Here is a 57671-nt window from a genome sequence, read left to right on the forward strand (position 1 = left end):
AGGAGAGTCGATGAGAAGAAAAAGAAAAAAATCGTAATTTTAACACTGAAATAAACACGCTTTTGGGAACTGTTTTGCTATGCTCTATTTAAACAGGAATACCCGGGTCAATTTCATAGGAATCTCCACATTGACCGCAGAAACATAAAGTAATATATCAATAGAACCAGAGCGAATTTCACGATGCAGCTGTAACTTACCTGTAAATTCATAAGGTTCCCTATTTTTTAAGTGCTTTTTAAATTTTTTATGTAAAAAAAGTGTGATGTGTTTTCGGGAATCTTTGTCAATAACTCGATCATAATAGTACAGGTTATTATGATAGGCTTGAGTACTCACCGATTCATAAACACCATTAAATTTAAAGGTATGTCCATTTAAATTTGAAGTTATAGAATCTCTAAATAACACCAATAGTTCAGGAATATTGGTGGGAATTACTGTAGGTAAATTAACTTCTGTTGGTTTAATTTCTTCATTCATAGCCCAAATTTATAGTTTAAATCCACAATATTCAAAGCTAAACTACTAGGAATCATGAAGAATCAAAACGAATTCAATCCATAACTGTTTGGTATCATTATCCAAATAAACTATGAATAATGTTAGATAAATCAACTAAAAGGAGAACAAAACAAAATGCTTTGAAGCTGATTACTCATAAAGCCAAGCAAATCCGACGTAAAAATGAACCTTGGAAACAGGCGATTAGTAGAGCATCAAAGCTGCTGAAATCAAAAAAATCTACTCTCAAAGGAGTTGCTAAAAAAAAGAAATTCAAATACCCCGTTTCTCTGGAAGGAACTAAAGGGCAGTTTAAACCAGGGATTATTCCCGAAATAAAAATCAGTTATGTCCGGGGACGTAGAATTTTAGGCAAAGTAACTTCTCCTGATCAAGTGGTCAGTACTATTCGCAAACTATTTAAAAAAGGAGCGATTGAAGGATGGGAGCATTTCTTTGTGTTGTACCTCAATAATCAAAATCAAATTATAGGTTATAATTTACATTCAAAAGGTGGACTTACAGGCACACTTGTAGATGCCCGTATTATCTTTAGTATAGCCCTTAAAAGTTTGGCAACGGGTATTATTTTATCACACAACCATCCTTCAGGAAGTACCAAGCCTAGTAATGGAGATATCCAGCAAACTCAAAAAATAAAGAGAATTGGAGAGTTCCACGAAATTAAAATACTGGATCATATTATTATCACTAAGGATAATTATTATTCATTTTCTGAGGAGGGAATCCTATGAAAGATATCATACTACTAGACCTCTTCAGTGGAATCGGTGGATTTCCTTTAGGACTTCAACAAGCAGGATTTCGAATTAAAAAACATTTTTTTAGTGAAATAGAACCTGCAGCTATAGCCAACTATTCGTATAATTTTAAAAAAGCCATTCATGTCGGACCAATTGAAACGATTAAAAAAAACAGCCTCCCAGCTCCAGATATCATTACCTTCGGATCTCCATGTCAGGATCTTTCAATGGCTGGAAAACGGAAAGGAATTCAAGGCGAAAAAAGCAAACTCTTTTTTGAAGCCATTAGAATCCTTAACCTTTACCGACCCCGTCTGTTTATCTTTGAAAACGTCAAAGGACTTTTCTCCAGTAACCAGGGCAAAGACTTTGAAATCGTACTTAAATCGTTTGCCAACCTTGGGGTATATGATCTCCAATGGCAATTGCTTAATACTTCCTGGTTTCTCCCCCAAAATAGAGAGCGTATCTACCTTGTCGGATCACTTAGAAACCAACTCAGACCCCAAGTATTTCCTATCGGCCAAAGCTGTAAGGCGACTCAGAATTGCACTAGAGAAAGGCTCTCGAAAACCAACACTTCTCCGACAATCGTAACCAAAGTAGGTGATGCCAGTGTCATGACAAACCCCTTTATTTTTACCATTCGAGGTGGAAGGAAAGTAAAAGGAGGGGCTAAAGTAGAATTTAGAAAAGATGGCCGCACTAACTGTATCACCAAAGTGGATCAGGATAATTTGGTCTTAAATGACTGGACTCCGCTGAAAGTAGAACGTACCGAAAAAGCAAAACAAATTCGAAGAGCATTCCAGCAAAAAGGAAAGGACTATGCTCCTTTTCAGGAGAAACAATTTGTTCCCAGAAAAGATGGCAAAATGGGTACAATAACTGCGCATCCACAAAACGAGAATTTATTAATCAAATTAGGTCAGGTGCGAAAACTTACTCCATTAGAATGTGAACGTTTACAGGGTTTTCCTGATGGGTGGACGCAATATGGCTTTCAAAATGGTAAGCTTGTCAACTTAAGTGATTCAAAAAAATACCATATGCTAGGCAATGCAGTAAGCCCTCCAGTAGTGAAAAGCGTGGGAATCCGTCTTTTAACTCGCCCTTCTCTTCAGGGAGTTACTTCAGTAGATATATTGAAAACTAAAGCGTATCAACTTCACTATTCCCTTCTCAATACAAGTCAACAGGAATAAAAAAGAAGCAAGCCGAAAACTGCTTATACGGTTTTGATAGTATTGTATAAAAGCGTTAGTATTGGAATCTCCTTTAAATGGTTTTGGAAGAATTAATAAAACCCCGATTAGCTATTATGGTGGGAAGCAGAATTTAGTAGGTCGTATCTTAAAGTTGATTCCGGAGCATAGTTTATATTGTGAACCTTTTGTGGGAGGAGCTGCGGTTTTCTTTGCTAAAGAACCTAGCGAGGTAGAGGTGATTAATGACCTTAATGGTGATATTGTGAATTTTTACCAGGTATGTAAACTGCAATTCTCAAAACTTCAAAAACTTATACAGGCCACTCCTCACAGTCGAAAGCTGCATTCTGAAGCGGCAAATATCCTTAAGGATCCTTCAGAAAAAGACAAGATCAAAAGAGCCTGGGCAATTTGGGTACAAACCAATATGAGTTTTTCTTCCAGAATATATGGAGGCTATGCTTACGAGCGAAAGTCTGGAGGTACTACCAGAACCATATTAAATAAGAAAAACCGATTTACTATAGAAATATGTGAGCGTTTAGATCAGGTCGATATTGAATGCAATGATGCCTTAAAAGTAATAGAAAGCAGAGATACTAAAGAGAGCTTCTTTTATATTGATCCTCCGTATTTCAATTCTGATATGGGGCATTATGGTGGGTATACCATAAAAGATTTTGAAGCACTATTAAAACTCTTAAGAACAATCAAGGGTAAATTTCTACTTAGTAGTTATCCTTCGGAAATTTTAGATAAGTACACTAAAAAGAAAAAATGGTTTACGCATTCCCTGGAGCAAACAATAAGTGTTACCAAAAACAATCGTGACAAGAAGAAAATCGAAGTATTTACTGCGAATTATGATATTTCAAAACGCATGGAAGAGTTAAATGGGGTTGAACGATCTTGTATTTCACTTCGAATAGAAGCCCTACAATTACAATTAGCACTACTAAACCCGAATCAAACCGAAGCATCCCGAAAGTAAGCCCCCTCGTAATTCTATTATTGTTAAATGAAAACCGAGCGTATTACTTTTGAAAACTACCAGCAATCAATTCAAAAAATTGATATCAATTCATTGCCTGAAATACTGCAAAAAGGGCATGAATTTTTTATAGAAGCGGAATCTTATTACAACAAAGAACAGGATATCAGAGAAACTATTGATATCTATCTTGAGCAATTGAATAATCACCAATCAGCCAATACCGAACTTGGTCAGTTGTTTTCTTCTGCAGGAATTGATTTAGTAGATGGGTTTTTAAAAATGCACAATACCGTACAATCTAAAGATGAGCTTCGAGAATATATTTTTGAATTACAACGAGCCGTTTCTAAAAAATTAATTACAAAAGAGGATCCTAATGCACCTCATGTCGAAAAAATCCAAGACAAATTAATACACCAGCATAATGAAATGTTGATGCAAAATGAAGTACGTATTTTTATCAATCGAAAATGGAGAAAAGAGCTTCAGAGAATAATAAGTAATACCAATGTTGGACAAGAACTTTATGGAAGTTATGATCCTTTACCTGAAGGTGATTTTTTAGGTAATCCCGAATCTGAAGAACTTTTTACACCCATAAATGCTAATATTAAAGAATCTACCATTCCTACTTTTCGTTTACTTGGTGCTTTTGGGGGTTTTTTAGGAGATTTAGAAAAGTTCGAACTCGCCATGACTGTTGAAGGGGATCAGGGAGGAGGGAAAACTAGGTTTACTTATCAATTGGCAGATGCCTTTGCTGACCTTGGAAATCGTATTGCTTTCTTTTCTTTAGAAATTGGAAAGCGTTCGGATCTGATTACTCGAATGAAAGAGGAATACCTAAAACCACAGAATCAAAGCTCTATTTTTATTACAGATCAAATTCCTGAAGGCTATGATACGATTTCAAAAGCTGCAAATAGTTTTGATGTAATTGTTATTGATAGCTGGAATAAAACAGGGTTACCATCTCAAGATTTTGACCGTTTGCGTAAGCAACATCCCAATACTATTTTTATTATCATTTTCCAGCGTACTACTCAAAAGACCATAAGAGGAGGTACTGCTCCATTGTATGATGCTGGAATCAATATTGAAGTAGTGAAAGTAGATGATACCTTTCAAAATAATTATGCTACTACTACTAAAAATAGGTATGGAGTGACAGGTATTAAATACAACATCTTCACAAAGCAAATTACAGGTGCAGCAGTAATACAAGAACCTCTTATTTAATTTTAAATTAGTATGAAATATTATATAGACCTTTTAAAAACCATATGGAAATTGCTCCCCATAGCTTTGACTATTGTATTAGTTATTTTGTTTTTCTCCTGGGGAAAGGAACGACAAAAAGTGATTGATTTTAAAAAAGTTCAAAAAGTGCAATTTCAGGAAATTCAAAAATGGAAAAACAAAGAAGGAAGGAGTCATGCAAGAGCAGAAGCAGCGGAGATCAATGCTAAAAATGCAAAGTTAGTTTTAAATGAGGAGCTGCATAAAATGCTACGAAAAGAAGTAGGAAACTTGAAGCGTAATCTAATTAGTTATGCTACTGTTAAGTCTTCTACTGGGGGTAATTTCAAAACAAAAGGAAAGGATACTATAATTAAATTAAAATCACTCCCTGCAAAAAAGTTTAACATTCGCAATTCAGATCTCAATTTTAGAGGACTTTACATTCCAGAACAGGATACACTTATGGCTCATTATAAAGTCATCCATGATTTTGATTTCATATACTACTATAAAAAACCAGGGAAAAGACCTTGGAATTTATTTCGTAGAAAGCGAGCTGTTGCAGAAATTAAATTTAAAAATCACGGTTCTCAAGCAGATAGCTTGTTTACGGTGATACTGGAAAGAAGAAACAAATAAACCACTTCTTTTTATTCTTTAAGTGGTCTTTCACAACCTTATTACTCGTAATTCCAGTTGCTCATTTCGCTCCAATTAACTCCTAACCACTTAACGATAGTACATTATTTTACGATCTCTTAGCCCTTTTTTATTTGGATTATCTCCCATATTCCTCATTTATTAGGAATTTTAATGTAATGACTTTAGCAAATATTACTATATCAAAACCTTTTATAAAGATCGTATTGTTTTGCATTACAATTAGTTGAAAAATATTACATTTGAGTAATTAATACCCCTAATTTCAAATTGAAGCTTTGATTTTGGGGGTTTTATTTTAAAAAACAATTTCACCAACTTAAAATTATTTCTTCATGGGCTTTTTTGATGAAAAAAACAAAGAATTTGACAGACCGGTACTACCTATAGACCCTATAGAGCTTTATTATTCGTTCAGTAAAGACAATAAGTATAATCTACTATGGGCAGCCCAAGAAGAGGTTTTAAAAAAATGGCATGAGCAAAGAGATTCAATTAACTTACTCATCAAAATGAATACTGGAGCAGGAAAAACATTGACAGGTTTAATAATACTCTATTCTAAAATGTTAGAATTTAATAAACCCGTTGTCTACTTATGTCCAGACAATCAACTCTTATCCCAAGTTGTTGATCAATCTAAAATGTCTGGAATTCCAACTTGTGTGATAGATGAGAATAATGATTTTCCGGAAGAATTTCTTAATTCAGAAGCAATTTTAATAACTACAGTAAATAGAATGTTCAATAGTAAAAACATTTTTGACCGAGATAGAGTAATTCCTATAGCAGTCCTTTTTGATGATGCACATAGAGCTGTCCAAAGTATTATTGATAGTTTTACCATAACAATAGCAGATACTCATAAACTGTATGACGAATTACGAAAACTCTTCAAAGAGGACTTAAAAAAACAATCTACAGCCCTTTATGAAATGCTAAAAACAGGTGCTAGTGGGTATAACATGAAAGTCCCCTATTGGGCCTGGATCGACAAAAAAGATAATGTGAATGCTCTTTTAGCCCCATATGTAGGTGAAAAAGCAACCTTGCTCTTTAAATGGGGTTTATTTCATAACAACTATGATCAGCATGACCTTTACTTCGCTCATAATAAATTAGAAATTTCTCCCAAAATATCACAAGTGAGTAATGTCGCTGCCTATGAAGGCTCCTCTTTTAAATATGCATTATCTGCAACATTTGTTAATGACCATGCTATTCTAAAAGACTTGAATTTTAATAAAGATTCAATCCTTAATCCAATAATACCTACAGATAGAAAAGATTATGGAGAACGCTTGATTTTAACCCCTAAAAGATATTATCCAGAGATTTCTATTGATGACGAAATTAAAATCCTAAATCATCATATAGAAAAAGAGCACAATGTTGTCATACTGGTTCCAAATATGATAGACGCACGTTGGTGGAAAAAAAGAGGAGCAATTATTGCGGATAAGACAAATATCGAAGATGTAATTGACCAACTTAAAACATCAAAGGGAAACCTCGTTGTTTTTTTAAACAGATACGAAGGAATAGACTTAAGTGGAGATTCTTGTAATGTTCTTGTTATTTACAATCACCCTAAATTTAGATCACTCAAAAATAGTTATTACGAAGATATCCATCACGAAACAAGAGCCAATTATGTTGCTCAAACTATTGAACAAGGAATGGGAAGAAGTGTACGTTCAGGAAATGATTTTAGTGTAGTTTACCTTATGGGCAGAGATGTTCTAAAATTTTTAAGATATAAGGAAAATCACAAATTCTTTAATGACCACACTCAAAAGCAAATCCGTATGGGACTCAATTTAATGCAAGGTAAAGAACTTAATGATACGAATATTATAGATGTAATTACTACTGCTGCGGATTCCTGTTTGTCTCAAGAAACTGGATGGAAAACTTATTACAGAGGATTTATGGATAAAGAAAAAATTGAGAAATCTGTATCAAGAGAATTAAACTTAGAAATTAATGAGCTAGAGAAAAAAGCAACTTCATTATTTCTTCAAAAAGAAAATAAGGAAGCAGAAAAACTAATACATGAAATTATTCGTAAAGATATCAATCCAATTCAAAAAGCATGGTACTATCAAATGCTAGGGAATTTTATTTATCCCATCAACCCACAACAAGCAAATAATTATCAAATAAGAAGTAAATCCATTAGTAGTCACATGCTAGAACCTTTTATGGGCAAACAGCAATTCAAAAAACAAGTTTCTGAAGCTCAAATGAAAAAAGCTTTAGATTTTATTAGGTCATTTGATACAAAACACGATCTTCTGCTTTTCATTTCTGAAATATCAAAAGATTTGATTTATATAGAAAGTACAGAATCCCCTGACTATTTTGAAGCAGCGTTAAAAGATTTAGGAAAACTACTTGGTTACGAATCAAGCAGGCCTGAAAAAGAGCTTAAAGAAGGTCCTGATGCATTATGGGGGTCAAAACATTTCCACTTTATTCTCGAAGCTAAATCCCATAAAAAACCAAGCAACAGAATTTACAAATCAGAAATAGAACAACTTCTCTCTTCTAAAATATGGTTTAAAGAAAAATACATTACAGAAACTATAACATTGATGATTACACTACAAGCGAACTCTCAAAGAGAAAATGGTGTAGGCATTGATGAAAATATGTTCGTCATTGATCAACAATGTTTAGATAAACTTAAAGATTCCATATCTAAACTACATTCTTTCATTTCTAATTCGGACTATGATATAATAACTGAAGAGTCAATAAAATTAGAGTATCATAAGCTTAATCTAAATGCAAAAGCCTTTATTCAAAACTATTTGAAGGTCATCAAATGAAATAAAAAAGCTCCGTATTAAATACGGAGCTTTTTGTTGTACCAAAGGCGGGAATCGAACCCGCACGCCCTAAGGCAACAGATTTTGAATCTGTCATGTCTACCAATTCCATCACTTTGGCATTTGTGCGATTTGTTTAACCTATGTTTAACCCTAAGCAAAAAAATCATTTCATTTTTTCAATTTAAACAACTTAAAATCAGTTATTTAAACTTAATTTATTCAAAAAATATGCTTGGATTTTGAATCCAGCGCGTCTACCAATTCCGCCACTCGAGCATTAATGGACGGCAAAATTAACAAAATATTCTTTTCCTACCATTAAATTAAGTAACAAAATAAAGGTTAGAGTGAAAATAAATTTTTAAATTTGCACCTTGTTTTTAGAAAATAAGTTTTAACTCTTTATAATACAATAATTTACCCTATGTCAATCGCAGTTACAGAAGCAAAATTTTTTGCATGTAGTCAAAGTACAGAACTCGCAGAAAAAATAGTAGCTGCCTATGGCGCTAAACTGGGTAAAATTATTACATCAACGTATAGTGATGGTGAGTTTCAACCTTCTTTTGAAGAATCTGTAAGAGGATCCAGAGTTTTTATTATTGGGTCGACTCACCCTAGTTCTGATCATCTTATGGAAATGTTATTGATGCTTGATGCAGCAAAAAGAGCTTCGGCAAGGCATATCACAGCGGTATTACCTTATTATGGGTGGGCTCGCCAGGATAGAAAGGATAAACCAAGAGTCCCTATTGCTGCTAAACTGATTGCCAAAATGTTAGAAACTGCTGGTGCAACAAGAATCATTACTATGGATTTACATGCAGATCAGATTCAAGGGTTTTTTGAGAAACCTGTAGATCATTTATTTGCATCAACTATATTTTTACCATACGTTCAATCGCTAAATTTAAGTGATCTTACAATCGCTTCTCCAGATATGGGTGGTTCTAAAAGAGCTTACGCATATTCTAAAGCCTTATCAAGTGATGTCGTTATTTGCTATAAGCAAAGAGCCAAAGCAAATGTAATTTCGCATATGGAACTTATTGGAGATGTGACAGGAAAAAATGTAGTTTTAGTTGATGATATGGTAGATACTGCCGGAACATTAACCAAAGCAGCTGATCTAATGATAGAGAGAGGTGCCAAGAGTGTAAGAGCCATATGTACCCACCCTATCCTTTCTGGGAACGCATATGAGCGATTAGAAAATTCTAAACTAGAAGAATTGATCGTAACCGATTCTATTCCTCTAAAACAAAAAAGTGATAAAATCAGAGTTGTTAGCTGTGCAGATTTATTTGCAGATGTTATGAACAGAGTTCATAAAAACCAGTCAATTAGCTCTAACTTTATAATGTAAAATAATAATTAATAAATTTTAAAAAATGAAATCATTAACAATCAATGCATCTCAAAGAGAAAGCGTAGGCAAGAAAGCGACAAAAGCCTTACGTAATGCTGGACAGGTACCTTGTGTTATTTATGGTGGAGACACTATTGTACACTTTGCAGCGCCAGAAATTGCCTTTAAAAACTTAGTGTATACTCCAGACGTTCATACCGTGGTAATTGCGTTGGATAATGGTACAAAGATAAACGCCATCTTACAGGATATCCAATTTCACCCTGTAACTGACAAAATTTTACATATCGATTTTGTTGAAATTTTTGATGATAAGCCAATTACAGTTGAGCTTCCTTTTAGAACAACAGGAAATGCAAGAGGAGTTCTTAATGGAGGTGTTTTACGCTATAACCTAAGACGTATTAAAGTAAAAGGTCTTGCTTCTAAATTACCAGACTTGATCGAAGGAGACATTACTAACCTAAAAATAGGAAACAAATTATTAGTTACCAGTTTAGCAAGTGATGATTTCACAATCTTACACCCAGACAATACAGTAGTTTGTATGGTTAAAACTTCTCGTACTGCTGTCGCAGATGACGATGACGATGAAGAAGAAGGAACTGAAGCTGCTACAGAAGGAGCAGAAGCTCCAGCTGCTGAAGCTTAATCTTACAATTCTAGAGATACAAAAGCATTCTGATTATTATTCAGGATGCTTTTTTTATTTTTACATAGTTTTAATACTTCTATTTAAATTCGTATTAAAACTATACAAATTAAACAATTGTAAATCATATGCTTTCTGTATTTAGAAGATTATTTTCAAAACAAAAAGTAGAAGAAACACAAGATGATCTTATGAAAAAAATTCTTGTCGCCGGTCTTGGGAATATTGGTCCTAAATACCACAACACCCGGCACAATATAGGTTTTAAGATTCTTGATGCTTTGGCTAAAGAAGAAGGTCTTACTTTTGAGACAAACAAGCTGGGTGATCTCACAACCTACAAATACAAAGGAAGAACCATCATATTACTCAAACCCAATACTTATATGAATCTCAGTGGAAAAGCAGTTCGATATTGGCTGGAGAAAGAAAAAGTGCCAATAGAAAATCTTTTAGTGGTTACTGATGACATCAATCTTTCTTTTGGAACCATTCGTGTTAAAACTAAAGGTAGTGCTGGAGGACATAATGGACTTAAAGATATCGAAGCACAATTACAAACTTCTAAATATTGCAGATTTAGATTTGGAGTTGGTGATGAATTTAGCAAAGGCAGGCAAGTAGATTATGTACTTGGAGAATGGAAAACCGAAGAAGAGTCTGCTATGCCAGAACGATTAGAAAAAGCAATTGCATTGATTAAATCTTTTGCTACCGCAGGAACATCAAACACAATGAATAGCTTTAACGGAAAATAAAGAAATGTATCCAAACTATTTTTTATTTTTACAATCGCTGTAAATTTCACTTCTTGAAATAAGCATAACAATCATATTGATGCCAAGCATATTAAATATTAGCGAATTTCATCTGATAATTGAACATGAATTTAAAATGAACAGATGAAACGTTATACAGACGCAAAAACATACGACAACCAAACACCTTCTGTAGTTACCATAGGTACTTTTGATGGCGTGCATATCGGTCATAAAAAGATAATAGATCGTCTTATAGAAAGTGCCCAGAAAAATGGATTAGATTCTGTTATTCTCACGTTCTTTCCACATCCAAGAATGGTCTTACAACAAGATTCTAACATAAAGCTTATCAATACAATCGATGAGCGTATACAAATATTAGAAAAGACTGGACTAACCAGCCTTGTTATTCACCCTTTTACACAAGAATTCTCCCGCCTTACAGCTGGTGAATACGTGCAACAAATGTTAGTAGATCGGCTTAATGTACGTCATGTTATTATAGGATATGATCATAGGTTTGGACGTAATCGAAATTCTAATATCACAGATCTCGCTTCTTACGGAATACAAAATGATTTTACTGTAGAAGAAATTTCTAAACAAGATATTGATGATGTTGCGGTAAGTTCTACCAAGATTAGAGAAGCTCTTTTACAAGGTGATATAACGAGAGCAAATACTTTTCTCGGATACGAATATATGTTAACCGGCATAGTAGTTAAGGGGAAAGAACTTGGAAGGAAACTCAATTACCCTACAGCCAACTTATACATAGAAGAAAAATATAAACTTATCCCAAAAAACGGAGTCTATATTGTCAAATCAGAAATTGATGGCACAATCCGTTTTGGAATGATGAATATAGGAACTAACCCCACGGTGAATGGCACGCAACAATCTATAGAAACTCATTTCTTTGATGCTTCTTTTAACTTATATGACAAAAAGATTCAAATACAGATGCTAAAACGTATTCGTGATGAAAAGAAGTTTGATTCTATTGAGCAATTGCAAGAGGCTATGCAACAAGATGAAGATTTTTCTAGGGATTATATAAACTCTTTGGTATGATTAATCGCTGGTTATTTACCCATATTGATAATAGTGCTCTTATTATATTTAGAGTTTTTTTTGGGTTTCTTATCGCGGCAGAAGCTATCGGAGCTATTTTTACAGGATGGATTAAAAGGACCATGATCGATCCAGAATTTACATTTAATTTTATTGGTCTTGACTTTTTACAGCCACTCCCTGGTAATGGCATGTATTTTTACTTTGCAGTTATGGGGATTTTTGGACTGCTAGTGATGATTGGATTTAGATATCGTTGGAGTATGATCGCCTATACGATAATGTGGGCTGGAGTATATTTTATGCAAAAATCTTCTTACAACAACCATTATTATCTATTATTACTGCTTTGCATTATAATGTCTATTCTACCTGCAGGAAACTATTTTTCTGTTGATGTAAAACAAAATCCATTATTGAAAAAAATTTCAATGCCTCGATGGTGTCTGTTAGTGATCATTATACAATTATGGATCGTTTACACCTATGCTTCTGTAGCAAAATTCTATCCAGATTGGCTTGACTATACAGTTGCAAAAAACTTAATGGCTGGTCGCGCGCATTACCCTATTGTTGGAGATATCCTTCAAGGGCACTGGGCACATATAAGTGTTACCTATTTCGGAATTTTATTTGATTTGCTGATTATTCCTCTTTTACTATGGAAAAGAACACGATTCATAGCATTTTGTATTAGTATCTTTTTTCATTTATTTAATTCTATAGTATTTCAAATAGGGATATTTCCATATCTATCTCTGGCTTTCAGTGTATTTTTCTTTTCTAAAGAAAAGATACATCGCATTTTTATGAAAAAGAAAGAATTCTACACTGCTAGTGAAATGGTTATTCCTTCTTATAAAAAATTTGTGGTACCAATCATGACCGTTTGGTTTTTAATACAAATAACTCTTCCTGTTCGTCACTGGTTTATCCCGGGAGACGTGCTTTGGACAGAAGAAGGACATAGAATGAGCTGGCGTATGATGCTTAGAGGCAGGTCGGGAATCACAAATTTTTATATTTTAGATAAAAATGATCCTGAAGCTAAACGAAAATATATTAACAAGACTAATTACCTTTCTAGAAAACAATTACGATTAGTCTCTACTAAACCAGATGCAATGTGGCAATTTGCGCAGCATCTTAAAGAAAAGTATGCCACTGAAGGAAAAGATATCGCTGTTTATGTAAATAGCAAAATATCTATTAATGGAAAAGAACAAAAAGTATTTATCGATCCCGAAGTTGATCTTGCTAATGTCCCCTGGAATTATTTTAGCACCAATCCATGGATCATTAAATATAACAGAGAATAGGAAAAAAATGATTGTTCTCAAGTAAATATAATAACAAGAATGCATTTCTATATTTTAAGAACTATTTTTATCATCGTTTTAGGATTGCCCTTCTTGGTATCTAGTCAACAAGAAGAAAGGTTTACTTCTTTTGGAGTTACTCCTAACCCGGTTAACAAACGTTTATATCGTAATTTACACACGACCAGCGACCCTATCTCGCGAATAAAAATTATTGATACTATTGCAAATATTCATATACGATATGGAAATACGGATTCTATTATCTATTATGGTAACTTCTTAAAAAGTGAAGTTGTAAAATATCAGAAGAACATCCCGAATAGCGATGAATATATTTCCAAATCATATCACATATTAGGAAAAGGAAAATTAAGTAAAGGGCTCTACGATGATGCGATGAAGTATCATCTTGATGGGTTATCTATCTCCCCGGCTTCCACAATGAGTACTTTGTTTTACACCCATCAGCTTGACCTTGCTATTATATACCTTCATAAAGAAGAATATGACACGGCACTACCTATATTACACAATTGTATAGAAAAAACCACAGATAAAAAACTAAATCTATTAGCTAAAAAAGCGCTAGCCGACTTACATCTTTTCAAAAAGGAAATTGGAATAGCACAATCTCTCTATCATGAAGTTTTGGATCAATTAGATCCAGGTAAAGATTTAAAAACCCAGTTGAAGATTCGCCTTAATCTAGGAAGAATCAATAGTATTACAAAAGAATATGATCATGCAATGGATCAATTTAGCTTTGTTAAAGAAAAAGCTATCCAAAATCACTTTTATGACCTATACATTGATGCTGTATTTCAAATGGGAATTATATACTATACTCTCGAACAATATGATGCTGCTGAGATGATTTTAAATTCTGCATATGTAAATACTGTGCAATGGAATAGACTAGAGTTACAACGAGATGTTATCAATATGCTAACTAGTCTGTATAGAGGACAAGAAGATTACAAAAATGCTTATGGGTTAATGACTCAATATGTCAACGTTTCTGATCAAATCTTAAAAAATCAAAACAAAGAGATTGTTAAGGAGTTAGAAATTAAATACCAAACCCTTCAAAAAGAAAAAGAAATCTTTACCCTCAAGGAAGAGCAACTACTTAAAGAAAATGAAATCAGCCGGCAAAGAACCATTAAAAATGCCTTTCTAATCGGCTTTGTTATCACTCTTATTCCTATCATTGCTTTGTTGATCCTATATTTTCAAAAACTAAAAACACAGGTCAAACTTAATAAGTCACAAGAGGAAGTAAACCAACAGAAAGTACACGGATTGATGAAGGAACAGGAACTTAACCTTATTAAGGCTTCTATGCAAGGACAAGATCGGGAACGAAAACGTGTTGCCAGAGAGCTACATGACAGTATTGGTGGAAACTTGGCTAGTATAAAACTACAGCTTTCTAATAATGATAATGGTAATCAAAACACTAAGATCATCAACCAAATTGATGAAACCTATCATCAAGTAAGAGATATTTCTCATGATCTCGCTTCTAAAAAGTTTCTTGAAAATGGAATTTCTAAGCTTGTAAAAGAATACATATCTAATATACAGGATGGTAGTAATCAGAACATTTCTTTTAATCCTCATCCCGAAGAACAAATCGACAAAATCGGTGTTCCTTTAAAAGAAGAATTATTTAAAATCATTCAGGAGTTATTAACCAACTGTCTAAAACATGCACAGGCAGATCGAATTGATATCTATCTGAATCAATATGAAAAAACACTGCAACTTCTTTTTGAGGATAACGGTATTGGGTTTAATACCAAAAAAAATGCAGATGGTATTGGATTTAAAAACATAAAGAAACGTCTGGATAAATTATCAGGCACCTTATTTATTGATTCTACTCCAAACAGAGGTACAGTAATCGATATTGAAATTCCTATGTAATATCTTGCAGAGAGTACTTTACCTGCTCAAACTGATATTTTTTATTTAAAAATTCTCTGTAGAAATCATAACTCCATTTTCATCAAAATATTCCCATGTCCCTGATTTCTGATCTAGTTCATATCTCCCTTTTTCTTTAATATTACCATTAAAATGATACTTCTCATAATTACCATGCCATAACCCTGATTGGTATTGGTACATTTCTTTAACCACACCTTCTTCATTGTATTCTTTCCATTCTCCATCTCTTTCGCCGTTCTGATAGTATCCTATAATCGATAATTTTCCGTTTGCATGGTATTCCTTATAGGTTCCATGTAAGTTTCCATTCTTAATTGGAGTACTCATTTTAGGAGTTCCATCTGCAAAAAAGTAAAGCAACTCTCCTATTGCATTCCCGTTTGTAAATGTTGCTCTAGAATGCACTGCTCCATCAAAGTGATAGGTTTCCCAAATACCTTCTTGTTGATCATTCTTATAGTTTCCTTTTTTAGACAATGTATTTGTTCTTAAATCGTATGCTCTGGCTTCCCCCTCCTTAACTCCATTTTTATAAGGTATAGAATCTACCTCGGCAGTATCTTCGTCATAATATGCCCAAACTCCTATTTTCTTAGATTGCTTAATCTTACCAATACCTTTGACATTACCATTCTTATGATATTCTATTTTTTGTTCCTCACTAGAGTCTGCACAACTTAAACACAAAATCATTGCACTAAGAACAATGTATTTCTTATAATTTTTCATAAGTCAAATTAATTATTCCTTTTCATCTCTACATCATTTTATAAAAATTGTATCAGGAAATACTTCAAATTTAAAACTTCTACTATTGTCACCAAAGTATATCTATTATACAATTCGAATTAAGAAAAAGTAGAATATTATTTAGCATTTTAAGTGCTTTAAATTTATCATTGTATTGAAATAATATCGATTGTAGTTGAAGTTTTAAAAAATACAGTTCTTAAAGCAATCATATTAACATTAAAACCTAACCAATGAACATGTTCGATTCTACCAACGTAACGGATAAGTTTTTAGATGAAAAAAGAAAAAAAACCGACCCTTTAGCAGATCAAATCATGCATGAAATTATCACATCTGGTAATCATGCTCAATTTATCAAAACACTTAAAGCACTGGTCAGAAATAATAGTTATTCAGAACACCAATTTGACCTATTCCCAATTGAAATACAACAGAAGTTAAACGAATATTTTAAAACGACATCAACACTACCAGAGTGGCTTGATTGGAAACTTATCCAATTAGGGCAGGATGTATTTAACAGATATGTTTTATTGATAATGATGATGTTACAATATAAATCTCTTCCTCTTTGCTATTCTTGTAAAAACGGAGCAAAAATATTACATCTTACCGGTAGGTTAACCGAACGATATGGAAGTTCAAAAATATTTAAAAGACTTGCAGAAACAGGGCAAATGGTTGCAAATACAATGTCTCCTGGTAGTTTTTTACCAAATGGCAAAGGAATTGTTACTATACAAAAGGTACGACTCATACATGCTATGGTAAGGTATTTTCTACAATCTACTAAGTACAATACTTATGAATGGGATACCGATGAATTAGGTGCCCCCATTAATCAGGAGGATTTAACAGGTACGTTAATGGCTTTTGCTCCAATGATTATCGATGGGTTAGAACAACTTAATATTAAACTAACAAAGCAGGAGAAGGAAGGTTATATACATTGTTGGAAAGTAATAGGCTATCTAAATGGGATAGATCATGATTTACTTCCAAACACATATAACGAAGCCTGGGAGTTATCCATCAAAATACTCAAACATCAAGCTGCCCCATCGGCTGAAGGCATCGAATTGACTAAATCCTGTATTGATCTTCATAAAAATTTAACACGAGGGTTCCTATCCAAAAATATTCCCGAATTTATGGTGAGATATTTTCTAAAAGAAACGTCAGAAGCTACTGGACTAGATATTGGTGAAACTATAGGAATAAAAAACAGCCATAACAATCATGAAAAAAAAATAGTATTACTTTCTAAGTTTGCATCAATATCTACAGTGAACAAATGCTTTTTAATAGCGTATCATAAATTTCAGAATATATCTTTCAAAAAAAACTTATCCGTGCCCAATTCTATTAACAGTGGTTAAACTCATCATTAAAAAAAGCTGGTATTTTTCATAAACCCTTTTAAAACTTTATTTATCTAATCCTGTCTAACTATTACATCCCAATAGTATTTACAGTATTACAATCAAACAGTTAAAAATGATCACGATTCAAACACTTTTAGAAAAAAAAACATTCAATGCAACAGAATTCAATAAGAAAACGACTCTTTTTATTGATATTACTCAAATTATTTTAATCCTTTGGACGATCGGAAGTTCAATTACGCAAGCTGGATCAATTTCTGCTGGAATTATTACTTATATTTTATATCCAATCTATCTTGTATATGCAATCACCTCCAAAAACAATCTAATATTAAAACTCATTGTATTTGGAACTTCTTGTGGTATTCTTGAGCTGTTTGCCGACCATTACGCCGCCATAACACTGGATTCATTAGTATATCCAATGGATGAGCCTATGTTATGGACTTCTCCCCTATATATGCCTTTTGCATGGTCAAATGTACTCGTTCAGATGGGGTATCTAAGCTTAAGACTAATCCAATGGAAAGGTATAGCAATTGCATCAGGTATTATTGCTATTTCTGGCGGAGTATATATCTTCTTTTATGAGAATATGGCCAAAAGTGCCGGTTGGTGGTATTATCAAAATGCCTCTATGCTATTTAACACACCTCATTATATCAGTATTGCAGAAGTACTTCTATTCATTACCTTACCCATTTCTATATATGTTGTTTATAAAAAAAACATAGCTTGGTCCTTAGTATTGGGGTCTATATCTGGTTTATGGATTTTGGCAGCTGCTATCTTTGCTTACACTATAGCCCCATAAGGTCATTTATAATTAAGTCTCAAAAGCAGTAGAAAAAATTATTATGACCCATAAATTGAATTTCTTATAACAATCCAAAAAAATTAAGTTCCAAAACCCGAGCTTTTATTTAAATTTGCTCCTTCATTACAAATGATGAAAAAACCGTCAAAAAAGATATCATGTTAGTAGTATCACAAATCATAGCAAACAAAGAAGCGTATATAAAAGCCTTGGCAAAAAGAAATTTTGATGGCGAATCGGTTTTAGGTAAAGTGATTGCCTTGGATGAAGATCGTCGTGCTACGCAAACAAAACTGGATAACACACTAGCAGATTCTAATACATTCTCCAAAGAAATTGGTATGCTCTTTAAGAATGGAGAGCAACAAAAAGCTAATTTACTTAAAGAGAAAACGGCACAGCTTAAGGAAACTTCTAAAGAACTTGGCGCTAAGCTTACTCAGATACAAGAAGAACTCACACAATTGTTATATACCATTCCTAATATTCCCCATGATTCTGTTCCTAACGGACAGAGCGATGAGGACAATGAAGAGGTTTATAAAGAAGGAGAGATCCCGGTATTAGAAGAAGGAGCATTACCTCATTGGGAGCTCGCTAAGAAATATGATATTATCGATTTTGAGTTGGGTGTTAAAATTACCGGAGCGGGCTTTCCTGTATATAAAGGTAAAGGTGCTCGATTACAACGTGCGTTGATCAGTTATTTTTTAGATAAAAACACTGAAGCTGGGTATAAAGAATATCAGGTTCCGCATTTGGTAAACGAAGCCTCAGGATATGGCACAGGCCAGTTACCAGATAAAGAAGGACAAATGTATCATGTAACCGGTGATGATCTATATCTGATTCCTACTGCAGAGGTTCCTGTAACTAATATGTTTAGAGATGAATTAGTAACAGAAAATCAACTCCCTATTTGTTGTACGGGATATACTCCTTGTTTTAGACGTGAAGCCGGTTCTTATGGTGCTCACGTAAGAGGTTTAAATCGTTTGCATCAATTTGATAAAGTCGAAATTGTGCGCATCGAAAAACCAGAAAATTCATATCAGGCTCTGGATGGAATGGTAGAACATGTAAAAGATATTCTTAGAGAGTTACAATTACCTTATCGCGTATTACGTCTTTGTGGTGGCGATATAGGATTTACCTCTGCGCTGACCTATGATTTTGAAGTATTTTCTACGGCACAAGATCGTTGGTTAGAAATTAGTTCTGTTTCTAATTTTGAATCTTATCAAGCCAATCGATTAAAACTAAGATTTAAAGATACTACAGGAAAAAACCAGTTAGCACATACGCTTAATGGAAGTTCATTAGCACTTCCAAGAGTATTGGCCGGTATTTTAGAAAATTATCAAACTCCAAAAGGGATTAAAATTCCTGAGGTATTAGTTCCTTACTGTGGATTTGAATGGATTGATTAATTTAACCCACAGAATGAATTAAAAAATAAGCCCAGTCATATGCTAATCAAGCAAATAACTGGGCTACTCACACCACATGGTTGTTCTACTAAAACAGGGATAATGCTCGCCATCTCATCCCACACATGCAATAACAATATATTTTTAAAATTTGTGACGAATCACAAATTAAATGGTTTATCTATTTGATTGACCCAAGAGTTGCATTAACTGACCATAAAAAATCGAGTTGAAGCGTGTCTTTACCGTAGCTTTGCTGAAAATCTACATAACGATTACCATTATAATTTAAACTCGAATTATTTTGAGGCCATCTTGCCTGGATATGACAGCTCATACAATTGGTTTGAATCCCATAATTATTTTGAACAGTTTTACCGTTATAGATACCGCTTTCATTTTCACCTAGTAAAACAGGATTATTAGAACCAGAAGGGCCAAAACCAGCCTCCAAATAAGGGTTATAGGCATATAAAGATTCCCCAATGTTTTGACCATTAATATAAGGTTGAGCTGGTATTTTGGTTGAATACGCTGCTGTCATGGCATAATGACTAGCCGCATCATCTAAGGTTACATTACTTCGATATGAGGCATGCAATTTTGAACTCGGAAAATGAGGTGTATCGGGGTATTGACTCCACCAAAAAGATTGCCATGTCCATCGTGTTGTTTCTTTTGTCATTACATGCATTCCCACTAAAACAGCATAATCTCCATGTTCAAAATTTCCAAATGGCTCTGTAAAATTTTTATCAACCTTAAAATTTATAAAATCTGATATTGCAAACTTTGTTTTTCCGTCAGCTTCACTTTTACTCTTTACTACTTTAATTAAAGAATTTGGCCAATCATTTTGATCCCAGGTACGAATCGTGTCTTTTGGTGGTCCTTGCCATACATGAATAGTATCCTTGCCATTAGCCAAATTTACAGGAAGAAATACTGGTTTAATCATAATAGATTTTACTGGAAAACCTATAATTTGATTTGCACCGCTTTTAATCAATGATTTTGCTACTTTTTGATCAAAAATCCCTTGTTCTACAACATGCTTTTCTGCAGCAGGACTATATTTTACAAATCCAGCTAGTTGTGTTTCATTAATACTATCCAAACCTACTCCATGTCCCAATTGATGAGGAACGGTTAAAGGAAATAGATTTTTATCATTAATTCTGTCTTCTGATTTTATTTGTTGTGGTGTTCTCCATGATTCAAACACTCTAATTTTATGTCCGTTTTCAGTTTCTAAATCCGTCATTTGAGTAAGCCCTGCCCATATCTGCCAAGCATGTGTATAAATACCTTCTATATTTTTTGGATTCGTGTAATCCTGTGTATATCCGATTAATGTCGCCTCAGAAACAGGAAAACCATATGTTGTTGGAAAAGGTTGTGGTATCAATTTTTGCTGGGGCTCTGGAGCCTGATAAGGTTCTGGCTTTTCATTTTTACAACTAAATAACCCTAGCGTGGTAGTTACTAAAATCATTAAATGTAAGAATATTTTATTTTGTTGTTTTCTCATTTCTTATTGAGTTTAATTTTAGTAACTAATGATCTTACTTCAGCCCCAGAGCAATTACCCACATAGTTTCGCTTTTAAATTATAACACCCAAAACTACATTACATATTACTTTTACTAATATCTAAAAAAGTTGAAAAAAATAATATTTCATCATATTTCATCATTCCAGATTCAATAAAATGTACAAATTCCTAAATTCATCAAAATTGATAATACAATAATTCAACATTAAAGGGTTAAACGCACAGATTAAGGGAACCATAACATACTACTAATTCGCATTTTGTTATATTTACAAAAAACTTGCAAAATGCGCCTTATCTTTTTCTATATCTCCCTAGTATTTACTTTTTCGACATTTGCGCAGTCGGAACAGTTGGCTAAAAACTATATCCAACAAGGAGCATATGAAAAAGCACTTTCTGTATATCAAAAACTATATGCCAAAAATCCCAACCGGATAAATTATTTTTTAGGGTTAGTAGAATCGTATCAACAATTAGAAAAGTTTGATGAAGCAGAAAGTATTTTGAAAAAAAGAGTAGAAAGAACACCTGGTAATGCTCAGATTCTGGTAGAACTAGGACATCATTATGATTTGCAGGGAAAATCTGAAGAAGCGCGTTTGTATTATGACAAGGCGGTAGAAACCTATAGTAACAATAGTGTAAATCACGCCTACTCCCTTGCACAAACATTTGAAAAATATAGTTTACTAGATGAAGCCGCATTGATTTATGAAAAAGGGATGAAAGACAATCCCCGAGCAAATTTTAATGTCCAATTAGCCAAAATCTATGGAGAACAAGGCAAACTAGAAAAGATGTTTGATAGTTATTTATCTTTATTAAAAACACAACCCAATTATATCAATATTGTGCAACGAAATTTTGGAGATTACATATCAGAAGATCCGACAAATGAAGCCAATATTATCTTTAGAAAATTATTAATTAAAAGACTACAACAAAATCCTGATATTTTATATAACGAAATGTTGAGTTGGCTTTTTGTACAGCAAAAAGAGTTTAAAAAAGCATTTATACAGGAAAAAGCTATTTATAAACGTAAAGAAGAAGGTCCTGAAGGAATCATTGATTTAGCCAGAATTGCTATTTCTGAAAAAGATATTAAATCAGCTACAGAAATTCTTAATTACCTTCTAGAAACCTCAGCTTCAAAAGACATGAAGCTTACTGCTCATAAGATTATTCTTAAAGCCAAAGTGGATAATGCCAATAAAAAAGAATACAAAACCATAGTTGATCAATATAATACAGTATTTAATGAGTATGGTAAATCCAGAGAAACGATAGGCCTACAAGTAGATTATGCTCATTTCCTGGCGTTTAATCAGGATAAAAAACAAGAAGCTATTGGTTTTTTAAAAGATTTACTCAAAAGAGAGCGGCTATCCAGATTTCAGTCTTCCCGAATTAAAATGAAAATTGCAGACATCTTAGTATTAGATCAAAAATTTAATCAAGCATTAATCTATTATACGCAAGTACAAAATGCACTGAAGAATAATTTTCTGGCACAGGATGCCCGTTTTAAAGTAGCAAAAACAAGTTATTACAAAGGGGATTTTGCATGGGCACAAACCCAACTTGATGTTTTAAAATCTTCTACCTCTCAATTAATTGCTAACGATGCTATGGAGCTAAGTCTTATTATAAGCGATAATTCTCTTGAGGACTCTACACAAACTGCTTTAAAGATTTTTGCCAGAGCAGACTTATTAGCCTTTCAAAATAAGAATGAAGATGCGATTGCAGAATATCAGAAAATCTTAACTCAGCATAGAGGCGAAAAAATCGAAGATGAAGCTTTTTTACGTCAGGCAAAATTATTTGAAAAAGAAAAACAATTCGAAAAAGCCAAAATCAACTACCTTAAAATTATAGAATTTTATAACGATGATATTCTAGCAGATGATGCTTATTATTGGTTAGCAGAACTATATTCGAATGAATTGGGTGAACCCGAAAAAGCAAAGGAATTGTATGAGAAAATTATCTTTAACCATGCAGCCAGTATCTATTTTGTAGCGGCCAGAAAAAAATACAGAACCCTACGTGGAGATGCTATAAATTAGGTAATTATCAATAGTTAGTTGCACGTAGTTTACTACCTTTGTTCGCTTAACTTTTTTAGATCAAATTCTATTTTCTTCTCAATTAAAATTAAACAATACTTATGTACATATATAACGTCACTATAAACATAGAAGAAACTATTCATAGCGAATGGTTGCAATGGATGAAAGAAGAGCATATTCCTGATATGTTAGCCACAGGAAAATTTAGTAAGGCGTTAATGACCAAAGTACTCGTAGAAGAAGAAATGGGAGGTATTACTTATTCTGTTCAATATACAACTAAAAATAAAGAGACTTTACAAAAATATTATGCTGAAGATGCCGATCGTCTTAGGGCAGAAACCAACCGCTTTGCAGGTAAATTTGTGGCATTCAGAACAGAATTAGAAATTGTAAGCGAACAGAATGGCTAAATCAAAGAAAAACAAAAAATACACTCCTAATTATTCTGTATCACAAGAAAAAACTGCTGTAAAAGCAAAAAAACATCTTGGACAGCATTTTTTGAAAGATGAAAATATAGCCCGAAAAATTGGAGATACGCTAACGCTACAGGGATATAAAAATGTTATCGAAATCGGTCCGGGAATGGGAGTTTTAACCAAATACATCCTCCAAAAAAACCTTGATGTCATTGCCATGGATTTGGATAGTGAATCTATTGAATATCTGAACACTAACTTTCAGTTAGAGCACAATGAAGTATTGAGGAGCAATTCATCTTTTCAGGTTTTGGAAGCAGATTTCCTAAAGTTTGATTTAAGTACAGTATTCCCAGGGAAACAATTTGCGATTACAGGTAATTTCCCATATAACATATCGACACAGATTGTTTTTAAAACATTAGAACATAAAGAACGTATTCCTGAATTTACAGGAATGTTTCAAAAAGAAGTAGCACAACGCATCTGCGAACAGGCAGGTACCAAAGCTTATGGTATTCTCTCGGTACTTACCCAGGCATTTTATGATGCCGAATATCTTTTTACTGTTCCTCCAGATGTGTTTAACCCACCTCCTAAGGTAGACAGCGGCGTACTAAGATTAACAAGAAAAAAAGACTATACTCTTCCTTGCGATCAGAAATTATTCTTTAGAGTAGTAAAAACCGCCTTTGGACAGCGTCGTAAAACACTAAGAAATAGTCTTAAAACTTTTCAGCTATCTGATGAAATCAAAATATTAGATATCTTATCAAAACGTCCAGAGCAATTGTCGGTAGATGAGTTTATAAAACTTACTCAATTGATAGAAAAACATACTCATTAAGGGATTTAACACAACCATAAAGCCTAATTAAATTCTTTGGTTATCTTTGTGGGCGTTTGCACACAAGGGGACACTAAACATCAGGCATATGCAATTTCAGGTTTCTAAAGAACTTATCCAACAGGTAAAGCACCTCATCAAAACAGAAGAGGATGTAAATCTGCGTGATATGCTCAATGAAATACATTTTGCTGATGTTGCAGAAATCATTAGTGAACTTAATTTATCTCAAGCAACATACCTTATCAAGTTACTTGATAGTGAGAAGACCTCTGAAGCTCTTATGGAACTGGAAGAGGATTTTCGAGAACGTATTCTGGAAAATCTTTCTGTAAAAGAAATAGCCGAAGAGCTGGAAGAAATGGATACCGATGATGCGGCAGATATCGTAGCAGAGCTTCCTGATGAAAGAGCAGAAAAGGTAATTGCCGAAATTGAGGATGAAAAACGTGCAGAAGATATCAAAGAACTCCTTACTTATGATGAGGATACTGCGGGAGGATTAATGGCCAAAGAATTGGTAAAAGTAAAAGAAACCTGGACAGTTGCTGGTTGTGTTCGGGAGATGAGACGACAAGCAGAAAATGTAACTCGAGTACATTCTATTTATGTTGTTGATAAAGAAGAAAAACTTAAAGGTAGATTATCGCTAAAAGATTTACTAACAGCATCTGCAAAAACACATATCAGCGAAGTTTATATTCCTAAAGTAGATTATGTAGATGTTGATACAGAAGGAGAAGAGGTTGCACGTATCATGCAAAAGTATGATCTCGAAGCTATTCCCGTAGTCGATCATGATGGAGTTCTGTTAGGTCGAGTAACCATCGATGATATTGTAGATTTTATAAAAGACGAAGCCGAAAAAGATTATCAATTAGCCGCTGGTATTTCACAAGATGTAGAAGCAGATGATAATGTTTGGGAACTTACCAGAGCTCGTTTACCATGGTTAATCCTTGGTCTTTTTGGAGGGTTAGGAAGTGTATTTATCATGGAAGGATTTGAGGAAGCTCTTAACAAATACAAAGAACTTTTCTTCTTTACTCCTTTGATTGCGGCAATGGCAGGTAATGTTGGAGTACAGTCTTCTGCAATCATTGTGCAAGGTTTAGCTAACGATAATGTAAAAGGGAGTCTTCTAACCCGTTTGCTAAAAGAAATAAGTTTAAGCTTAATTAGTGGTGTTACTCTGGGGATACTGGTTATAGTATTCGGGTTTATTACCAAAATGGAAATAAATTTTAGTTTAACTATTGCTATATCCATGCTATGTGTCATCATAGTAGCAGCATTAATAGGAACTTTTGTTCCTATTATTCTAAACAAGAAAGGTATCGATCCCGCAATTGCTACAGGCCCATTTATTACTACGAGTAATGATATCTTTGGTATTTTTCTATTCTTCTATATTGCAAAGATTATTTTAGGGTTTTAGCCGGGACAAACCGTGCTTTACACTATAGTTTTACAAACCATATATCCAAGTTTGTAAAAGCTGTCGCTACAATCACTGACCGAAAAAGGCATGAACATCGTAATTTACCATGATAGTAAGTTCCTGAGTAAAATTCATATAAATAGTTTTGTGAGATACACTATTTATAAAAAACATAATGAACGACTCAAAAATTATAGAATTCCCAAAGGTGTATTCAGAATTAGAAACACTGTGTAAAGAAATCGGCTTTACGATGCCATCAGACCCATACATCGGAACACTTTTAAAAACATTAATAACGTCTAAACCTAATGCAAATCTATTAGAATTAGGCACTGGCATAGGTTTGTCACTTTCATGGATGATTGCCGGAATGGATGATTCGTCTCGACTCATCACATTAGATAATGATCCCAAACTCATAAAAGTGGCACAAAAATACTTTGAAAAAGAAGAAAAGGTAAGCATTATACTTGCAGATGGAGCAGAATGGATTAAAAACTATAACGGAGAAAAATTTGATCTCATCTTTGCAGATACCTGGCCTGGTAAATTTTATGAACTAGAAGAAACATTAGCATTACTAAAACCAGGTGGGTTTTATATCATTGATGACCTGAACACACAACCAGATTGGCCAAAAAGTCATCAACAAAAAGTAAATCTATTGATCGAATCCCTGGAAAGTAGAGACGATTTTAATGTAACCAAAATGAATTGGTCTACAGGAATAATAATTGCCACAAAAAAATAGTACATTCGATATCACAAATCATGAAAATTTTAAGTTTGTATAGAATACCATTTTACGACTTGAAATTACGGTACTAAAATCCTGATCAAATGCAACCTGAAATTTTCGAATATCATTTTACCGTTCCAAAATCAGCTATTGATGATATGGATCATGTAAATAATGTTGTATATCTTCAATGGGTGCAAGATGTTGCAAAAAAACATTGGGAATCCAAAACTGACATTAAACTTAGAAATACGTATGTATGGGTTGTGCTTAATCACTTTATCGAATACCACCACCCTACTTTCGAAAATGACAAAATCACGCTACAAACCTGGATTGATAATCATAGAGGGGTAAAAAGCGAACGTCATACCAAAATCATAAATTCGACTACTCAACAGGTTTTGGTATCAGCAAAGACCAGTTGGTGCTTACTATATAAAGAAACGTTAAGACCTGCTCGCATCACAGATGAAATAAGTACCTTGTTTTTCTAAAAAAAACAGTTTTATGGAAGCAATTAACATCAAAGAGAAACTATCCAAATTTGACAAACAATGGCACCCTCATCGTATCGCTACGGTAGATGATAATCAAATCTATCTCGCTAAATTATGTGGTGATTTTATTTGGCATAAGCACGATGATGAAGATGAGTTATTTCAGGTTGTAAAAGGCACTTTACATATGAAATTTAGAGACAAAACTGTAACTGTAAAGCCAGGAGAAATTATTGTAGTTCCTAAAGGTGTAGAACATTGTCCATCCACAAAAGATAATGAAGAAGTTCATGTATTATTATTCGAGAAACAAAGCACTAAACACACAGGAGATATACAAAGTGAGAGAACAGTGCCTAAGTACATCGAGATATAATTCCAATATTTCAATTTAATAGTTTATTCTTAATATGTATTATGACTATATACACATGGGCATATAACTATTTCTCTATGTCAAAAAAAACAGAAACTAACTTCTAATTACAATTCAAAAAAGAACAGATGAAATCCTTTTTAAAAAATTCTGTATTAGTATGTCTAATGGTTCCTTTTTTTATAAATGCGCAAATTAACAAACCTAGTCTCAGTCCAAAAATAGTTAAAGAATTACAAGTAGGGTTAGCTACTGTAAGACTTGAGTATGGACAGCCAAGTGCAGGAGACAGGCAGATTTTTGGTGGCTTAATTCCATACCAAAAACTTTGGCGTACAGGAGCTAATTCATCTACAAAAATATCAATTGACAGAGATATACAGCTTGCAAAAAAAGATATCCCTGCCGGTTCTTATGGATTATATAGTATCCCGGGAGAAAATGATTGGACTATTGTAATTCACAAAAACACAAAGCTATGGGGAGCAGGTAACTATGATCAAACAAATGATTTACTACGTTTCAAAGTACCAGCGCTCAAACTAAAAGATAAAATAGAAACCTTGAGTATTTATTTTGAGAATTTTCATGCTAATGGAGGTGATCTTGTAATTGCATGGGAATATACTAAAGTTGTTATTCCATTATTTGTAAATTCTGATCCTATATTATTTAAAGAAATAGAAGAGAAAATTAATCATTCGACTGGAGAAATTAAAGCTCAGACTTATTTTGATGCAGCACAATTTTATTATCATAAGAACAAAGATTTAGACAAGGCTGCAGAATGGTTTGAAAAAGCCATAGCCATGAAACCAAATGCTTTTTGGTACAAATATTACAGAGCAGAATTGGCATATCACGTAAAAGATTATCAAATTGCTAAAGAAAAAGTAACTACATCATTAAATCAAGCAAAATCAAGCAAGTCTGGGGATTATGGATATATCGCCAAATGCAAATTATTATTAGAAAAAATGAATACTAAAAATTAATCTTGTATTGATTTAACAAATCCGAAACAACATTTTACAAAATTAAAAACTACCTTGATGCATTCATTTTTAGAGACTTAAGTCATGCTGGATAGAAGAAATTTTATTAGAAACACAGGTTTGGTTCTGGCAGGTAGTTTATTTCCTTTAACAGACATATTTGGTAATCCTTCAAAAAAACTAAACGTATGTCTGGTAGGGCTGGGTAATTATAGTTCTACCGTCTTAGCTCCTGCCCTACAGCGTACAAAATATTGTAAACTTACAGGGATTGTAACAGGAACTCCTTCTAAAATCCCGAGGTGGCAAAAAAGATATGGTATTTCCGATAAAAATGTGTATAACTATGAGACCATGCATCGTATAGCAGACAATCCAGATATCGATGTTATTTATATTGTTGTTCCCACGGGATTACATGCTAAGTATGCCATTAGAGCAGCAAACGCAGGAAAACATGTTTGGTGCGAAAAACCTATGGCTAAGACTGAAGCAGAATGTCAAGCAATCATTGATGCTTGTGCTAAGAATAAGGTGAAGCTTTCTATTGGATATCGTATGCAACATGAACCCAATACACGTACAGTCATAGATTGGGCGGCTTCAAAGCCTTACGGAAAAATCAAGACTGTAAGAGCAGAAATAGGATATAATGTAACCAATCCTGCACGCACATGGAGATTAGATTCAGCATTGGGAGGTGGTACAATGTATGACTTGGGAGTATATGCTCTTAATGCTGCTCGATACACGACGGGTGAAGAACCCGTATCCGTCACTGCAAAACAAATGACTACTCGTCCAAAAATTTTCAATGAGACAGATGAAACCACACATTTTACCTTGGAATTTCCTTCTGGAGCCATAGCGCATGGTAAAACCAGTGTTGGTAAATCGATGCATGAGTTATATGTTGATTGCGAAAATGGATGGTATACTCTAGCTCCTTTTTCTATGTATGGAGGAGTGCAAGGCAAAGCAAGTGATGGTAAATTATTAAATATCCATATAGAGAATCAACAAGCTAGACAGATGGATGATGATGCTTTGTCTATTATCAATAATACTCCTGTTATGGTACCAGGAGAAGAAGGTATAAAAGATATTAGAATTGTAGAAGCCATTTATAAGGCAGCAAAAAATAGATCAAAAATTAGTTTATAACGCTACAAAGAATTATCAAAAGACCATATTAAGTAGTATTTCCATAAACATCCCAAAAACCCTATTTTTGATTTCACTGTAAACCGTGTATTCATAAGGCATTCGTTTTCATACTTTTGGGTATAACATTTCTATAAACATAGTTGTACACCCCAATGAAAAAATCAATATGTATTCTTTACATAAGTATAGTCATACTATGCTTTTCTTGTAGTGATTGGAAACAAATCGGCAATGATATTTACTCAGAAGCTCCTGGGGATTTTGCAGGTATGGCTACTGCCATAAATGATGATGGTTCTATTATCGCAATTGGTTCACCATATAATGATAGTAACGGTATTGGTTCTGGTCATGTCAGGGTATTTCAAAATAAAGAAAATACATGGACAACTATCGGAAAAGACATAAAGGGGTTAAAAACATATGATCATTTTGGAAGTACTTTAGATATAAATGCCAATGGAAACATCTTAGCAATAGGAACTATGCATAGTGATGTCAATGGCGAAAATTCTGGACAGGTAAGAGTTTTTAAATATCATAAAAAAGAATGGATTCAATTGGGTCAAAATCTTAACGGATCAAAAGCTTATGACGAATTTGGATATGACATTAGTCTAAGTCAAGATGGAAAAACACTTGCAATAGGAGCTCCTCATCACGAATCAACCGGCGACATAAGCAGTAGCGTTTCTATTTATACATTAAATACAGTACATAATTCTTGGGAATTACTAGGTGATCGTATTCTAGGGACAACAAAGTCTTTTAAATACACAAACAATACATTTCATGAAAATCAAATCGGAAAATCAATAGCACTTAGCGGCGATGGTCGAACATTAATTCTAAACACAACTGGTAACGGAGAAAGAGGCGTTATCACTTACAAATTAATTGATAATCAATGGGTTCGAATAGGAAATGTAATCAAAATGAACCATAACCTCTATAACGAAATTTCTCTAATAGGAGATGTAGTTTCAATAAATGATGACGGGTCAATCATTGCCATTGGATATAAAGATTTTCAAATCTCCAAATCCTCGAATGAAACCAAGCGCGGAAACATTTTACTTATTGGTTGTATACAAGTATTTCGTCTTAATAGTATTGACGAATGGAAACAAGTAGGAAATACTATTTATGGAACGGATTTAGAACGTTTTGGAGAACAACTTATGTTAAATGCATCAGGTAATCGTTTGGCAGTAACAAGTTATGGAGGAGATACAGCAGAATCAGGAAAAGATGCAAATTTTGTATCGACTTTTGAATTGGTAAATAATAATTGGAAGTTGTACGGAGAGAAAATTGAATTAAAACGAGCATATGAAGAGTTTGATAATTCGATTGCAATAAATAATGATGGTTCTATAATTATTGTAGGCAATAGCGCCATGGATGAGGATAATCTCACCTATGGCGAAGTAAAAATCTTTAAAAATAAATTCAAATGATTAGAATACCAGGCATTATAAAAAAATGGATGGTATTATCAATCACTATGATATTCATTATATCATGTGCCGATATGAATTCTCCATTAAAAGAAAATACTCCCAAATGGAAATCTTTAGGAAATTCTATAACATTATATTCCAAATATAATAATAGCCCTTTTAGAGAAATGAATATTAGTCTTAATGCTAACACTATTGCCATTGCTGATCAATTTAAAGAAATAGACTCTACGGTAGGGCCAAAAAAAATAGCTACATTTAAACTTCGTGATACGATTTGGTCTCCTTTTGGAAATAAAAATAAAGACACTAGTTATTTTACCTATGGACAGAATTATAAAATGAATGGTAATGCCAATCGAATCGTAATAGCAAATCTTGATAATTATGTATTAAAAGTACGAACCTTTGATCTTAAAAATAAAACCTGGGCTCTGGTGAATAACGATAGTAGTCTCGTTAAAAAACCACAAAATGAAGATCTTTATACTGCTGCGCTAAGTGGAGATTGTAACACTTTAGGAGTTTTTCAGGCCCTTAATGCGAATAATAAAGTAAAGCTACAACTCTATTCATGGACGAATCATGGCTGGATCAAGAAAGGCCATAAAATCAATGTTAAAAAGAAAACCATTTACTCTGGTTTCAATTCTTTATTTTGGGATAGTGTAAATATCAATAAAGATGGATCTATTATTACTGTAGCAAATCCTCATGATTATGACAATGGACCTAGCGCCGGAAAAGTAAAGGTTTTTAAGTTCCTTAATAACGACTGGCAACAAGTAGGCAATGATATTGATGGAGAATTTCCATATCATAATCTAGGAATTTCTGCTCATATTGGTAACGATGGAAAATCAATTACTATATTCTCTCATTCAAGAAAACAGGAATATAACTATTCGTTTTATACGTTAGAAAACAATACTTGGATAAAGCAGGATAACTTTATTCCTGATACTTTTTTCGACAATTATCATTTAGGTCTAAGTAAGGATGGCAAAACATTACTAACTAGTAAAGTTAATTTTAGAGATACCTATAATGATTTATATACACTTTATATATATCGTAAGACTCATAAAGGTTGGAAGATTGTTGGCTACATAGATAAAATTAAGGATAAGTTTAATGAATTTGTTCTAAGTGAGGATGGGACAAAGCTTGCTATTTTGTTTGATGGATATACAAGTGACAAGCACATCAAAGTATATGGCATACCTTAGGTTTATATTTTTTTATATTCAAAAAAACCACCCGAGTATTTGAGTGGTTCTTAGCATCGATAAAAGTTACGGACCCCTTACCTTCCTTATCAATATTTTAATTTACTCTGTTCTAAAATTCCATATCTGACCAATGGTAGCTCCTTGTTTATCATCCTTAACCACAACTCTCCAATAATATGTGGTATTGGCTGAGACAATCACATCAAATGTTGAAACATTTATATTTTCTGAAACTAAAACAGGTGGATTCGTATCTCCAAAATAAAGGTCAAAAGTCAAAGGATCATTATCCTCGTCTGTAGCATCCCAATCCAAAGTGATATTGGTTCCTGATACTCGCTCTCCTAATGAAGGACTTAATACTACAGGAGCATTTGGGATAGTATTGACTCCTGCATCGGGCTCTGTAAAAAATGTTTGTATATCAGAATAACCACTATCATTACCCGCACTATCGGTTGCCTTTACTCTCCAAAAATAAGTAGTTCCCTTTTCTAAAGTAAAAGTATTGACTGTCTCTGTAGTAGTGGCTGTGAATAATACAGGAGTAAAGGTATTATCGGCCGCAATATCTATTGTATATTGTATCGAATCACCATCGCCATCTACTACTCTGCTCCAATCAAACTCCAGGTTAAAATTAGTACATACCAAATTGTTGGTAGGAAATACCAAACTGGGTATCGAAGGAACAGTATCTAGTATGGGGGTTACCGTATTATCATCTCCACTACAGGAAAATAGAAATAATGAACTTAATACTACTATATAGAAATTTCTCATTGTTTTACAATTTTAAATGGTTCTGAAACTGATCCTTCAATACGGACAAAATAAATCCCTGCAGATAAACTTTCCATAGGTAAGTTTACTTTACTGTTTATGATACTATACACTCCTGAAGACACCATCATACCCAATGTATTATGAATCGTAACATTCATCGTCTCTCCTCCATTTGGAACCGTTAGGATCACATCTCCTTGCGTAGGATTAGGAGTAATTGTAATCTTATCAAACAAATCAACCCTGGCTGATAACTTGCCTTCGCAAGCCAGACTAGAAACTATATCTAATACATCGCCATGTTGAACCTTAACAGCAAAAGTATTGCTAGTATATTCGCCTACTACCTTATCATTAATCATAGCCATATAAGGCGCCGTACCAGATGCCATTTCAATATTCATGGTATTTGAATCTAAGGTAGTCTTACCAGTTACCACAGCAGCTTCTTCTATAGTCAATTCAAAACATTGCTCGCAATTGGTAACTCCATCAATAGCAATACAGAAGTTATATGTATCTGGCGCCAGATCTGGAATTACAAGATTTGAGGTAAAGTTGTATGCCTCATTATTAATGGTAGCGATATAGTTTAATGGCTCAGTAGCACTAATCGAGATCATACCATTATTTTTATCAGTACAGGTTTCGCTAGCAGTAGTCAACGTAAAATTGTTCTCTGGTAAATTTACAATCGGACAAGAATCTATGACATTGATGATTCGAGTAACTTGAGCAGCTATTTCACCAGAGGCACTTGTAGCATTATAAGTCACAGAATACATTCCTCGTAAATTTGTATCCACGTCAGAAATATCGATCGTTAGTACCGCTCCATGCGTTACCTCTGCTCCCGGCTCTGTATACATATCTCCTAATGTTATCGTTTGAGGATTATCTCCTATGAGTGTAATCACTGGTGTTGGACAACCAAATCCACCATCATTGATGATCCAATTATACAACGAACCTGTTAAAGTATCTCTTGCTGCTTCAGCCAAGCAAAATGTTGCATCTGCATCTAAAGTTAAACCTGTAGGGATTTCAGTTTCTCCGGCTTCTAAGGTTGCCCAACCGATTAAGGTTTTATCATAATTTTCTGTAGACATTCCAGAACCAGTAAAAATGTTATCCAACTCTTCTACATTACTAATATCCCAAGATGATAGATTCTGATCAAAAGATGAAGCATTATCAAACATATTTTCCATATCAATTACTGTAACCATATTCCAGCTAGAAATATTCTGATTAAATGTTACTGCTTCTTGAAAAGAAGCCTCTGCGGTTAACAAATTGGTAAATGTCCATGCACTGATATCTTCATTAAAAATACTACAGCTTGTAAACATATTATCGATACGTTCTATCGTTGATACATCCCAAGATCCCATCCTATCCTTCAAATCTTCAAAGTTGGTACATTTCTCAAACATCCTGGATAACTCGGTAACTTGAGATAAATCTGGGGTATCATCCGCGTTTAGTTTTAAATTTTCACAATCATTGAAGGAATCTCTAAAACTACGCCATTGTATATTTCCCCATTGTTCAATGGTTTGAATTTTAGTTCTTAACGTCTTACCAAATCTAAAAAGCAACGTAAATCTTGGGAACTCACCTGTTATTGACACCTCGTAAGTTCCTGCTGTGGTATACACATGTGAAATATCTGTGGTTACATTGGTATCCTTAGTACCATCTCCCCAATCAATATTAAATCTATAATTATATCCACTAGTGGTTCTAATCGTAATTCTATCATTATCTTCTAATAACCACGAAGTGATAAAAGCATCTTCTGGACAAATCTTTCCACCATCGTTGATCATCCAACTATATGGTAAGCTGGTCAGTGTATTTATGGCATCTACACTTAAACAATGTGCCACATCAGCATTTAAAGTTAAACCTGTTGGGATTCGCGTTTCTCCAGCTTCTAGTGTTGCCCATCCGATTAGGGTATTATCATAATTTTCTTGAGACATAGCTGTGCCTGTAAATATCCCAGCCATATTAGTCACATTCGAAATATCCCAATTGGATAAATCTTGATCAAAAGATGATGCTCCTGAAAACAATTCTTCTATATCCTGAACCTGACTAAAATTCCAATTGCTTAAATCCTGATTGAAAGTGGTAGCGCCAGAAAACATTCCCATCATATATTCCACCGTTCCTAATGTCCAATTCCCAATAGGTTGATTAAAAGCAGTTGCATCATAAAACATATACGCCATATCCATAACTGTAGCCATATTCCAATTAGAAATGTTCTGATTAAAGGCTAAAGCTTCCTCAAAAACAGAATCTGTTCTTAACAAATTGGTAAATGTCCACGCACTGATATCTTCATTAAAAATACTACAGCTTGTAAACATACTGTCGATACGTTCTATCGTCGATACATCCCAAGATCCTATCCTATCTTTTAAGTCTTCAAAATTGGTACAACCTTCAAACATACTAGACAATTGTGTAGCTTGCGATAAATCCGGCACATCATCTGCATTTAATTTTAAATTCACACATCCATTAAAACCACTTGTAAAAGTATCCCACTTCTGGGTACCCCATTGTTCGATCGTTTGTATTTTACTTTGATTATCTACGATACTCGAATTGAAACGAATTCTTGGAAAATCTCCTTTGATTTTTACGGTATATGTTCCTGGTGTTGTAAAGGTGTGAGAAGCATCTCCAGTTATACTGATATCTTCTGTACCATCTCCCCAAGCAACACTATAGTTATATCCGTCTCCTCTGGTAGGAATCACAATAGTTTCATCTGCGGCTGTCGTTTGCCAAGTGGTAATAAACCCTTCCTCGAAACCACAGTCTAAAACATCTCCAATAATGTTCCAATTATTAAGTGTATTGGTTAATATATTTCTACCTTCTTCAACGGCACAGTATTTCAATTGTATAACACCAAGTCTAACACCAGTAGGAATATCATCAATACCGTCACTTACATTTCCACTAGTATCTGTTGCCCAACCTTTTAAAGTAGCCTCATAATTTTCTATAGACATCCCTGAGTAATCCAGCATACCAAGCATTGAATTGACACTACTGATATCCCAATCTGATAGGTCTTGGTTAAATTTAGCTGCCCCTGAAAATGTATAGTTAAACCTATTAACTTTACTCACATCCCAATTATTTAATGGTTGATTAAAAGAAGCTGTTGCAATAAACATAAAATCTATATTTACCGCTCCTGTTACAAACGCTCCTATATTCCAGTCGTTTACATTTTGATTAAAATTATCTGCTCCACCAAACATCACTGAGAAATTTTGAACATTTCCAACGTTCCAAGACGCAATATTTTCATTAAACATATCAGCATCGGCAAACATTCTCTCCATAGTTGTGATGGTACTTACATCCCATGTATTCATCACATCTTGTGTATCTACCAACGAAATAGCACTATTAAACATCCTAGATACGTTATTTGCTTGTGATAGTATTGGTGTATCTGTAGCGTCTAATACCAAATTAGAACATCCATAAAATGCATTTTCCATAGAAGTCCATTGTTGTGCACCCCATTGATTCACGGCTAAAATTTTGTCTTTATCCCCTGAATTATTAAAGTAAATTCTTGGAAAATCACCTATAATTTTAACCTCATACGCCCCTGCTGAGGTATACGTGTGTGTTGCATTTCCTGTTTCTGAAGTAATTGCGGTTCCATCTCCCCAGTCTACGATATAGTTGTATCCAGCTCCTGTGGAGGGTATCGTAATATCTTCATCTGCGGTTGTAGTTTGCCAAGTGGTAACAAAAGCGTTTGTAAAATCGCAGTCTTGTCCTTGGTCGGTGATACTCCAATTATGAGGCGCCGATGTTAAGATCCTTCTTGCATCGGTTCCTAGACAATAAGAAGTTCTTATCGTGCCTAACCCCCTTCTAGGTACGATAGTATCTCCAGGACCTTGTTCTGCCCATCCTATTAAGGTGGCATCATAATTTTCTGAAGAGATGCCCGAAAAGTTAAGTATATTCAATAATGAAAATGCATTAGATAAATTCCAATCTCCCAAACTTTGATCAAAACTTGATGCTAAAAAGAACATGAAATCCATATTTTCCACATTACTCGTATCCCAATTATGTAAAGGCTCATTAAAACTAACTGCATTTTCAAACATTTGTTCTAAATCTCTAACATTACTAATATCCCAAGAATTCATTTTATCTTTGTTATCTACAAAGTTTGAAGCTCCCAAAAACATTGAAGAAAGGTCTTCTACCAAAGATAAATCAGGGACATCATCAGCGTTCAAAACCAAATTTTCGCATCCTGCGAAAGCGAATTCCATATTCGTCCAAGAAATCGTTCCCCATTGCTCTATAGACCGGATGTTATTTCTACTAGCAGCAATGAAAAAATAAATTCTGGGGAAATCACCAATAATTTTAACTGTATGGATTCCTGGAGTAGCATATGAGTGTGATGCATTACCTGTAAATCCAGTTTCTATAGTACCATCTCCCCAATCCACTGTATAATCATATCCACCTCCAGTGGTTGGAATGGTAATTCTTCGTTCTGAGGAAGTTGTTCGCCAGGTAGTAACAAAGAAATCTGTAGCAGCACAACCTAATCCTCCATCGGAAATAGTCCAATTTAACCTGCCAGCATCTGTTAATATATTTCTAGCAGCTTCTCCTAAACAATAGGTAAGACTAGATGCTCCAAGATCTAATCCGCTTGGTGTATTACTGTTTTCTGCCCAACCGATTAAGGTAGCATCATAATTAGCGGTAGAAAGTCCAGTATCATTTAGCATATTCCTAATATTGGTTACTTTCTCTAGATTCCAGGCACCCAAATTTTGATCAAAATTTTCGGCGCCTATTAACATACTCCCCAAATTAACAGTCCCTGTAACATTTTCTCCTATATTCCAATTACTGATATCTTGATTAAATGTTATGGCATTTTCAAACATTAGTACAAAACCTGTAGCTTTTCCTACATCCCAGTTAGTAATAGATGTACTATTAAAATTGGATGCATTTCTAAACATACCACCGAAGACGACTACACTACTGGTATCCCAATTTGAAAAATCTAGCATAGAAGATGTTCCCAATGTAGTACATTCTCTAAACATCCTTGATACGGAAGTCACGTTACTAAGATCTGGAGCATCTGTTGCAATGACATCTAGATTAGAACAACCAGAGAATGCATCGTTAAAACCATTCCAAGCAATAGAACCCCATTGATTCACCTCTAAAATTTTGTCTTTATCTCCTGAATTATTAAAGTAAATTCTTGGGAAATCTCCTATAATTCTTACTGTATACGTTCCAGAAGTAGTATACTCATGAGTGGCATTTCCTGTAAATCCAGTTTCAATGGTACCATCTCCCCAATCCACGCTATAGTCATATCCAGATCCGGTTGTGGGTATTACAATATTTTCATTATCCGTAGTAGTTTGCCAAGTGGTAATAAAAAAATCTGTTGAAGCACAAGCAACACCATCATCCGTGATACTCCAATTTAATCCGGTAGGATCGGTTAGCGTATTTCTAGCATCAGCTCCGAGACAGTATTGGCTTCCCTCAAAGCTGATACTGATATTAGAAGGTATCGTTTCTCCTGGATCTTGTGTAGCCCAACCGATAAGTGTAGCATCATAATTTGTGGTAGAAAGAGAGCTCTGTGAAAACATGTTGTTCATATTTGAAACCTTGCTTATATCCCAACTCCCCAGGTTTTGATTAAATTGACGACCTCGTAGAAACATACCTCCCATATTTATCGTTCCAGTAACACGTTCTCCGATATTCCAACTAGAAATATTTTGATTGAATGGAGAGATAGCAAACGTACTTATGAAATTGGTAACACTCCCTACATCCCAAGTACTTACATCTCCATTAAAACTAGAAGCAAAAAAAACAAAAGGCATATTGGTGACGTTAGACACATCCCAGTTTGAAAAATCTTCATCTCTAAATGCTTGACACGCTCTAAACGCATTTCGCAAATTAGTTACCCTTGAAAGATCCGGAGCATCTGTTGCTTTTATCCTTAGTTTTTTACAATCGTTGAATGCATTTTCCATACTAGTCCAGGCAATATTTCCCCATTGCTCAACGGTTAGAATTTTGTCGGAATCTGCATTATTATTAAAATAGATTCTAGGGAAATCTCCAGTGATTTTTACGGTATAAATATCAGCTACTGCATACTCATGAGTAGCGTTTCCTGTAAATCCAGTTTCGATAGTGCCATCTCCCCAATCTACGGTATAATTATATCCAGATCCGGTAGTGGGTATGGTAATACTTTCATCTGCGGTTGTAGTTTCCCAGGTCGTAATGAATTCATTTTGGGCAAAACCAGCAGTACAAAAACTAACAATAAAAAATAAGGTAATGTAAAAGTGTTTCATATAAGGGGCTTTTAGAAAAGAATTGATCATACATTCTTAAAATCGAGTGCAAAATTAACAGGATTTTAAGGGTTGCAAAGAAAATAGGGGTTGCAAAAGGGTTGCAAAAAGTTGTTTTTGGGCGTTGCAGCTTTACTTTTTCCCTTTTTCTATGATTACTATATCAGACCTTTCGAGTACCTCAAAGTCCATACGTATCAAGGGCTGAGGCTCTCGAAGTCCGATATGATGAACTCGTAACATATATTCTAGAAGTACATTTAAAAACACCCTTCGACAGGCTCAGGGTTCGTATGCTATATCTCAAAGTTTTTGATAAACTCAATAATATCTTGTTTAGAATCGACTCCTAATTTTTTACGGATTCTGGAACGTGTAGATTTAATAGCTGAAACTGTATTGTTTTGTAGTTTACTAATTTCGGTGGCATTAAGCCCCAAGGTCATTAGACATAACAGCTCTTTTTCCTTTTCTTTTAATTGTGAAAAGTTTTTATCGAGAATCACTTTAAAATCGAGGCTTACCTCGTTGAGATACGATTGTAGATCTGTGGTGGTTCTTTTCGTTGCTTTTTCAGAAAGTAATGAAGCAGAAAGTGAATGCAATGCTGTTTTACGTTCTTGTTCATCTCTTAGTTTGATGATATCTCGTATTTCGCCTAAGGTACTACTTAGTATTTCTTGACGTAGTGAATTTTCAATAACCGCATTTTTTAGTTCTTTTTCTCGGGTTACCAGCGCCAATTCTGCTTTTACTTTTTCTAATTGCTCGCTTTCTAACTCTTTATTTGATAATGCTAATCGATGCTTTGCATTTTTTCGGGTTAACCAAAAAATAATACCTCCCATAATGGTAGCGATTACAAAAAGTAATAGGTACAATTGTTTCTTTGAGGTTTCATTTTCTAATCTTAACTCACTCGCCTGTTTTTCTTTATCAAATTGATAATTCAGTTCTAAAGCTGTAATCCGTTTTGCTTTTTCAATATCATTGATAGAATCATTGTACATTTTGTAGACCTTATAATCTTGTAGTGCCTGCTCGTATTCTTTTAGAGTTTCGTTTAGATTACTTCTACTGTAATACTGCTTCAATAACAATTCTTTATGTTTTAGTTTTTTTGCAACAGCAATGGCACTATCAAGATAAGGAACAGCGCTCTCATATTGCTTTAGCGCATTATATAATACTGCTACATTCAAGTAACTTATACTCAATTCATTTTGATCATTAATATCTCTAGAAATTTCAATATTTTCTTTATATATATCGATCGATTGATCATACTTTTTCTCTTTAAAATATATTGCGGCTAAAGTGCCGTTAGCTTTTGATTTACGAACACTTGAACACGGCATCTCTTTAACAACAGCTATATGATATCTAGCAGAATCCATCTGTTCATTGTTGTAGTATGTGAGTGCTAACATATGACGGGATAATGCTAGATCTTCGACATCTTTCAGTTTTTCCTTAACGATTATCGCTTTTTTTAAGTATTCTTTGGCTTTACTAAACTCCTTTTGACGTCTGTAAAACATACCCAGATTATGTAATGATAATCCAATACCCGCAGAATCCTTTACGCTATAAGTTATATCAAGTGCTTCTAAGTAGTTGCTAAGTGCTTTTTCTACATAACTCTGCTTACTATCTAATATACCGAGATAATTCAGTGCTTCTGCTTTGCGACTTTGAAAGTAATTTCCTTCGTTATCTTTGATAATATTTAAGACATCGTTAATAATGATTCTTGTGGTATCTACATTAGATTTAAGCAATTGTTTTGCCAATTCAATTTTATACCCAATCTTGATCGAATCATTGGTAGTTTTTTCGATTTTATGTTTTAATTCTGTAGTAAGACTATCGTGTGATTGTGAAAAAACAGTGCATGATATTAATAAGATACTTATATATACAAAAGTGGTTTTCAACAGATCGTTTTTTGGAAATTAGATACTCTTTTCCCAAAAATACATCATATTATTTTTATAATCGTAATGAAACTTTTTTGAAAGCCTTATGTACTTCTTAAGATAAAACAGTAACAGTCTATAAAAAATAGTATAAGAGGGGATGGGGTGGCAAAAGGGTTGCAACATTCATTTTACACTGTAGTACTGTATTTTAACACACTGTTACTAAAACCTCTGTACCGTTTATCGCAAAAAGAAAAAACCATTCAAATGCTTGAATGGTTTAATATTCTAAAATATAGCTAAGCAAGATTTTTTTATTTTTTCTTTAAGAGTATTTTAGCATCATTATGGTTACTAAATAACAAATAATATCTTGAATGATGTATAATCTTAAGGGAATCATTATTATCCAATAAAAACATATTTTCTTTTAAATCAATATCCCATGTTTTTTGATAAAAATGCTTTGTTTCTCCTTGCAGACTAATCAGTGCTTTGTTATCACGTGTTAAATGAATCTGCGTATTTTCTTTAAAAGCTGTATTAAACTTTGTTCCTTTCTTCATTGCCTTTACAGTCCAAATACCGTAGATGTCTTTTTTTTCTGTTTTCTCTAATCTTCTAAATACTAACTTCTCTTCTCTGTAGTTTTTTACAATTAATGTATTTTTATGTAATCCCAACACTGTCATCTTATTTCTATATTTTTCGTGTTCTTTGTTTTTAATGTAAATAGTGTCATTCTCATACTTCCAAAAAACAGGATTTCTAAATTTGATGATTATTTTATTATTCGGTAAAAATTCTAATAATGGCGGAAAAATGTGTTCCTGCTCTGCATCTATATCATCAATTTTTGTCAGTTGCCATCTTCCTAACAATTCAGATTCTTGAGCATGAATTGTTATTGAAAGGAGATAGATTAAAAACAGTATTGTTTTTTTCATTATAAATAATGTAAGTTTATTTTAGAAATCAGATTCGTTTTTACATTAAAACTAATGCTCAAAACTAACTAGTTTGTTATTTTATCTGCCCCCCTTAAACCGTGAAATTATTTATTGTAAACTCATATTTATATTTGATAGTGTATAAGGTTTATCTCTTTATTGTTTTATGATTTTAAATGCTTTCCCTTCGTTAATCGTGATCAAATAGATCCCTTGCGGTAATACTACTACTTGTCCTGATGTAATCTTATATTCTTTATAAGAAACCTGGACTCCAAGGACATTGTATAAGGATATTCGTATACGATTTACTTCAATATTTGGGATAAAAAGTGTAACATCTCCCTGAGTTGGGTTTGGTGCGATGCTTAGCCTATTGATCAAATTCACTTTAGTTGATAATTCCCCTTCGCAATCTACACTTGAAGAAACCTCTACCTCATCACCATGTTGTACATCGACAATGAAGTTCTTTACTGTATATTCTCCTATTATCTCATTATTGATTTTTACTGTATAGGGTGCAGTACCTGTGGTTACTTCAACATTTACTTTTGCCGTTCTCTCTTCGGTAATTAACTCTGTTTTTCCTGCTAAGTTCTCGGCATCTGCGATCACTACTTCAAAACACTGTTCACAATTCGTAAAACCATTTACTCCAATACAAATCGGATACATACCAGGGGCTAGGTCTTCCACTTCTAAAGATGACGTAAAACTGTAATCTGTACCGTTAATCGTAGTGGTATACTCTAATTCAGTAGCAGCAAGGATATTAATCATCCCATTATTTTTATCGGTACAGGTTTCACCAGATGTAATAATGGTAAAATTATCGGTTGGCAAGCTTACTAACGGACAGTTATCTACTACATTGACTGTTCGGGTCACCTCAACAGCAGCGTTGCCCGAAGCATCGGTAGCGTTGTAGCGAATTGTATAGCTTCCTACAGCATCTACAAAATCGGTGGCATCAATGATCACTGTACTTCCATCATCGGTAGTGGCTCCTAATTCTGTATAACTTGATCCTAAGGCTATCTCTTGTGGGTTATCTCCTGTTAAGGTGATTAAAGGTACATTGGTATCTACTACATCAACGGTTCTGGTTACTTGTACTGCTATATTACCCGATGCATCGGTAGCATCATAGGTAACCGTGTATTGACCTAACAGGTTTGTATTTACAGATGACGCATCGATCAATACGGTACTTCCATCATCCGCAGTAGCTCCTAACTCAGTATATGCCGTACCCAATTCCACAGTCTGTGGATTAGCTCCGGTTAAGGTGATAACAGGAACTATACAATCATCATTAAAACTGGCAATATCATCTTTTTCCCAACTACTTAAATACGCTGCAGTAGGATCATCTACCTGAATACATGTAAGGTTATCGTTATATAGTACAAAGAAATCAGTAATTAAACTATTGTTTCCATTTCTGACATCTAAAGATTCGAGTAGATTTTGATGAACAGCAAGTTCTTCTAATTGCACACATGAGCTAACATCTAAAGAAGTTAAACCATTTTTTCCTGCTTTTAATTTTTTGAGATTAGAGTTATTATCAACCAATAAACTGGTTAAAGAATTAGATCTCAGCTGCACTTCTTCAAGGGCCGTATATCCAGATAAATCTAGTGAAATCAAATCGTTTTCTGCAGCATCCAAAATTCTTAGGCTGGTATTACCGCTTAGGTCTAACGAATTTAAATCGTTGTAATCTACATTTAATGATTCTAGAGCAGCAAAGCCTTCAATTCCTGTTAAATCTGAAATATCAAGACTACTTATATCTAAATCAACTACGTTATTTATTTTTTCAGTATACACCTGATTGTCATTTGCAATCCCATTCCCCATACTTGCAGCGTCTCCAAGAACAACTACATTTCCATCGGCATCATGCGTTTCTAGGTAATTTTCAAAATTGGCATCTGCGATATAGGTTAAATCACAATAAATCGCAAAACTCGCCGTAGCATCCATTTGTCAAATATCTGGATATAACTGAACTACTTTATCAGCTTTAATACATGTTAAATCAGGATTTCCTAAAGCATCAAACCAAGTGAAATTATCATTATTTCCGTTCGCAACATTTAGCGAAGTTAATTGGTTATTAGCAACACGTAATTGTACAATGCTTGGGTATGCAGAAATGTCTAACTCTGTAAAATTATTATCATTTAAGATTAACTGTCTTAACAATGGATTGTTAGAAATATTTATAGAATTAATACCTGTATTAGATACGCTTAAATTAGTTAGAGCAGTAAGTTCAGAAATATCTACATCTCCTAAATTAACATTATCGTCGAGGTATACTTGTTCTAGAAGTACATTATTTGTTAAATCTAAACTTGCTAAGTTGTTATTGGCTAAAGTAATTACACTCAGTTTAATATTATTACTTAAGTCTATACTTGTTAAATTAGTATTGTTACGGCATCCTAAGAACCACATATCTCTAAAATCTTCGATACCTGTCATATCTGCAACCAATCCATTATGCAGATTAAATCCTTCTGAAACCTCAACTAAGGCAGTATATACATAATCATCAATCACTCCGTTACCAAACCCTTGATTTTCTAAGAAAGTTTCAAAATTGTCATCCGGCACATAGGTTAATCTACAGAATTCTGCATAGCTTGCTGTAGCATCTTTTAACCACCCCCCTATTACTGGAGCAGTTGGATCATCTACCTCGATACAAGTCAAGTCTGGATTACCAGTAACATCTACATTATCTAAATCTGCATTATTTCCACTTCTTAAATTCAAGCCTGTAAGTTGTGCATTTTTACAGGATAAGTTATCGAGGGTGGTTTGTTTAACCAAGTCTAAATAGGTAAGCGGTGTATCATCGCATTCCAGTCTACTTAAATTGGCATTGTTACTTAGGTCGATATTTGCAATATTCGTATCGCTAAAAGACAAGTAAAATAAATCGGTAAGATGAGTTACATCCAGCGAACTTAATCCATTACTACCACATTCCAGATTTTCTAGCAATGAATTGTTTTGAATATTTAGTGCAGTAATCCTGGTATTTTCACAATATAAAGATGTCAAATTAGCTTGATTAGTTACATCTATAGTTCCTAAGTTATTGTTCGTAACCGTTAGACTCGTTAAATCATTAGCACTTATATCTAAGTTTGTGAGGCTATTATCTGCTACATCCAAAAATCGTAAAGCAGTATTGGTTGAGATGTTCAAACTGGTAAGACTATTATTTGCTGCAGCTAAGCTTTCTAATACCTTTAATCCTGCAATATTAATACTGGTCAATCCTGTATTCTCCGCAGTTACACTTTCTAATAATGTATTATTGGTTAGGTCTAAACTCGTATCGGTTAATGAGTTTTCGTCAATCCAAAATCGAATTAAACTCACAAAATCTTCTATTCCTGTAAAGTTTTGGATACCTTCATTTCTGGGTGTTAATAATTGAAGAGTTTCAATTTTTGCTGTAGGTACTAGATTGTCGTCAATAATTCCGTTACCCAAGCTGTTTGCACTTCCTAAAGCTACACTTCCTCCAAACTCGTTATGTGTTTCTAAATAAGCTTCAAAATTATCATCCGGGATGGTTGTGAATCGACAATATTCAGCAAAATTTGCAGTAGTATCCTTTTCCCAACTTGATAAATACCCAGCCGTTGGATCATCTACCTCTATACAGGTCAAATTAGGACAACCCGTTACCCTAAATTCAGTAAAGTTGTTATTATTTCCATTTCTTGCATTTAACTCCGCTAGTTCATCGATATCTCTTGCATTAAACTCTACTAAACTTGTATTTTGACTAATATCAATCGAAGTAATATTGGTTTCATCAAAACTTAAATCTTGAAGATTTGATAAGTGACTTACATCATAAGAAGTTAATGGATTTCTAGATAAATTTAAAGTTTCAAGTAATATATTATTTTGAGTATTTAGCGATGCAAATTGATTTAAAGAAGCTAAGATTCTTGTTAAGTTCACATTAACACTAAGATCGATACTACTTAATGTTGTTTCATGAATTTGTAAATCCTCTAATAAAAGATTATTACTAACATCTAATCCGGATAGATCATTCGAGGAAAGAATTAATGTTTTTAAAGCTGTATTTGTAGAAATATCAACTGTAGTAATATCATTACGAGGAATATCCAAATGCTCTAAGGCAGTTAATCCTGTTACATTAATACTTGTTAAGCCCATATCTCCTCCATCTATTCTTGATAAATTGGTATTGTTGGTAAGATCTAAATTAGTATCAGTTAATGTATTATTAAACATAAATAATGTTTGTAAAGCTGAAAAATCCTCTAGACCTGTGATATCCGTAACTCCCTGAAAAGCAATAAATAGACTCATTACATTTTCAATATTAGCAGTCTTCACATAATTATCATTTGCAATTCCGTTACCCATACTGGTTGGATCTCCTACAGAAACAAAATTATTATCAGCGTCATGCGTTTCTAAATAGTTCTCGAAATTATCATCTGGCACATAAGTCCAGTTACAATCATCACTAAAACTAGCTGTAGCATCTTTTTCCCAGCTGCTACTGCTCAAATAACTAGCTGTAGGGTCATCAACTTGTATACATACTAAATTTGGATTTCCAGTAGCATAGACTTCCATCCCACTATTATTATTTCCATTTTTAAAGTTTAACGAAGTCAACTGTCCATTTTGGCATTCTACATATTCAATATCTGGACTTATACTAAAATCCAAAGTACTAATTGCAGTATTGTTTGTATAAAGCTCTACCAGGTTAGTTTGATTTGTAATATCTAATACAGACAATGCTGTATTACTCACATCGATATCTTCAAGATTAGTATTATTAGTAATATCTAATACCGTAAGTGTTGGTGTGTCTTCTATAGAAAAACTATCAAGATTAGTAAGTAAACCTATATCAATGGTTGTAAATTGATTTCCTCCACATCGTAATGTTTCTATTAGCGTATTATTTGATACATCTAGAGTGGATAGTGAATTATCATCTACATATAAACTTCTTAAATTGATATTATTAGAAATATTTAAGGTATTTATTGAATTTTCTCTTATTCTAAAATCAATTAATGCAGCATTTGCGCTTAAATCTATGTTGCTAAAATTATTATCATCTAAATTTAAGGTATGTAATGCTACATTAGAACTTACATCTATCATTGATAAATTGTTATCTCTAGCTCTTACTATTTCTAATGAAGTTAATCCTGAAATATTTAAACTGGTAAGCCCCATGGACTGGCAGCTTACTTCAATTAGTTTTGTATTTCCTGTAAGATCTAAGTTGGAAATTGTATTACTGTTTGTGTACAATCTTTCTACATTTGCGAAACCTTCCAACCCTGTAAAGTCAGTAATTCCTTGATTACTAAGATCCAAAACAGTATCATTTTGTATTCTTTCTGTTCCTACGTAATTATCATCGGCAATACCATTACCTAAACTAGTTGGGTCACCAACAGGCACTACTGTACCAAATTCGTTATGTGTTTCTAAATAATTTTCGAAATTATCATCAGGTACATAGGTTTCTGAACAAAACAGTTTATATTCAGTTTGAACATCTTTTCTGGTAAATGTTGTATTAGCATATGTTACATCATCTACTGATACACATGTTAATCCTGGATTATTGCGAATGTCAAAATCGCTAGGGTTTAAATTTGCATTATTCCCGTTTCTGATATTGAGATAAGTTAATGCATTGTATGCGCAAGATAAATCTTCTAGAACTGTGTTTTTTGAAACATCTAAACTCGTAATTTGGTTATCTTCTATAAACAGTTCGACCAGTTTTACATTTTTACTTAGATCCAAGCTTGTAAGCGAGTTCTCATAGGCTTGTAGTTCTAACAGTTCTGGATTTTGAGTTACATCTAAAACGGTAAGACCTGTATCCACACAATCCAGGTCTTCTAATAGTAGGTTTTTTGTTACATCTAGACTCCCTAAGGGGTTGCTATAACAAGATAATTTTTTTAACGCAGTATTATTGGAAACGTCTAAACTGTTAATTAGGTTGTTACTACAGCCCAAAGTTTCTAAAAGTGTATTTTGTGATACATCCAAACTTGTAATTTGGTTTCGACTACAACTTACAGAAGTTAGTGCAGTATTTGTAGAAAGGTCTAAACTAGTAAGATTGTTTTTGCCTATATCTATGGTAAGTAATGCTACGTTTTGAGAAAGGTCTATATCAGATAATGGGTTTTCAAAACATCTAAAATTTTCTAATGCTATAAAACCTTCAATTCCTGTGGCATCACTAACCGTTAACCTAGAAATATCCAAATCAGTAACATTTTCTATCCTAGATGTATATACCGTATTATCATTGGCAATTCCATTCCCCATGCTCGTGGCATCACCAACAGAAACTACATTTCCATCAGCATCATGCGTTTCTAAATAATTTTCAAAATTATTATCTTGAACAAAAGTTTCCTGTGCAACTATGACATAACCAAATAACAAGAAAAAAGTTAGGAGTAGTTTTCTTTTCATATAAGGGGCTTTTACGTTTATAGCAATTAAAACCTACATTCATTTTGCAGCTCTTAAATTTTGGGCAATGATACTATAATTATTTAATTTTAAGATAATTTTAACAGTGGCAAAAAGTGGCAAACCCTTGTTTTTAAGCAAATATACGTGGGGATACGTATAAAAAATCAGCTAATGTTTTGAATGAATTTTTCGAGTTCTTCCCCAGAGGAAAGCCCTAGTTTTTTACGTATTCGATAACGTGTAGATTTCACTGAATCTAATGAAGCATTACGAGCGATCATAATCTCCTTGATAGATAAATTGAGGCGAAGCAATGCACACATTTCACGTTCAGTTTTAGTAAGTGATGGATATAAATCTCGAAGCTTAGTATCAAAACCTTTATTGACTTCTTCAATTTTAGATTGTAGTCCCGATAATTTTCCTTCGGTCTTAATCTGTACCTGTAGCTCTGAAGTCAGAGAATTAATTGCTTCTTTCACTGTATTTGAAGCTTCTGGTGCTATTTCATTTTTTAATCGGTCTAACAACTCTTGTTTAAACTCTAAACGCATACTGTTATCAGCAATCAGTCGTTTGGTTTCTTCTTCATTGGCTTTTACTTTTGTCTCTAATAATTCTTTTTGCACTTTTTCTTTTTCAAGCTTTTCGGTCAAAATTCGGGCTTTGTTTTGGTAATTTCTTCTTACTAAAAACCCTATTATTAAAGCGGCTATTAAAGCTATTAAAAGCAACCCCAGATATAACCACTTTTTTGAAGCTTCAGTTTCTGCCAATAAAGCTACTTCTCTTTTTTCTTGTGCAAATACTAAACTATCTGCTAATTTTTCCTGATTAAATTTATGGCTTAATTCTAATGCTTGAATTTTCTTTATATTTTCAATATTGAAAATCGAATCTGAATGTCGATTAAATGTTCTATAATCAAAATATGCATCTTTATAATTCCCTTGGAGATGATTCAAAAAACTTTTCCGAAGATATGCTTTGGCAATACGTTCTCTAAAACCTTCTGCTTGTGCAATCATCAAGGAGGAATCTGCATATTTAACCCCCTTATTAAACTCTTTTTTTCTTTTGTAAATAGTAGATACATTATAATAAGCAGTACATAAAGAAAACTTTTTCTTAAGTCGTTTTGCATATCTAATATTTTCCGAAGCTAATCGAAGTGCTTCGTCATAGTTCCCTTTATCTCTATACACCGCTACCATATTATTATTTACCCGTTGCACATCATCTACACTGCTAATAGCGTTAAATAACCCTTTTGCTTTATCATAGCAAATTAATGCCGAATCTATTCTTTTGGTTTGACGGTATGAAACTCCCATCATATTGTATCCTGCAGCAATACCATGTGTATCTTTTAACTGTGTTTTTATAGTAATAGCCTTTTTATACAGATCAATGGACTTATCATGGGCTTTCTGGTATCGGTATACCATCCCCATATTATGATATACATCAGAAATGTGCAAAGAATCATTTTGACTTTTATAAATCTTCTGGGCTTTAAGATAATACTCCAAGGCTTTAGGATAATCAGCTTCTCGTCTATGTACAACTCCTTTTACAACATAGGCTTTTGCTAATTGTTGTTGACTAATGCTATCATTTTTTAGACCTATTAGCTCCAATGCTTTATCAATAATCTGTTCTGTAATGCTAAAATCCCTATCATATTGAATTTCTCCTAACATCAACATTGCGTTTATGCTATCAGATCTTGTAGATGCAAGTTTTAGTTCTTTTTCTAACCTGACCAACGCGGTATCAGCTTCTTGTGGATAAAAGTAGCATGATATTAAAAAGAGTAGAAAGGGTAAATAGCGTTTCATCATCAACAAACTTACTAATTTAAAATAACTGGATGAATCGGTTACATATTAGCACTTTATTTTATTCTTTATATTTAGATAAACTTTATAAACAAATGTGATGAAAAAATTGAAATTAATACCATTTATGGAGGAAACAGAAGTTCTGATTCTCTAACTGTTTTGCAAGAACAAAACACCGATGATGCCGGTGATGACAATGAAGATGAGTACTAAAAGAACACAATAATATATAACCAAAAATCACCCGATTAATTGGGTGATTTTTGATATTAATATCTTAATCGATAGACGTTTACTCTATAACCATTTTCTTGGTATCTATCTTTTGGCTTCCAACATATAGTGTGTAGAAATAAGTCCCACTAGCTAAGCCATCACTATTAATATATAATTCTCCATCACCAGTTTGTTTTAATGATATCGTAGAAAACACCTTACCTGTCATATCACTAAATACTACAGAAGCATTAGTAATACTATCTGGTAAGTAATACTTAATCCTAGAGGTACTATTAAATGGGTTAGGAATATTTTGATATAACACAGGCATATTAGATTTTGTCGAAGTATCTTCACTTGTTATACTTTGTTCTAAAGCTTCAAGACGGCTTATCAAGTCATCTATTTGTGTTTGTTGTGCTTCATTTTCGTCTTGCAATGGGGTCAATATCGAAGATAAATCTACGGTGACTGCGTTTCCATTTTCGATGTTGATAGTAAGATCAGTGCCACTTAACGTTGCAGATGTTAAATCCTGGTTATCGGTATTTACATATGAAGAAAGGTCTACTGCATTCCCATTTGATATGCTTAACACATTTAAAGATAAATCTAATGTCTGATCATCAGTTCCTGTGCCATCTTGTAAAACAGATAAATCTATATTATTTCCTCCAGAAATACTCAAAGTAGTATTGCTTAGTGTAAGCGTTTGATCATCTGTATTATCGAGATAATTTGATAAGTCAATAGTATTTGTTCCTCCAGAAATACCCAAGGTATTTGTGGTCAATGAAAGTTCTTGGCTATCTGTGTTATCCAAATATTTGGCAAGATCTACTGTTGTACCATCATTAGTTAGGCTCAAGGTATTTCCTGATAAATCAAGATCCTGAGCATCGGTATTGTCTAAATACCCGGAAAGATCAACCTTTTGAACAGCTACACCATCGTTTTCCAGAGATATCTCGAGATCATTACTGTTCAATCGAAACGTATCTATCGTTTGAGCATCGGTATTATCCAGATATTTGGCAAGATCTACTGTAGTTCCATCATTGGTTAAGCTCAATGTATTATCCGTAAGATCCAAATCCTGGGCATCGGTATCGGTTACCCATGCCGTGCCATTCCATAAGTATAATTTGTTTTCTTCATTGTCATACACCATCATTCCATTTTCGTCTGCATCCAAACTAGCAGAAAACGTTGTACGCTGTGTAGTTGTTAGTCTATTAATTAAAAGCCCTTTATTGGTAGCTTTCATATGTATAGAGGCATTCGCATTTATATTAGGAAATGATCCTCCTCCAAAACCGACACCAATATTTCCATTCTTACCTATCGCAAATGTATTTGTAGGTGTATTGGGTTGAATTTTAAAAGGTAATTTACTCCCATTTGTTACATCTCGCACAAAAAAATTAGTTTCATTTCCCGCTACATCCCAGGATTGAATTCCAAAACCTCCATTCTGCGCCAAACGTATCGTAGGAGTGTCATTATCTAAAATATTAAGTTCGATGCTTCCTGGGTCATTGGTTCCTATACCAATATTTCCATCATCTGCGATACGCAAAGCATTGTTAGGTGCTCCTGCATCTATTCTAAAAGGTACTTTCCCCCCGGTAGCATCATCTATTGAAAAGTAATTGCTACCACCATTACCACTATCATTAAAAGTAAAACGCCAATCATTTGATGGAAAAGAAGCGCTTCCTGAGGTATCATCAAAATACATTCTAAGGTTATCCTCACTCATGACAAAAGTATTGAAGCCAAAATTGTGCCCATTTTGAGCACTACCTCCAATTTGCATCGAACCTTGCACAATCACATCAGAAGTAAAGAACTGTGAAAATGCTGTAGTAGAAAAAAATATAAAAATTATTCCGGTAAGTAATTTTTTAATCATATGTATAAGGGTTTGTTTTTTAAAGCTGCGAAAGTACTTATTAACTTTTCTTTAACAAAAATTAATACTGTTAAATATGCTGTTTTTCAATCAGTTTATGTGCACAAAAGTACATATAGGATATATCTTATAATATTAGTAGCCCTACGTAATTATTACCATTTGATTTGAGGTATTTTTAATATACAAATTGAGGTTTAATCCTTATTTTTGATGTCAATACCATAGATATGAAAATCCTTCACTTGGATACTAATCATCCTTTACTATTAAATCAACTTGCGGCAGCTGGTTTTGAAAATGATGAAGATTATACATCGACTAAAACAGAAATTGAAGATAATATATCTCTTTATGAGGGTATCATTATTCGTAGTCGTTTTGCCATCGATAAAACATTTTTAAATAAGGCAGAAAACTTAAAATTTATTGGTCGTGTTGGCGCTGGTCTTGAAAACATCGATATCCAATACGCTCAGGAACGAGGAATCAAACTATTTAATGCTCCAGAAGGGAATCGTAATGCTGTTGGTGAGCATGCATTAGGTATGATTTTGTCGCTATTCAACAAAATGAATATTGCTGATCAAAGTGTACGAAACGGACAATGGTTACGTGAAAAACATCGAGGTATCGAATTAGATGGAAAAACAGTTGGTATTATTGGATATGGAAATATGGGTAGAGCCTTTGCCAAAAAGCTACGTGGATTTAATGTAGAAGTTATTTGTTATGACATTCTAGACGATGTAGAGGATAGTAATGCAATGCAAGTAGAACTACAAGAGCTTTTTGAAAAGACTGATGTTTTAAGTCTACATACTCCAGAAACTCCAAAGACTATTGGAATGATTAATAAAACATTCATCAACAAATTCAAAAAACCATTTTGGCTTATCAATACCGCTCGAGGAAAAAGTGTAGTGACCGAAGATCTGGTTAAAAGTATAGAAGAAGGAAAGGTATTGGGAGCTGGATTAGATGTTTTAGAATATGAAAAATCTTCTTTTGAAAATTTATTTACTTCAAAAAAAGATGTTACATCAAGCACTTCGTCTTCGCTCAGCAAAGGCTCTGTCGAGATGCCAGATGCTTTTTCTGCATTGTTAAAAATGGACAATATAATCCTAAGTCCTCATGTCGCTGGTTGGACTGTTGAATCCAAAGAGAAATTAGCACAAACCATAGTAGGTAAAATCAAAACTGAATTTTGTTAAAAGAAGTATTTATAACATTACTATCCAACTACACAAAGGATGTTGATTATATCAAATCCTTATGGAGTGATGTTGTAAAGTACCATAGTAAAAGGAACAGACACTATCATAATCTCTCTCATCTCGAACATCTTTATCATAACCTGACTGAAGTCAAAAACGAAATCAAAGACTGGGACATGGTTATATTTGCTTTGTTTTATCATGATTATATCTACAATGCGTTAAAACAGGATAATGAAGCACAAAGTGCTAAGAAGGCAGTAGAAATACTACATGCTTTGTCAATTGATAAACATCGAAGTCTCCTCTGCAAAGAAATCATCTTAGCCACCAAAGGACATAATATTTCTAAAAATAGTGATATCAACTACTTTACCGATGCTGACCTTTCTATATTAGGTAGCGATTGGGAAAATTATCAGGTCTATTTTAAAAATGTACGTAAAGAATATAAGTACTATCCTGATTTCATGTATAATAAAGGGCGAATCAAAGTTTTAAATCACTTCATTACTATGCCTGCTATTTTTAAAACCGATTATTTTTATCATAAATTCGAACTCCGGGCCAAAGAAAACCTTAGGCAAGAAATTGATTTTCTTTCCTAGAGATTGTTTAAAAATACTTCAACTCAATTTCAGTTTTATTACATTTATAAAGTGAGGAAAACTATTTTTATTTTTACCGCTCTTGTAATCGCATTGCTAGCACTATTTCAGTTAAGCAAATACAGTATTATTACAGGAAATTCTTCTGTAGAAACCATAATTGCTATTATTGCTATTATCTTCTTTGTTATTGGTATACTTATAAACAGAAGAGTCTTACACAAAGAAAAAATTAAACCTCAGGAGATAGATCATAAAAAAATCGAAACTCTTGGTTTAAGTAAACGAGAATATGAAGTATTATGTGAAATAGCTTCTGGATTATCCAATAAAGAAATTGCTGAAAAGCTTTTTGTTTCAGAAAGCACTATAAAAACTCATGTTTCTAATGTATTAGTAAAATTAGATGCTAAACGAAGAACACAGGCTATACAAAAAGCTAAAGAGCTTAAAATCATACCATATTAAAATACCTTATACCAGGTATATAGTATGAATTTCATACTTTAGTATGAGTGTTTTTTTAAGATTCGGATCTACTTTTGAATCAAACATTTAACTACATATTAAAATGAAAAACATAATTATTCGCTACGGAATACGAAGTGCCATTTCTATTTGCGCTTTAGCACTTGCAGGATGGTTTTTAGGGCAAGGTTTGGATTATTCTATCCAAGAAGTAATAGGCTATTTGGGTATGGTCGTGTCCTTACTCTTTGTGTTTTTTGGTATAAAACATTATCGGGATAAAGAAAATAATGGCATAGTAGCTTTTGGAAGAGCTTTATTGATTGGTGTACTTATTACACTAATCGCTGCATTAGCATTTGGAATACTAGATGTGATTTATGTAAAGTATATCAATCCAGATTTTATGGCAGAATATTATGCACACTATGTCGAACAAATGAAAACTTCTCTGCCAGAAGCCGAATTTAAAATAAAACTAGCAGAGTTAGAATCTCAAAAAGAATTATTCTCTAACATATTTATGAACTTCTTTCTTATGTTTGCTACCGTCATGATTGTTGGATTTATCATTTCATTAATCTCTGCACTTATTCTTCAACGTAAACCTACAAGAAGTAACTAAAAAAATCAAAACACATGCAATACGAAGCCAAAACACCTGATGAATATATCGATCTTATTCCTGAAGAAAGAAAAGAGGTCATGCAAAATCTTAGGAAGGTGATTAAAGAAAATCTTCCCAAAGGTTTTTCTGAAGTGATCAGTTATAAAATGATTGGTTATGTTGTGCCTCATCAATTATACCCCGATGGATATCATTGCGATCCTAAGTTACCATTACCATTCATGAATATTGCTTCTCAAAAGAACTTTATAGCGGTCTATCATAGCGGCATTTATGCAAATCCCGAATTAATGAACTGGTTTGTTGGCGAATACCCCAAATATGTAAAAACAAAATTAGATATGGGTAAAAGTTGCATCCGTTTCAAAAAAATAGATCAGATACCGATGAAATTGATCGGAGAATTAGCAACCAAAATGACTCCACAGGAATGGATTACTATGTATGAATCTAAAGTAAAAAACAAATAACAATATAACTATGAAACGAGTAACAGGAATAGGAGGAATATTTTTTAAGACAGCCGATCCAAAAAAAACAAAAGAATGGTATAGAGATCATCTTGGTTTTAATACCGATGACTATGGTTGTACATTCTGGTGGAAAGATAAACAAGGTAATGATTGCTCGACTCAATGGAGTCCTTTTAAAGATGACACTGCCTATTTTGCTCCCAGTGAAAAAGAATTTATGATGAATTTTAGGGTGGAAAACTTAACTGAACTTCTTGAAACTCTTAAAAATGAAGGTGTAACTGTTATTGATAAGGTAGAGGAATATGAATATGGAAAATTTGGATGGATTGTAGATCCTGAAGGGAATAAAATAGAGCTTTGGGAGCCTGTTGACAAAGCATTTTTATAAATAGCTTTTAATAAAAAAGGTTGGCTTTACGGCCAACCTTTTCATATTTAATTTAAATATATAGAATATACCTTTATTCTATACTTATTATAATCTTGACAAAATAATATTATCCTGCAAACAAAAGTGAAGCTACTATCATCCAGCCGCCAACTATGAGTCCTAAAATTCCTAGTTTACCAAGTTTTGGAGCCAATTTCTCTCGAAGCTGGTTTGCTTTTTCCTTCGCTTCTTCACTTTTAGATAAAAAATATTTACTTATTAATCCAAATCCAAGCATAAATCCTAATATTGCAGAAACAACATTTCCTGCAAGCCAAGTTATCCACCAAATCGGAAATGATCCAAGTAATCCTATGCTTAAAATGGCAGAAATAATTCCCCATATGCCCCAAAAACAGAACACAAGCCCAATCCAGCCTTGATATGGTTCGATTTTTTCTAAAAGCTCTTTAGCGTTTGGTTTTTTAGATAATAATAACGATGGTACTGCAAGAATACTTAATACGATTAATGAGATTCCCCATATCATAGTTTTAAAATTTAGAGGGTTAGTATTTGTTTTTTATTCAAAGTTGTTTTATCAAATATAGCAATAAATACCAATTATCAAAATTTATGATACTCAAGCAAGGTTATATAACAAAAACCAATAGTATAAATATTATTCGTGATCTTCTGATGTTTAGTCAATATTTTTTGTAATTTTCTCCAAATAAATTAATCATTTTTAAAC

Annotated in this window: 44 protein-coding genes and 1 tRNA gene; 32 read left to right on the top strand and 13 right to left on the bottom strand. The window is 33.5% G+C overall.

Annotated elements, in window-relative coordinates; all coding sequences use genetic code 11:
• Positions 1–84: 84 nt before the first annotated feature.
• Positions 85–483 carry a hypothetical protein gene (locus FOF46_RS15155; RefSeq protein WP_143917042.1) on the bottom strand — a complete coding sequence of 133 codons (399 nt, stop codon included), beginning with the start codon at positions 481–483 and terminating at the stop codon, positions 85–87.
• 119 nt (positions 484–602) lie between these two features.
• On the opposite strand from FOF46_RS15155, the gene FOF46_RS15160 reads away from it, so the two are divergent.
• The 6 genes from FOF46_RS15160 to FOF46_RS15185 all read left to right on the top strand — a co-directional run bounded on the left by FOF46_RS15160 (position 603) and on the right by FOF46_RS15185 (position 8206).
• Positions 603–1259 (top strand): JAB domain-containing protein, encoded by a 657-nt coding sequence (locus FOF46_RS15160; protein WP_143917043.1) that lies wholly within the window; start codon positions 603–605, stop codon positions 1257–1259.
• Complete coding sequence (locus tag FOF46_RS15165) at positions 1256–2473, top strand: DNA cytosine methyltransferase (RefSeq protein WP_143917044.1); 1218 nt, start codon at positions 1256–1258, stop codon at positions 2471–2473. The genes FOF46_RS15160 and FOF46_RS15165 overlap by 4 nt, the downstream gene beginning before the upstream one ends.
• A gap of 61 nt (positions 2474–2534) precedes the next feature.
• Positions 2535–3467 carry a DNA adenine methylase gene (locus tag FOF46_RS15170; protein ID WP_208746783.1) on the top strand — a complete coding sequence of 311 codons (933 nt, stop codon included), beginning with the start codon at positions 2535–2537 and terminating at the stop codon, positions 3465–3467.
• Positions 3468–3494: 27 nt separating this feature from the next.
• Positions 3495–4709, top strand: coding sequence for an antirestriction protein (locus tag FOF46_RS15175; protein WP_143917045.1), 1215 nt, complete (start codon positions 3495–3497; stop codon positions 4707–4709).
• Positions 4710–4721: 12 nt separating this feature from the next.
• Entirely contained in the window at positions 4722–5351 is a 630-nt protein-coding gene (locus tag FOF46_RS15180) for a hypothetical protein (RefSeq protein ID WP_143917046.1), read from the top strand.
• 356 nt (positions 5352–5707) lie between these two features.
• Positions 5708–8206 carry a DEAD/DEAH box helicase family protein gene (locus FOF46_RS15185; RefSeq protein ID WP_143917047.1) on the top strand — a complete coding sequence of 833 codons (2499 nt, stop codon included), beginning with the start codon at positions 5708–5710 and terminating at the stop codon, positions 8204–8206.
• A 39-nt stretch (positions 8207–8245) separates the two neighbouring features.
• Here FOF46_RS15185 and FOF46_RS15190 read toward each other — a convergent pair.
• A tRNA-Leu gene (locus FOF46_RS15190) sits at positions 8246–8327 on the bottom strand.
• Between the two features lie 306 nt (positions 8328–8633).
• On the opposite strand from FOF46_RS15190, the gene FOF46_RS15195 reads away from it, so the two are divergent.
• From FOF46_RS15195 to FOF46_RS15220, 6 genes are all read left to right on the top strand, one after another.
• Positions 8634–9575: a ribose-phosphate pyrophosphokinase gene (locus FOF46_RS15195; RefSeq protein WP_109435826.1), complete on the top strand. Its 942-nt coding sequence runs from the start codon at positions 8634–8636 to the stop codon at positions 9573–9575.
• Positions 9576–9600: 25 nt separating this feature from the next.
• Positions 9601–10230 carry a 50S ribosomal protein L25/general stress protein Ctc gene (locus tag FOF46_RS15200; RefSeq protein ID WP_109435827.1) on the top strand — a complete coding sequence of 210 codons (630 nt, stop codon included), beginning with the start codon at positions 9601–9603 and terminating at the stop codon, positions 10228–10230.
• A 128-nt stretch (positions 10231–10358) separates the two neighbouring features.
• Positions 10359–10988 (top strand): aminoacyl-tRNA hydrolase, encoded by a 630-nt coding sequence (pth, locus tag FOF46_RS15205; protein ID WP_143917048.1) that lies wholly within the window; start codon positions 10359–10361, stop codon positions 10986–10988.
• A 144-nt stretch (positions 10989–11132) separates the two neighbouring features.
• The gene (locus FOF46_RS15210; protein WP_109435829.1) at positions 11133–12065 is read left to right on the top strand and encodes a bifunctional riboflavin kinase/FAD synthetase; all 933 of its coding nucleotides are present in this window, start codon (positions 11133–11135) and stop codon (positions 12063–12065) included.
• Positions 12062–13384 (top strand): HTTM domain-containing protein, encoded by a 1323-nt coding sequence (locus FOF46_RS15215; RefSeq protein WP_109435830.1) that lies wholly within the window; start codon positions 12062–12064, stop codon positions 13382–13384. The genes FOF46_RS15210 and FOF46_RS15215 overlap by 4 nt, the downstream gene beginning before the upstream one ends.
• A gap of 39 nt (positions 13385–13423) precedes the next feature.
• Entirely contained in the window at positions 13424–15316 is a 1893-nt protein-coding gene (locus FOF46_RS15220) for a tetratricopeptide repeat-containing sensor histidine kinase (protein ID WP_143917049.1), read from the top strand.
• A 45-nt stretch (positions 15317–15361) separates the two neighbouring features.
• Here the strand turns inward: FOF46_RS15220 and FOF46_RS15225 are convergent, their stop codons facing one another.
• The gene (locus tag FOF46_RS15225) at positions 15362–16069 is read right to left on the bottom strand and encodes a toxin-antitoxin system YwqK family antitoxin (protein WP_143917050.1); all 708 of its coding nucleotides are present in this window, start codon (positions 16067–16069) and stop codon (positions 15362–15364) included.
• A gap of 254 nt (positions 16070–16323) precedes the next feature.
• Here FOF46_RS15225 and FOF46_RS15230 point away from each other — a divergent pair, with 254 nt between their 5' ends.
• From FOF46_RS15230 to serS, 3 genes are all read left to right on the top strand, one after another.
• Positions 16324–17472, top strand: coding sequence for an oxygenase MpaB family protein (locus FOF46_RS15230; protein WP_143917051.1), 1149 nt, complete (start codon positions 16324–16326; stop codon positions 17470–17472).
• Positions 17473–17590: 118 nt separating this feature from the next.
• The gene (locus FOF46_RS15235) at positions 17591–18292 is read left to right on the top strand and encodes a DUF6989 domain-containing protein (protein WP_143917052.1); all 702 of its coding nucleotides are present in this window, start codon (positions 17591–17593) and stop codon (positions 18290–18292) included.
• A 161-nt stretch (positions 18293–18453) separates the two neighbouring features.
• Positions 18454–19725: a serine--tRNA ligase gene (gene serS / locus FOF46_RS15240; protein ID WP_109435835.1), complete on the top strand. Its 1272-nt coding sequence runs from the start codon at positions 18454–18456 to the stop codon at positions 19723–19725.
• A gap of 181 nt (positions 19726–19906) precedes the next feature.
• Here the strand turns inward: serS and FOF46_RS15245 are convergent, their stop codons facing one another.
• A complete protein-coding gene (locus FOF46_RS15245) occupies positions 19907–21256 on the bottom strand; it encodes a hypothetical protein (RefSeq protein ID WP_143917053.1) in 1350 nt (449 codons plus the stop codon).
• Between the two features lie 311 nt (positions 21257–21567).
• Between FOF46_RS15245 and FOF46_RS15250 the strand changes: the two genes are divergently transcribed.
• From FOF46_RS15250 to FOF46_RS15300, 11 genes are all read left to right on the top strand, one after another.
• Complete coding sequence (locus tag FOF46_RS15250; protein ID WP_143917054.1) at positions 21568–23355, top strand: tetratricopeptide repeat protein; 1788 nt, start codon at positions 21568–21570, stop codon at positions 23353–23355.
• Positions 23356–23456: 101 nt separating this feature from the next.
• Complete coding sequence (locus FOF46_RS15255) at positions 23457–23771, top strand: DUF4286 family protein (RefSeq protein WP_109435838.1); 315 nt, start codon at positions 23457–23459, stop codon at positions 23769–23771.
• Entirely contained in the window at positions 23764–24627 is an 864-nt protein-coding gene (gene rsmA / locus FOF46_RS15260) for a 16S rRNA (adenine(1518)-N(6)/adenine(1519)-N(6))-dimethyltransferase RsmA (RefSeq protein WP_143917055.1), read from the top strand. Before FOF46_RS15255 ends, rsmA begins: the two co-directional genes overlap by 8 nt.
• A gap of 88 nt (positions 24628–24715) precedes the next feature.
• The gene (mgtE, locus tag FOF46_RS15265; protein ID WP_109435840.1) at positions 24716–26065 is read left to right on the top strand and encodes a magnesium transporter; all 1350 of its coding nucleotides are present in this window, start codon (positions 24716–24718) and stop codon (positions 26063–26065) included.
• A gap of 178 nt (positions 26066–26243) precedes the next feature.
• Positions 26244–26822 (top strand): O-methyltransferase, encoded by a 579-nt coding sequence (locus FOF46_RS15270; RefSeq protein WP_143917056.1) that lies wholly within the window; start codon positions 26244–26246, stop codon positions 26820–26822.
• A gap of 89 nt (positions 26823–26911) precedes the next feature.
• Positions 26912–27307, top strand: a complete 396-nt coding sequence (locus FOF46_RS15275) for an acyl-CoA thioesterase (RefSeq protein ID WP_143917057.1) — start codon at positions 26912–26914, stop codon at positions 27305–27307.
• A gap of 13 nt (positions 27308–27320) precedes the next feature.
• Positions 27321–27686, top strand: a complete 366-nt coding sequence (locus FOF46_RS15280; protein ID WP_109435844.1) for a cupin domain-containing protein — start codon at positions 27321–27323, stop codon at positions 27684–27686.
• A gap of 128 nt (positions 27687–27814) precedes the next feature.
• Positions 27815–28681 (top strand): DUF2911 domain-containing protein, encoded by an 867-nt coding sequence (locus FOF46_RS15285; RefSeq protein WP_143917058.1) that lies wholly within the window; start codon positions 27815–27817, stop codon positions 28679–28681.
• Positions 28682–28765: 84 nt separating this feature from the next.
• Positions 28766–29845: a Gfo/Idh/MocA family protein gene (locus FOF46_RS15290; protein WP_143917059.1), complete on the top strand. Its 1080-nt coding sequence runs from the start codon at positions 28766–28768 to the stop codon at positions 29843–29845.
• 155 nt (positions 29846–30000) lie between these two features.
• Positions 30001–31308 (top strand): WD40 repeat domain-containing protein, encoded by a 1308-nt coding sequence (locus FOF46_RS15295; protein WP_143917060.1) that lies wholly within the window; start codon positions 30001–30003, stop codon positions 31306–31308.
• Positions 31305–32540 (top strand): hypothetical protein, encoded by a 1236-nt coding sequence (locus FOF46_RS15300; RefSeq protein ID WP_143917061.1) that lies wholly within the window; start codon positions 31305–31307, stop codon positions 32538–32540. The genes FOF46_RS15295 and FOF46_RS15300 overlap by 4 nt, the downstream gene beginning before the upstream one ends.
• Before the next feature lie 102 nt (positions 32541–32642).
• Here the strand turns inward: FOF46_RS15300 and FOF46_RS15305 are convergent, their stop codons facing one another.
• From FOF46_RS15305 to FOF46_RS15340, 8 genes are all read right to left on the bottom strand, one after another.
• Positions 32643–33326 (bottom strand): hypothetical protein, encoded by a 684-nt coding sequence (locus FOF46_RS15305; protein WP_143917062.1) that lies wholly within the window; start codon positions 33324–33326, stop codon positions 32643–32645.
• The gene (locus tag FOF46_RS15310; RefSeq protein ID WP_167571860.1) at positions 33323–39754 is read right to left on the bottom strand and encodes a BspA family leucine-rich repeat surface protein; all 6432 of its coding nucleotides are present in this window, start codon (positions 39752–39754) and stop codon (positions 33323–33325) included. Before FOF46_RS15310 ends, FOF46_RS15305 begins: the two co-directional genes overlap by 4 nt.
• 296 nt (positions 39755–40050) lie before the next feature.
• Positions 40051–41691, bottom strand: a complete 1641-nt coding sequence (locus tag FOF46_RS15315; RefSeq protein ID WP_143917064.1) for a tetratricopeptide repeat protein — start codon at positions 41689–41691, stop codon at positions 40051–40053.
• 299 nt (positions 41692–41990) lie between these two features.
• Positions 41991–42623 (bottom strand): hypothetical protein, encoded by a 633-nt coding sequence (locus FOF46_RS15320; protein ID WP_143917065.1) that lies wholly within the window; start codon positions 42621–42623, stop codon positions 41991–41993.
• Between the two features lie 159 nt (positions 42624–42782).
• Positions 42783–44621, bottom strand: a complete 1839-nt coding sequence (locus tag FOF46_RS15325) for an immunoglobulin-like domain-containing protein (RefSeq protein ID WP_143917066.1) — start codon at positions 44619–44621, stop codon at positions 42783–42785.
• A gap of 3 nt (positions 44622–44624) precedes the next feature.
• A complete protein-coding gene (locus FOF46_RS15330) occupies positions 44625–49166 on the bottom strand; it encodes a leucine-rich repeat domain-containing protein (RefSeq protein WP_143917067.1) in 4542 nt (1513 codons plus the stop codon).
• Between the two features lie 167 nt (positions 49167–49333).
• On the bottom strand, positions 49334–51010 hold the full coding sequence (locus tag FOF46_RS15335) for a tetratricopeptide repeat protein (protein ID WP_167571861.1): 1677 nt from the start codon (positions 51008–51010) through the stop codon (positions 49334–49336).
• A gap of 295 nt (positions 51011–51305) precedes the next feature.
• Positions 51306–53147: a T9SS type A sorting domain-containing protein gene (locus tag FOF46_RS15340; RefSeq protein ID WP_143917069.1), complete on the bottom strand. Its 1842-nt coding sequence runs from the start codon at positions 53145–53147 to the stop codon at positions 51306–51308.
• 230 nt (positions 53148–53377) lie between these two features.
• Here FOF46_RS15340 and FOF46_RS15345 point away from each other — a divergent pair, with 230 nt between their 5' ends.
• The 6 genes from FOF46_RS15345 (at position 53378) to FOF46_RS15370 (ending at position 56935) form a co-directional block, all read left to right on the top strand.
• Positions 53378–54364: a 2-hydroxyacid dehydrogenase gene (locus tag FOF46_RS15345; protein ID WP_143917070.1), complete on the top strand. Its 987-nt coding sequence runs from the start codon at positions 53378–53380 to the stop codon at positions 54362–54364.
• Positions 54358–54975 (top strand): HD domain-containing protein, encoded by a 618-nt coding sequence (locus FOF46_RS15350; protein ID WP_143917071.1) that lies wholly within the window; start codon positions 54358–54360, stop codon positions 54973–54975. Before FOF46_RS15345 ends, FOF46_RS15350 begins: the two co-directional genes overlap by 7 nt.
• A 51-nt stretch (positions 54976–55026) precedes the next feature.
• Complete coding sequence (locus FOF46_RS33035) at positions 55027–55443, top strand: response regulator transcription factor (RefSeq protein ID WP_143917072.1); 417 nt, start codon at positions 55027–55029, stop codon at positions 55441–55443.
• Between the two features lie 103 nt (positions 55444–55546).
• On the top strand, positions 55547–56068 hold the full coding sequence (locus FOF46_RS15360; RefSeq protein WP_109435859.1) for a DUF4199 domain-containing protein: 522 nt from the start codon (positions 55547–55549) through the stop codon (positions 56066–56068).
• A gap of 14 nt (positions 56069–56082) precedes the next feature.
• Positions 56083–56541 carry a DUF1801 domain-containing protein gene (locus FOF46_RS15365; RefSeq protein ID WP_109435860.1) on the top strand — a complete coding sequence of 153 codons (459 nt, stop codon included), beginning with the start codon at positions 56083–56085 and terminating at the stop codon, positions 56539–56541.
• A 10-nt stretch (positions 56542–56551) separates the two neighbouring features.
• Positions 56552–56935, top strand: coding sequence for a VOC family protein (locus tag FOF46_RS15370; protein ID WP_109435861.1), 384 nt, complete (start codon positions 56552–56554; stop codon positions 56933–56935).
• A gap of 109 nt (positions 56936–57044) precedes the next feature.
• On the opposite strand, the gene FOF46_RS15375 is transcribed toward FOF46_RS15370, so the two are convergent.
• Entirely contained in the window at positions 57045–57467 is a 423-nt protein-coding gene (locus tag FOF46_RS15375) for a hypothetical protein (RefSeq protein WP_109435862.1), read from the bottom strand.
• Positions 57468–57671: the final 204 nt, after the last annotated feature.

Source organism: Aquimarina algiphila (assembly GCF_007489275.1).
Taxonomy (GTDB): Bacteria; Bacteroidota; Bacteroidia; order Flavobacteriales; family Flavobacteriaceae; genus Aquimarina; species Aquimarina algiphila.

Excerpts from the sequence above, each read along its gene's own strand:
- FOF46_RS15220 (WP_143917049.1), top strand. The coding sequence starts at position 13,424 with ATGCATTTCTATATTTTAAGAACTATTTTTATCATCGTTTTAGGATTG.
- pth (WP_143917048.1), top strand. The coding sequence starts at position 10,359 with ATGCTTTCTGTATTTAGAAGATTATTTTCAAAACAAAAAGTAGAAGAA.
- FOF46_RS15180 (WP_143917046.1), top strand. The coding sequence starts at position 4,722 with ATGAAATATTATATAGACCTTTTAAAAACCATATGGAAATTGCTCCCC.
- FOF46_RS15195 (WP_109435826.1), top strand. The coding sequence starts at position 8,634 with ATGTCAATCGCAGTTACAGAAGCAAAATTTTTTGCATGTAGTCAAAGT.
- FOF46_RS15230 (WP_143917051.1), top strand. The coding sequence starts at position 16,324 with ATGAACATGTTCGATTCTACCAACGTAACGGATAAGTTTTTAGATGAA.
- FOF46_RS15330 (WP_143917067.1), bottom strand. The coding sequence starts at position 49,166 with ATGAAAAGAAAACTACTCCTAACTTTTTTCTTGTTATTTGGTTATGTC.
- FOF46_RS15165 (WP_143917044.1), top strand. The coding sequence starts at position 1,256 with ATGAAAGATATCATACTACTAGACCTCTTCAGTGGAATCGGTGGATTT.
- FOF46_RS15295 (WP_143917060.1), top strand. The coding sequence starts at position 30,001 with ATGAAAAAATCAATATGTATTCTTTACATAAGTATAGTCATACTATGC.
- FOF46_RS15250 (WP_143917054.1), top strand. The coding sequence starts at position 21,568 with ATGCGCCTTATCTTTTTCTATATCTCCCTAGTATTTACTTTTTCGACA.
- FOF46_RS15225 (WP_143917050.1), bottom strand. The coding sequence starts at position 16,069 with ATGAAAAATTATAAGAAATACATTGTTCTTAGTGCAATGATTTTGTGT.
- FOF46_RS15340 (WP_143917069.1), bottom strand. The coding sequence starts at position 53,147 with ATGATTAAAAAATTACTTACCGGAATAATTTTTATATTTTTTTCTACT.
- FOF46_RS15290 (WP_143917059.1), top strand. The coding sequence starts at position 28,766 with ATGCTGGATAGAAGAAATTTTATTAGAAACACAGGTTTGGTTCTGGCA.
- FOF46_RS15200 (WP_109435827.1), top strand. The coding sequence starts at position 9,601 with ATGAAATCATTAACAATCAATGCATCTCAAAGAGAAAGCGTAGGCAAG.
- serS (WP_109435835.1), top strand. The coding sequence starts at position 18,454 with ATGTTAGTAGTATCACAAATCATAGCAAACAAAGAAGCGTATATAAAA.
- FOF46_RS15175 (WP_143917045.1), top strand. The coding sequence starts at position 3,495 with ATGAAAACCGAGCGTATTACTTTTGAAAACTACCAGCAATCAATTCAA.
- FOF46_RS15285 (WP_143917058.1), top strand. The coding sequence starts at position 27,815 with ATGAAATCCTTTTTAAAAAATTCTGTATTAGTATGTCTAATGGTTCCT.
- FOF46_RS15275 (WP_143917057.1), top strand. The coding sequence starts at position 26,912 with ATGCAACCTGAAATTTTCGAATATCATTTTACCGTTCCAAAATCAGCT.
- FOF46_RS15305 (WP_143917062.1), bottom strand. The coding sequence starts at position 33,326 with ATGAGAAATTTCTATATAGTAGTATTAAGTTCATTATTTCTATTTTCC.
- FOF46_RS15255 (WP_109435838.1), top strand. The coding sequence starts at position 23,457 with ATGTACATATATAACGTCACTATAAACATAGAAGAAACTATTCATAGC.
- FOF46_RS15155 (WP_143917042.1), bottom strand. The coding sequence starts at position 483 with ATGAATGAAGAAATTAAACCAACAGAAGTTAATTTACCTACAGTAATT.
- mgtE (WP_109435840.1), top strand. The coding sequence starts at position 24,716 with ATGCAATTTCAGGTTTCTAAAGAACTTATCCAACAGGTAAAGCACCTC.
- FOF46_RS15235 (WP_143917052.1), top strand. The coding sequence starts at position 17,591 with ATGATCACGATTCAAACACTTTTAGAAAAAAAAACATTCAATGCAACA.
- FOF46_RS15335 (WP_167571861.1), bottom strand. The coding sequence starts at position 51,010 with ATGAAACGCTATTTACCCTTTCTACTCTTTTTAATATCATGCTACTTT.
- FOF46_RS15320 (WP_143917065.1), bottom strand. The coding sequence starts at position 42,623 with ATGAAAAAAACAATACTGTTTTTAATCTATCTCCTTTCAATAACAATT.
- FOF46_RS15160 (WP_143917043.1), top strand. The coding sequence starts at position 603 with ATGTTAGATAAATCAACTAAAAGGAGAACAAAACAAAATGCTTTGAAG.
- FOF46_RS15365 (WP_109435860.1), top strand. The coding sequence starts at position 56,083 with ATGCAATACGAAGCCAAAACACCTGATGAATATATCGATCTTATTCCT.
- FOF46_RS15245 (WP_143917053.1), bottom strand. The coding sequence starts at position 21,256 with ATGAGAAAACAACAAAATAAAATATTCTTACATTTAATGATTTTAGTA.
- FOF46_RS15210 (WP_109435829.1), top strand. The coding sequence starts at position 11,133 with ATGAAACGTTATACAGACGCAAAAACATACGACAACCAAACACCTTCT.
- FOF46_RS15310 (WP_167571860.1), bottom strand. The coding sequence starts at position 39,754 with ATGAAACACTTTTACATTACCTTATTTTTTATTGTTAGTTTTTGTACT.
- FOF46_RS15215 (WP_109435830.1), top strand. The coding sequence starts at position 12,062 with ATGATTAATCGCTGGTTATTTACCCATATTGATAATAGTGCTCTTATT.
- FOF46_RS15280 (WP_109435844.1), top strand. The coding sequence starts at position 27,321 with ATGGAAGCAATTAACATCAAAGAGAAACTATCCAAATTTGACAAACAA.
- FOF46_RS15375 (WP_109435862.1), bottom strand. The coding sequence starts at position 57,467 with ATGATATGGGGAATCTCATTAATCGTATTAAGTATTCTTGCAGTACCA.
- FOF46_RS15360 (WP_109435859.1), top strand. The coding sequence starts at position 55,547 with ATGAAAAACATAATTATTCGCTACGGAATACGAAGTGCCATTTCTATT.
- FOF46_RS15345 (WP_143917070.1), top strand. The coding sequence starts at position 53,378 with ATGAAAATCCTTCACTTGGATACTAATCATCCTTTACTATTAAATCAA.
- FOF46_RS15325 (WP_143917066.1), bottom strand. The coding sequence starts at position 44,621 with ATGGATGCTACGGCGAGTTTTGCGATTTATTGTGATTTAACCTATATC.
- rsmA (WP_143917055.1), top strand. The coding sequence starts at position 23,764 with ATGGCTAAATCAAAGAAAAACAAAAAATACACTCCTAATTATTCTGTA.
- FOF46_RS15300 (WP_143917061.1), top strand. The coding sequence starts at position 31,305 with ATGATTAGAATACCAGGCATTATAAAAAAATGGATGGTATTATCAATC.
- FOF46_RS15185 (WP_143917047.1), top strand. The coding sequence starts at position 5,708 with ATGGGCTTTTTTGATGAAAAAAACAAAGAATTTGACAGACCGGTACTA.
- FOF46_RS15370 (WP_109435861.1), top strand. The coding sequence starts at position 56,552 with ATGAAACGAGTAACAGGAATAGGAGGAATATTTTTTAAGACAGCCGAT.
- FOF46_RS15270 (WP_143917056.1), top strand. The coding sequence starts at position 26,244 with ATGAACGACTCAAAAATTATAGAATTCCCAAAGGTGTATTCAGAATTA.